The sequence below is a fragment of the Anaerocolumna xylanovorans DSM 12503 genome (genome assembly GCF_900143645.1).
Lineage (GTDB): Bacteria > Bacillota > Clostridia > Lachnospirales > Lachnospiraceae > Anaerocolumna > Anaerocolumna xylanovorans.
The window spans coordinates 230,687-288,357 of record NZ_FRFD01000004.1 but is presented as its reverse complement, the minus strand read 5'-3'; the positions used below and the strand labels follow the sequence as shown (position 1 = coordinate 288,357).

Sequence of the window (57,671 nt, the reverse complement as noted above, 5' to 3'; positions counted from 1 at the left end):
ATGGGGAAGAGGCAGAATATACAAAAGAGGTAACACTTGATTTAAGTACAGTAACAGCCTCTCTGGCAGGACCTAAACGGCCCCAGGATATCGTCCCGTTACGGGGCGTTAAGGAATATTTTAAGGAATGTGTAACCAAAAGCGCAGGGAATAATGGCTATGGACTCTCTGGGGAAGAGTTTTACAAAAAAGCAAAGCTCTCTTTAAAAGAAGAGGATGTTGAACTAAAAACCGGTGATATCGTACTGGCAGCAGTCACCTCCTGTACCAATACTTCCAATCCGTATGTAATGCTTGGGGCAGGACTAATGGCAAAAAAAGCTGTTGAACTGGGACTTACAGTGCCGTCCTACGTTAAGACGTCACTGGCGCCGGGGTCGTTAATTGTCAGTGATTATCTAAAGAAAGCGGGGCTTACTCCCTATCTGGAGCAGCTTGGCTTTCATACAGTTGGATACGGCTGCACTACCTGTATCGGAAATTCCGGTAAATTACTGCCCGAAATCGAAAAAGCTATCACGGAGGAAAATCTCCTGACCGCATCCGTACTGTCAGGAAACAGAAATTTTGAAGGAAGGATCCACCCCTTAATCAAAGCAAATTTTCTGGCATCGCCTATTCTGGTTATAGCTTATGCACTTGCCGGAACCATTTTGATTGATTTTGCGAAAGAGCCAATAGCAAGGAATCATGAGGGGCAGGATATATTTCTTAAAAATATATGGCCCTCCTCTGCAGAAATCCAATCGCTTATCAAGACAGCATTAAAAGAAGAAATGTTTCAAAAAAGATACGAAGAGGTATGGCTTGGCGATAGAAAGTGGCAGGAGCTTAAAGCGGAAGAAGCAGATACCTATGATTTTGGGGAGGAATCCACCTATATCCGGAACCCGCCCTACTTTGATTCGCTGCTTCTCAAGAAGAATCCCGGAAATGAGCTAAAAGAGCTTAGGGTATTGGCAAAATTCGCAGACTCTGTCACGACAGACCATATCTCACCGGCAGGAAACATCGGAAAGAGTACACCTGCTGCTTCTTATCTTCTGGAAAAGGGAGTAGAGGTAAAGGATTTTAACACTTATGGCTCCAGAAGGGGAAACCATGAGGTCATGATGCGGGGAACCTTTGCTAATATCCGTATTAAAAACCAATTGGCAGATGGCAGGGAAGGCGGATTTACAAAATATTTTAGAACCGGTGAAATCCTTTCTATCTATGAGGCAGCCCTTTTGTATAAGAAAGAAGAGAGAGGACTGCTTATCATTGCAGGAAAGGATTATGGGATGGGCTCATCCAGAGACTGGGCAGCCAAAGGAACTGCTCTCTTAGGCGTAAAAGCTGTTCTTGCAGAGAGCTTTGAGAGAATACACCGTTCCAACCTTGTAATGATGGGAGTGCTGCCCTTTGAATTTATGGAAGGAGAGTCGGCAGAAAGCCTTGGGCTTACAGGAGAAGAATATTATACCTTCCATTTTGAAGAAAAGAATAGCAGCTCTGCTGCTGCCACAGCCGTAATGGGTGAGAAAATCATAACCTTTCCCGTAAAATTAAGAATAGATTCCGCAGCAGAGTGGGAGTATTACCATAATGGAGGGATACTGCCAATGATTGCACGGAGAAGACTAAGAGAAAGCTGATGGGGTTGTCGTAGTAGCACCTCTTATTTTGTACTGTATTGGGAATATTTCTTTGGAGATATTCCCACTGCTTTTGTAAAGGACTTTAGGAAGTTGCTGTAATCATGGAAGCCGCTGCCTTCGCAAACTTCATTTACCGTCTTTCCTTCGGCCAAAAGAGCCTTGGCAATGGTGATACGCCTTGCAGTGATATATTTATTAATGGTGGTTCCGGTTGCCGCTTTAAAAATGCGGCAGATATAGGATTCGCTTAAGAAAAACTGCTTGGATAGATGATCTATGGTAATCGGGTCACTGATATTCTGATTAATGTATTCTAAAATCTGATCCACCTGCCTGCTGTATTCAAAATTCTCTTCTGCAGTGTCTATGCGGCAATGGGCATAGAAAGCCTTATTTAAGAATAGCAAAAGCTCCGTAAAGGCACTGCGTTCCAAAATATCCGTACCAAAGCCGGTAGGACTTGTAATTTTATAGATATAATAAAGGAATTTCTGCTGCTGTTCCTTGTCTAAAGAAAGCCGGTGGGAAAAATTAGCCTCCCTGTAAGAAAAGCAATGGTTTAAATCTGTTGAGGGCGTTGATAAGGACTTTACAAAATCAGGATGAATGGATAAGACAATCCTCTCATGTACTATACTGTCAATCTGGGATAAATAATGGCTTTCATAGTTATTAATTAAGAATACGTCACCAGGCTGGATGTTATAAAAACGGTTGTCAATAAGGAACTGTCTGCCGCCTGATATTGAGTAATAGACTTCATAGCAGTCGTGGATATGCATATTCATAGGCTTTTCTTCCTGATAAAGATGTGCCACGGCAAAATACTTCTGATGGATACAGGCTTCAATTGCTTCTTTGCAGGAGGTATATTCCTTCATGAGTGCCTTCCTTTCTTCTGGTCATTTTCTAATGTAAATATGTTAGATGATAGATTGAAAAATGCGTTGCATTTTCAAATTTCTATTTAAGCAGTATCGCAGGAAGACCTGCGATATGCATGGGGATTAGTTTGAAAAATAAAAGATATTTTTCAAATTTCTATTTAAGCAGTATCGCAGGAGGACCTGCGATATGCATGGGGATTAGGTAATTATAAGTATATCTCCATTATAACAGTACAGTTCAAAATAAGCAAGTTTTAGAGTGGTAAATGACAGGAATCAGTAAAAATAGTATGATATACTGTTTGTAGTCAGATAACAAAGGTACTATCTGGGGTATGCAATGAGGGTAAATAAGGAAAAACCAGGAAGGAAAGAGAGGATAAAGGAATGGAACTTAGAACAGCGGCATCGCCAAAAGATGTAAAATATTATACAACGGAGAGATTACGGGAAGAATTCTTAGTGGAGAATCTCTTTAAAACGGGAGAAATTACAAGCGTGTACAGCCATATTGACAGAATCATATTAGGAGCTGTAGTGCCTGTAACCCCGCTGCTGCTGACACCCGGCGAAGAAATCCGGGCAGAATATTTTCTTCTTCGCAGGGAAATGGGAGTTATTAATGTGGGCGGAGAAGGTAAAATCAAGGTGGATGGAACAGAATACCACTTAAAGAGCAGGGATGGATTGTATATTGGAATGGGCGCAAAGGAAGTTATCTTTAGCAGCGAAGATGAAAAAAATCCTGCGAAATTTTACTATAACAGTGCCCCTGCCCATAAATCTTATCCGACAGTGCATATCAAGCCGGAAAATTGTGTACGTGTTGAGCTTGGCTCCCTGGAACAGTCAAATCACAGAACGATTACGAAATACATTCTTCCCGGGCAGGTAGAAAGCTGTCAGCTGGTAATGGGACTTACCAGCTTAAAACCCGGCAGTGTATGGAACACTATGCCTTGTCATACCCATGACAGGAGAATGGAAGCCTATCTGTATCTGGATATTCCGGAGGATGGCCTTGTCTTTCACTATATGGGAGAACCGGCAGAAACAAGGCATCTGGTGGTACGAAACGAGCAGGCAGTTATTTCACCAAGCTGGTCCATTCATTCCGGCTGCGGAACCGGAGCATATTCTTTTATCTGGGGGATGTTAGGCGAAAATCAGGATTTTGATGATATGGACGGCGTAAGTATGGACACATTGCGATAATGCACGAGAGTTAGGAGGATAACAGATGAATATTTTAGATACATTTTCTTTAAAAGGAAAGATTGCACTGATTACAGGGGCTTCCTACGGTATTGGCTTTGCTATTGCAAAGAGCTATGCAGAAGCGGGAGCAACCATCTGCTTTAATGATATTAAGCAGGAATTTGTAGATAAGGGGCTTGCTGCTTACCAGGAGGAAGGTATCAGAGCCTATGGCTATGTCTGCGATGTTACCAGGGAAGACCAGGTAAATGCGATGATAGCGCAGATTGAAAAGGAAGTCGGTGTAGTTGATATTCTGGTCAACAATGCGGGTATCATTAAAAGAATTCCGATGGTAGAGATGTCTGCGGAAGATTTCAGAGCGGTAATTGATGTGGATCTGAATGCTCCCTTTATTGTTTCAAAGGCGGTTATACCGGGGATGATAAAGAAAGGACACGGTAAGATTATTAATATCTGCTCTATGATGAGTGAGCTTGGAAGAGAAACTGTTTCCGCCTATGCAGCTGCCAAGGGCGGACTTAAGATGCTGACGAAAAACATTGCATCCGAATATGGAGAATTTAATATCCAATGCAATGGTATAGGACCGGGATATATTGAGACTCCCCAGACAGCACCTCTTAGAGTGAAGGGGAATCCCTTTAATGATTTCATTATCTCAAAGACACCCGCTGCAAGATGGGGAAAAACAGAGGATTTGGCAGGCCCTGCCGTATTCCTGGCTTCGGATGCTTCGGATTTTGTAAACGGACATATTCTGTATGTGGATGGCGGTATCCTGGCTTATATCGGCAAACAGCCTAATTAATATGACATGTGCATTATTTCTTTACCAGTAAAATGCAAGGATGGAGGACTTGGTATGTTATTGGAATTAAAGGTAGTAGACAATAACGGAAATATAAAAACATCGAAAAAGGGAGAAAGTGCAGTAAACCTGGTGTGGACAGAAGAATACAGGGAAGGGGACCGCATTGTGATTATAGCCCAGGAGAAGAACCGCTATCTTCACATTCAGGTTGATGATGCCCTTGGAGCTGCCTTTGTTTATGTCACAAAGAATGAGATAATCTATCAGATACCCTTTGGAGAAGCAAGGCTTTCCCTCTCTCCTAAAGCATTTTCCGGTAATGGGCATCTGATTTCGGTCAGAGAAGCGATGGAAGGGGAAGTTAGAAATTACCGCAACCTTGCATTAAACGTAATGGATCAGCATGGTGATACAGGATGTTATCCGCATGCCTCGGCTAATGTTGAAACCAGAGGAGAAGCGGTTTTTGCCGCAAAAAATGCCATTGACGGTGTTACAGAGAACCATTCCCATGGAATCTGGCCTTATACTTCCTGGGGGATTAACAGGAGGGAGGATGCAGAATTCAAGCTGGAATTCGGAAGAGATGTTATCATAGATAAAATCTGCCTTTATACCAGAGCGGATTTTCCTCATGATAGTTGGTGGGAAATGGTTACCCTGACCTTTTCTGAAGGAAGTGAAATCAACTGGGAATTAGAAAAGAGCGATAAGGCCCATATATTAGAACTGAATGGAAAAAAAGCAGAATGGCTTCTGCTCCATAAATTAAAACAGGCAGATGATCCATCCCCCTTTCCGGCTCTTTCGCAGTTAGAGGTATACGGAAGAGAAGCATAGTTTGAAAAATTCGATGCATTCAGGAATATCATATCTTTAAATGAAATAACAAACCTGCTGCAGAATAGGCTTACAATAAGCTATTTTGCAGCAGGTTTGTCAGTTTAGAGGGAAAAAGGAAGTATAAATCTTCCCTTAGGTCCAAAAAAAGGGTACAAAAATAGCCGGAAGTATATTATAATACAATAGAGATAGTTGCATGGAAAATTATTACAAAATACAAAATATAGCCTATACGTATAGAAATATGCAATGATTAACAGGAAGAAAGGAAATCGCAGAGATTATGGCAGGACAACGCAGGATGAAAGGGATAATATTAGCAGGAGGCTCTGGAACCAGATTATATCCGGTAACTAAGGCAGTATCAAAGCAGATACTCCCTATCTATGACAAACCGATGATTTACTATCCGCTGTCAGTGCTGATGTTAGCCGGTATAAGGGAAGTACTCATTATATCAACGCCAAGGGACCTTCCGGTATTTGAAGAGCTGTTAAAGGATGGTACAGATTTGGGAATGTCCTTCTCTTATGCCGTACAGGAAGAGCCCAGAGGATTAGCGGAGGCTTTTATTATTGGAGAAGAATTCATTGGAGGGGATAACGTTGCACTTATTTTAGGAGATAATATCTTCTATGGAAGAAGCTTTTCAAGTACTCTTGACAGAGCTGCAGCCAGAGAAGAGGGGGCGACGATTTTCGGATATTATGTAAGAGACCCAAAAGCTTATGGGGTGGTGGAATTTAATGAGAATGGACAGGCTGTCTCCATTGAGGAGAAACCGGAGCATCCGAAATCCAATTATGCCGTTCCGGGATTATATTTTTATGATAACGAGGTAATTGAGATAGCAAAGACGATTAAGCCCTCTGCCAGAGGAGAGCTTGAGATAACCTCTGTCAACAATGAGTACCTGGCGAAAGGGAAGTTAAGCGTTGAGACCATGGGAAGAGGAATGGCCTGGCTTGATACGGGAGGACATGATTCCCTTTTAGAAGCTTCCAATTTTGTCGCTTCCATTCAAAAACGGCAGGGGCTTTATATATCCTGTATTGAAGAAATTGCTTATAAGCAGGGATTTATTGATAAGGATCAGTTAATTAAGCTGGCACAGCCTTTGCTAAAAACAGAATACGGGAAATATCTGCTGGATGTGGCAAATGGGTTATAGGAAAGGAACAAAAGAAAATGGGACAGTTTCAATTTACACCGTTAAGTATTGAGGGCTTATTTCTGATAGAACCAAAGGTTTTTGGTGACAGCAGAGGCTATTTTATGGAGACCTATAACTATGAGGATTTTAAAAAGGCCGGAATCACGGATATCTTTGTACAGGATAACCAGTCCTTGTCACGAAGGGGAGTACTAAGGGGACTTCATTACCAGAAGAATTATCCCCAGGGAAAGCTTGTAAGGGTCATAAAGGGAGAGGTATTTGATGTTGCTGTTGATATCAGAAAGGGTTCCGCTACTTTTGGCAGATGGCACGGAGAAATCTTAAGTGCAGAAAATAATAAACAGTTTTATGTTCCGAAGGGCTTTGCCCATGGTTTTCTGGTGTTGTCCGAAGAAGCGGAATTTGTTTATAAATGTTCGGATTTTTACCATCCGGAGGATCAGGATGGTATTCTTTACAATGATCCGGCTATAGATATTGATTGGCCGATAGAAGAAGACATGGAGATAATTTTATCGGAGAAAGATAAAGTAAACGGTGGGTTAGACAGCATTATATAAAGTATGGAAGAAAGGTTAAACATATGGAACGCAGAATACTGATAACGGGTGCTAACGGACAACTGGGGATAGCAATCAATCAGCTTTTAAAGGATAGAGAAGATATAACATTAATTAATACCTGCCTTTTGGAATCATCAGCTTATTGCCCGATTAAGTTGGATATAACCAATCCCATGGGAGTAATGAATCTGGTTCAGGAATTAAGTCCGCAGATAATTATTAACTGTGCTGCACATACCCTGGTTGACCAGTGTGAGAGTGAACAGGAGAAAGCTTATACCATTAATGCTCTGGGACCAAAGTATCTGGCAGAAGCAGCCCAGGCGGTAGAGGCAAGGCTTATCCATATTTCCACGGACTATGTATTTAGCGGAGAAAACAAAGAGCCTTATACAGAAGAAGATGCTACAGACCCTAGAAGTGTCTATGGAAGTACAAAGTTGGCAGGCGAAGAATTTGTAAAGAGCATCTGTGATAATTACCAGATTGTAAGGACAGCCTGGCTCTATGGCGAGGGAAAGAATTTTGTAAAAACCATGCTTCGCCTGGAAGAAGAAAAGAAGGATATCAAGGTGGTATCAGACCAGTTTGGTTCTCCTACCAGTGCACTGGAGCTGGCAAGAGCAATTGTATTTTTGATGGACAGAGAGGAATGCGGCATATTCCATGCAGTATGTGAAGGTGTTACCACCTGGTATGAATTTGCCGGAGAAATCTTTCACCTGGCAGGAAAAGAGGTCAGCATCTCTCCGATACCAACGGAAGAATACAGAGTAGCAGCCAAAAGGCCTGCGTATTCGGTGCTTTCTACCAGTAAGTTAAATGGTATGGGTTACAGCATGAAAAACTGGAAGGATGCATTACAAGAATACATGAATAACCTGACACAATAGGCTGCGCTGTATTTGCGGATAGAATGATGAAAAGGAAAGGAAGCCGTATAAGAAATCATCTGACTTTTTTACAGACGGCAGAGTGGTGGCAATGAGGACATATCTGGTTACAGGAGGAGCCGGCTTTATCGGTTCCAATTATATTTATTATATGTTTGAAACTTATGGACAGGATATACATATTATCAATGTGGATGCCTTAACCTATGCAGGCAACCTTGAGAACCTGAAAGAGATAGAGGGTTATCCGAATTATACCTTTATAAAAGAAGATATCAGAAATAAAGAAGCAGTACTTGCGATATTTCAGAAATACGATATTGACAGGGTAGTACATTTTGCAGCGGAAAGCCATGTGGACAGAAGTATCCTTAATCCGGAGGTTTTTGTCAGTACAAATGTCTTAGGTACTTTGAATCTGCTCACAGCTGCAAAGACTGCCTGGGAAACCGAGAATGGATATAAGGAGGATAAAAGATACCTTCAGGTATCTACGGATGAGGTATATGGTTCCCTGGAAGAAGGCAATACCTTCTTTTATGAGACAACACCCTTAGACCCCCACAGTCCGTATTCTGCCAGCAAGGCTTCTGGGGATATGTTAGTAAAGGCTTATATGGACACTTTCCAATTTCCTGCTAACATCACCAGATGCAGCAATAACTACGGACCTTATCAGTTTCCGGAAAAGCTTATTCCTCTGATGATAAATAATTGCTTAAGGGGAGAAAAGCTTCCTGTATACGGAGACGGAAAGAATGTCAGGGACTGGCTTTATGTAAAGGACCATGCCAAGGCTATTGACCTGGTAATGGAAAAGGGGAAACTTTTTGAAGTCTATAATGTAGGCGGGCATAATGAAAAGCAGAATCTTGAGATTATATCTTTAATCATTGATACCCTGCAGGAACTGCTGCCTGAAAAGGATGAGAGAAGAGCCCATATAAATGAGGAACTTATCAAATTCGTGGCAGACAGAAAAGGGCATGACAGGCGTTATGCCATAGCACCGGACAAGATCAGAGAGGAAATCGGCTGGGAGCCTGAAACATCTTTTAAAGACGGAATACGCCTGACCATCAAATGGTATCTTGAAAATAATGAGTGGATGGAGCACATTACAAGCGGTGAATATCAAAGTTATTAGTTTGAAAAATGCGTTGCATTTTTTAAATTTCTATCTGGGCAGTATCGCAGGCTTGCCTACGATATGCACGGGTATTACAAGGAAATGTACCGCTAATCCTTCTGAAAATGTCAACTTTACGTCAAAATCATTACAGATTTATTACAAAATGTTAGATAAAGGCTTGCAATCCTGAAATTGGTATGCTATAATTGTTACATAATTATTAATTGATTATTACCGGGTATTAACACTTGTATAATTCCTGTAATAATTGTAAGAAAAAAATTATGTGGCTGATGCCAATAACAAGGAGTCCCTTATGAAATTCAGAAAGTTACTATTGTGTATGTTAGCAGGGATATTTTTAGCAGGTTTCGCTAATATATACACATATGCAGCAGAAGAAGATCAAAATGTTACAGTTAATACAGATACCACTGATAAAACAGCTGATGTACAGAATACGGCAGCTGATACCAATATAGCAGCTGCCACAGACAATGCAGCAGCTGGTGATACACAAGAACAAAATGCAGCAGAAACCACCGCAGAAACTGCTTCTGCAGTAGATACAGCAAAAGAAGATACCGCAGTGACTGCTGACACAACGGCAAAAGAGCAAGCAACAAAAGCTGCCGATACGAAGAAGAAAGCTGCTGCAAAGACCACCAAAACGACAAAAGCAGTTACGGCTAAGAAAACTGCAACGAAAGAAACCGCTAAATACAGCAAGGCAGATTTAAGACTGCTTTCTGCATTGATTTATTGTGAAGCAGGCGGAGAAGCATACAGTGGAAAGCTTGCGGTAGGTATCGTAGTTATGAACCGTGTAAGAGCATCAGCTTTTCCTGATACCGTAAAGTCAGTTATCTATCAGAGATACCAGTTTGGACCGGTTACCAATGGTGCTTTAAACAAAGCTCTTTCAGAATACGATGCCGGTAAATTTACTTCCCAGAACGAAACAGCCTGTGTAAAGGCAGCCAAAGAAGCTTTAAGCGGTACGAGAGATATTACCATAAGCGGAAAGACGAAAAAGTTTGGCAGCTACTTATTTTTCAGTGGCAGGTTACGTGGATATACCTACAGACTGGGAAATCATCAGTTCAAATAGCATACAACCAATGGATAAAGCTGTTATGATTGCCTTTTACAGGCGGTTGTAGCAGTTTTTTATTTTGCGGTGAATGTATGAAGAATCCTATTGGAAAATTCCAGATGATTTTAATTGACTTGTGGTTTTCTTTGTGTTACACTGAAAAAAGTTCGCAAGGACAAAAATTTTTGAAAGGATAAGATTATTCCCTATATAAAGAATAATCTCCGTGTGAAAGAGCAATGAGAAGAACATACATTACCGGCAAATTAAATAACGGCTTTTTATACGGGATGTCCTCGCTTTCTTAAATTTGACCAAAAGTTTCAGGTGGCATATGTTATATCACCTTTCATAAAGTAGGTTACAAAGAAGATGAACATTTTCCGTTTAGGAAGATGTTTTTTTATTGCCCGAAATAATATGGAAACAGACCAATGCTTAAGAGAGAGGAGAATGCATATGTTAGATATTAGAAATGTAACAATTATTAACAGAGAAGATAGCAGATGTTTGATAAAGGATTTTAGTTTTACTTTGAATAAGGGAGAGAAAGCAGTTATTATCGGAGAAGAGGGAAACGGTAAGAGTACTCTGCTGAAATTTATTTATGGCAGGAAGCTTTTAGAAGATTATTGCGATTATTCAGGACAGGTAACAGGAAGTGTTAAATGCGGATATTTAAAGCAGGAGGCAACAGAGGAGTGGCTATTAATGAGTCCTGCAGAATACCTGGGAGATTGTGATATCTATGGCATCAGAGATGAAAATATCTGGGCACTTAATCCGGATCCGATGATATTTACCTCCACAGATCCTATAAAAAATCTATCCGGAGGTGAGCGGGTTAAGCTGCAGTTATTAAAGTTACTGTCAGAGGAGCCGGAAGTTCTTCTTTTGGATGAGCCTACCAATGACCTGGATATTTCTTCCCTTACCTGGCTGGAGGAGTTTATCAACCGGACCGATAAGCCTATTCTTTATGTATCCCACGATGAAACCTTGATAGAACATACCGCAAATGTTATAATTCATTTAGAGCAATTAAAAAGAAAGACAGAACCTCATATCACGGTAAGCTATATGACCTATGAGGAGTATAAGACACAAAGAATGGCTGCCCTTAACAAGCAGGAGATGACAGCCAGAAAACAGAGGGAGGAATATGAAGATAAGGCGGAGCGGTTCCGTCAGATTTATGATAAAGTGGAATACCGTCAGGATACCATCTCCAGACAAAACCCGGCGGGGGGAAGATTATTAAAGAAAAAGATGAAGAATCTAAAATCCCAGGAGAAGAGGTTAGATAAGGAAAAAGATGAATTCCTTGAGATTCCCGATACGGAGGATGCTATTCTCTATGACTTTCCTGATACTATCAATATTCCAAAGGGTAAAAGGATACTGGAATTTTCCCTTGAGAAGTTAAAGGTAGGAGAGGGTGAGGAAGAAAAGGTTCTTTCGGAAAATATATTTCTGCGGGTTATGGGACCGGAACATATTGCTATTATTGGCGATAACGGGACCGGAAAGACTACCTTGCTTCGTAAGGTTGCAAAGGAACTGCTTGAAAGAAAAGATGTAAAGGCAGCTTATATGCCGCAGAACTATGAAGAAGTATTAGATTTTAAACAAAGGCCGATTGATTTTCTAAACACCAGCGGCCGGAAAGAGGATATTACCAAGGCATATACCTATATGGGAGGCATGAAGTTTACCAGAGATGAGATGGAACATGCCATAGGAGACTTAAGCGGGGGTCAAAAGGCTAAGCTGATTCTTCTTAAGATGATATTAGAGGGAGCAGAAGTCTTACTATTAGATGAACCTACAAGAAATCTAAGCCCTCTTTCAAACCCTGTAATAAGAGGTGTACTGTCTGCTTATAAGGGAGTAATCATAAGTGTTACCCACGACAGAAAATATATGGATGAGGTAGCACAAAAGCTCTACCGTCTTACTGAAAAAGGGCTTATAAAAGTAGAAAAATAACTGAAATCAAAAGACAACGAGAGGAGAACATAATGATTAAAACCATTGTACTGGATATCGGGCAGGTGTTGGCAGCTTTCCGCTGGGAGGATTACTTAAAGGACTGTGGCTATGGAGAAGAAATAAGAGAGAAGGTGGCAAGAGCCACCGTTCTCTCAAAATACTGGGGGGAACAAGACAGAGGAGCACTTCCGGAAGAAGAGATAATTTCGCTTTGCTGCGAACTGGATCCGTCCGTGGAAACGGAAATCAGAAAGCTTTTTAAAGATATTACAAAAACTGTTGTGGAATATCCCTATTCCGGAGATTTTATCAGAAACCTGAAAGAGAATGGCTATAAAGTCTATCTTTTATCCAATTACGGAGGAAGAAACTTTGCCTATGCGAAAGAACATTTTACCTTTATCCCGGAGACAGACGGGCAGGTAATATCCTATGAGGTGAAGCATATTAAGCCGGAGAAAGAAATTTATGAGGCACTTATCCAAAAATACGGTTTTGATCCGAAGGAAGCTGTGTTCTTAGATGATTCTGCAGCAAATCTTGAAGGAGCGAAAAGGTTTGGTTTTCATACAATCCTGTTCACAGAGTTTGAGAAAGCTCTTTCCGAGTTAAGAATGCTGGGAGTGAGGATATAAGCTTATGGAACGTGACGATATTATTATACGGGGTGCCATTGTACATATATTGGATTCCACCATAGGAATGCCGGTACTTTCGGACCAGCTTTTGGAACTGGGACCGGACTTAAATGACTTTCTGCGAAGTCATATTTACAAGATAGCTGTCAGTGATGATAAGAAGAACTGCCGTTTTAATGACGAAGAGGGCTTTTTGTACCAGTGTATCAAAAGCTTTACTGAGGATAACATAATATCTGCAAGCCAGGAGATGGCTGGCTTTCTATATACTATTATGAATCAGAATATTACCATTCCGCCGGGAGATTTCTTCATAGTTACCTATCAGACGGGCAGTACCCCTTACCTTGCCCTTCTGAAAATGAATTATAAGGAAACCTATATTCATTACGCCTACTCCCAGGAAGGAATCAATTATAACGATATTATCAAACAGAAGGTAACTCTGCCTTCAGAGGGTGCGAGGCTATCAGAGGCGGTATTAATAAATCTGCAGGATTTTTCCCTGCAGTTGGTAGAGCGCAAACATGAGATAAACGGAGTGAAGACCAATTACCTCTCGACGATGTTCTTACAATGTGAAACAGAGCTGTCCCAAAAGAGTAAGCTTAACATTATAACCAAGGCCGTAGAGCAGGTGCAGGAGAAGTATTTTGGGAATGATTTTGATAAAGCAATGGAAGTAAAATCTGTTATCCACGAGGAATATACCAATCAGGGAGCAATAAACGTAGAAAATATCAGTGAAAAGCTCTTTGGGGAACAGGCAGAAATCAAGGAAGAATTAAGCGAAAAGCTTAAAAAATACAATTTGGAAGCAGAAGAAGTAAAGCCCATCAACAAACAGACCACGAAAAAATTCGAAAAGCAGTACCTGACTACGGATACAGGAATTGAGATTAACATTCCAATGGATCAGTATAATGATAAAAATAACGTTGAATTCATTAATAATCCTGACGGTACCATATCCGTTCTGATTAAAAATATTAATTCCATTACAAGTAAATAGTTAACACTGCGGAGGTAGCAGAATGAAAGTAAGGAGAATTACCCTGTTTCTTGGAATTATGATGATAATAGCTGTTTTATCAGCCTGCCATAGAAAAGAAAAGGAAGAGCCGGTAGATGTTACAATAACACCAAGTCCTACCCTTACCGTAACCCCGGAGGTAACAGAGCCGGTAACCCCTACGTTGACTCCGTCTCCCTCTGGTTCAGAGGAGGATGGTAAAGAGTCCGAGGAAGAGATAAAAGAGGAAGAGGATGCAGAGGCGGAAAACGGTGAAGCAGAATTAACAGAGGAAGAAGCAGCCGATTGCATCAGAAAGGCACTGGAGGATGAAGCTTATTACTATGAACTGCTGGATGACCATCTAAATGTCAGCGACAGGATATATTATATCTATCAGGTTAGTGATGGGGGCAAGGTATCCTTACCAAACATCATTGTAGACAGAGCGTCCGGTAAGGTAATGTGCTATAGCAGTGACGGAACGATTTCTTCCATTACAGAGCATCCTCTCTACAAGAAATCGGGAGCTTCACAGAATGCAAATAATTCGAAAGAGCAAACAGGTATTACAAAAGAAGAGGCTCTTAAACTGCTGGAAAAAATCCCGAATAAGACCTTGAAGTTATCAAAAGATCTGACGGAATATACGATTATTTATGATGATTGGATTACCAATATCAAAGGAGTTGACTGCTTTGGAATAAGCGTCTATGAAAAAGGGGATTTAAAAGATACCGCCGCAGGCTTCTATTATGTGGCAACGGACGGCAGCAAGATTTACCGGTACGATGTTGTTAAGGATAAGACCAAGGATATTACCCCGTAGAAAGAGTTAAAAAGTCCCATTGTTTTTCTTCGTATACCGAAGGCAAACAATGGGACTTTATTTTATTGAGCTGTTTATTCGCCAAATGCCTGATTGAGATCATAGATTAAATCTTCTGAATGTTCCGTACCAATAGAAAGACGGACGGTATTAGGCTTGATGCCGGAAGCTAAAAGCTCCTCTTCATTCATCTGGGAATGAGTGGTGCTGGCAGGATGGATAACAAGGGATTTTACATCTGCCACATTGGCAAGGAGTGAGAATAACTCCAGCTTATCGATAAACTCCATGGCTTCCCTGGCTCCGCCTTTGATTTCAAAAGTAAAGATGGAGCTTCCGCCATCTGGGAAATATTTTGTGTACAGTTCATGATAAGGGTTATCTTTCAGGGAGGGATGGTTTACTTTTTCTACCTTTGGATGCTTTGCTAAAAATTCTACGATTTTTAAAGTGTTTTCCACATGACGCTCTACACGAAGGGAGAGCGTCTCCAGGCCCTGTAAAAAGAGGAAGGAATGAAAGGGACTAAGGCAGGCGCCGGTATCTCTCATCAGAGTAACGCGGATTTTGGTGACATAGGCTGCGGCACCCACGGCTTTGGTAAAGATTACACCGTGATAGCTTGGGTTGGGCTCTGTAAGGCCGGGGAATTTACCGGAAGCCTCCCAGTCAAATTTACCGGAATCAATAATTACACCGCCAATAGAGGTTCCATGTCCGCCAATAAATTTGGTAGCGGAATGTACGACTACATCGGCACCGTATTCAATAGGGCGAAGCAGATAGGGTGTGGCGAAGGTATTGTCAACAATCAGCGGAATCTTATGGTTATGGGCAACTTCGGCTATAGCAGCAATATCGATGATATTAGAGTTGGGATTTCCGAGACTTTCTATGAAGATTGCCTTGGTATTGGGTTTAATTGCCTTTTCAAAACCATCCTCTTCATCGGGGTCTACAAAGGTTGTTGTAATACCATACTCCTCTAAAGTATGTGCAAAGAGGTTGTAAGTACCGCCGTAAACGGTTATGGCAGAAACAATATGGTCACCTGCATGGGCAATATTGGTAACGGCATAATGGACAGCCGCAGAACCGGAAGCAGTAGCAAGAGCAGCAACACCGCCTTCTAAGGCAGCAATTCTCTTTTCAAAAACATCTGAGGTGGGATTTGCCAGCCTGGAATAGATGTTGCCCTCTTCTGTTAACCCAAACCTGCCGGCAGCCTGCTTGGCACTGGGAAAAACGTAAGAAGATGTCTGGTAAATCGGAACGCAGCGGGCGTCAGTTGCGGGATCAGGCTGTTCCTGTCCTACATGCAGCTGCAGGGTTTCAAAATGATATTTGCGTTTCTCTGACATAATAACTCCTTTCGTGAATATCAAATCTTTGATTTGATATTCCTGAATACGTAGTTGAAAAATTCATTTTTCAACATAACTCCTTTCGTGAATATCAAATCCCTGATTTGATATTTTTATATAACATAATCATTTCCGGTAAGGCTGTTTTGCTTATCAACCAAATCTGCCAGGGTTATATTGTCTATCACATTATTGATGGCCTCATACAATTCTTTCCAGACCTCCAAGGTTGCACATTGACTGCTTCTTGAACAGGGATCGGCCCCTTCCTCTAAGCAGCTTACCGGTGCCATACTGCCTTCAATCAGTCTTAAAATCATTCCCACCGTATATTCTTCCGGTGCTTTGGCAAGACGGTAGCCGCCTTGGGCTCCTCTTATACTTTTCACATACCCGGCTCGGCTAAGCTGGGTAATAATTTGCTCCAGGTATTTATCGGATATTTCCTGCCTGGCAGAAATGCTCTTAATTGTGACGTATTCACCTGTGTTGTGAAGAGCCAGGTCGAGCATCAAACGCAATGCATAGCGGCCTTTAGTCGATATTTTCATCGATTCCTCCTTTATGAAATTTATTTATTACCTTATAATAACATGGGAATAGTAGGATTTCAAGAGGCAATGAAAATTACATACTAAATATGTAAATATTTTATAAAGTTATTGTATTTGACAAACAAGAGATTTGTAAATACAATAATGGATAATAAGAAAGAATAAAAAGAAGGGTGCATAAGTTATGAAGCGGATGGCCAGAAGAACAACGAAAGGGCAGATAATGCTGATAATGTTTCTGTTTGTAGTGCCGCTTTTGGCAATGCTGCTTCTTTACAACGTCTATATGCTTCGGGTACTCAATGAAAAGATAACCCAGAATAACGAGAACACCATATATTTATACGAAACTCTTCTGGAACAGGATATAAGCAGCGCCCAATACTATCTTTCCAACTCTCTGGCAAATGACAGAAGCTTTCTTAGATGGAATTACCAGTTAAATGCCTTGGAAGTCTACATGTGCGGACAGGATATCCTGGGAAAGTACGAGGATTATCTGAATACTCACAAAAATACAATTGGTATCTTATTTGCGTACTCCACAAAGTATGATATGCTCCGCATCAGCTATAACGGCGATGAGACCTATAAGTATGGGCAGAAAACTTCTATAAAGAAATATCTCTATAAAATTATCACAGAGAATAAAGTAAATTCCGGCTGGACTGTTTATGATATCGATGGAAATAAATATGTGGTGCTGATATTAAAAAACGGTACCACCTATGCCGGTGCTGTCATAAATTTTGATTTGGCTATAAAACCGCAGGATAAGCAGGGAAACAAGGGCATGGATTTTTTGATGTATGCCTCTATAGATGGAGAACCTCTGATTTACCAGGATTATATAAAGGATAACGGAATTGAAATTAAACAGACCAAGAAAAGATATTATATAACAGGCAGCAGCCATGACTTTATGATAGTGCAGCGGCCGCTGTCTTCTGCCGGAATTAATCAGCTTTATATTACACATTACCAGGGACTTCTTAATTATATGGATGTCAGCCAGATAATACTGTTAGCGATGTCCGGCCTTATCACTCTGGCATTGCCCTTTGTATATCTGGTACTTCGAAAAACTTATTTTATACCCCTAAACCGCCTTATCACAACTATGGAGTCCATTAAGGAAGGTAATATGGAAGCCAAAATGAGTGAGAATTACCAAATCGATGAATTCCTGCAGGTAAGCAAGACCTTCAATGAAATGATAGAGCAAATTAAATGGATGAGAATTGCTGCTTATGAAAAAGAGATGGAAACAAAAAATACGCAGATGCAGTACCTGCAGATTCAGATCAGACCTCACTTCTTTTTAAACTGCCTTAAGAACTTTTATGCTCTTGCAGAGCAGAAGAAATATCAGGAAATACAGGACATGATACTGGTCCTTTCGGATTATCTTAGAAGAATGTTTCGCAATAATTCTGTATTAATATCGGTATCCGATGAGATGGAGAATGTCAGGAACTACATTTTATTGCAGCAAATGACCCTTTCCAACCCTCCAAGCTGCAACATTGATATTGATACAAGCCTGATGGATTTTCGGATACCGCCCTTATCCATTCTGACATTTGTTGAAAATTCTGTAAAACATGGAAGACAACTTGACAGAGACTTGATAATATCCGTAAGAATTTCCTTAATAAAAGATGAAACAGAATCTTATGTATGTATTACCATTTTAGACAACGGAACGGGTTTTTCAGATGAGGTTTTGGAGAAGATAAATGGTACCAAAGGAGAACTGGACAGGGAAAATATTGGAATTAGCAATGTAAAGAAGAGAATAGAATTGATTTACGGAGATAAAGGTACGATTCTATTCAGCCGTTCCAACGGTTCCTGTATCGAAATCTATCTGCCCTATAAAGATAAAGCAAATGAGGTAAACGGATGACAGTATTAATCGTAGATGACCAAACTATTGTAGTCAGCGGAATACTTTTTGGAGTAGACTGGAATAAGCTTAAAGTAAACCGCACTCTTAAGGCATATAACGCCTACGAGGCAAAAAAAATCCTAAAGGAATACCAGGTTGATATTATGCTTTGTGATATCGAAATGCCTGCGGAAAACGGATTAAGTCTTTATGCCTGGACCAAGGAACAAAATATGGATTTAGAATGTATCTTTTTAACGGCTCATGCTGATTTTATGTATGCAAAAGAAGCGATAAGGCTTGGAAGCTTTGAATACATTCTCCAGCCGGCACGTTATGAAGAGGTGGAGAATGTTATCCTTCGTGCCATGGAAAAGATACGGGTCAAAAGAAAAAAGACAGAATACTCCTCTTATGGAAAGACACTTTATGAGAAAAAGGATGTTCTTTTGGAAGGATTTTTAAAGGAAGTGTTTTTGGGAACAGGGCAGGATGTGGAAACTTCCTGCCAGACCTTAGAGACTCTGGGAGTTCGCCTAAAGACCGGTAAGTTAGGGTATGCCTGCCTGGTACATATCCAAAGGTGGAGTATGGCAATCGATTCGTGGGAGTCGCAGCTGCTTCGTTATACTATGAATAATATAGTGTCGGAGTTATTTTCCTATTATGGACAGAAGATACTGCTGCTTCAGATGGACAGGGAGAATTATGTGTTTGCAGTTTACACGGAAGAAATCAATGAAATGGAAGAGGAGGCGGTTTACCGTCAGCTAAGCCAGCTTATTGAGGTATATGACAAATATTTTCTTTGCAGAATTGCCTGCTATTTTACCGGCTGCCAGGAGGTTGGCGAGCTGTCGGTATGCATAAAAAGCCTTATAAAGCAAAGAGAGGATAATGTGGCTCTTTTAAGCAGGGTGTTTGTACCGGATAAGGCAGGCAGGATTACGGAAAATGAAGAAATGAAGCAGAATTTATGCGCAGGTTTAGAGGAGCTGTTACTTAATGGTGCGGCTGAAAGTCTTCAAAAAGAGGCCTTTTTAATCCTTGACCGTATATATGCGGAGGAAGGGCTTGGAGGAGATTTTCTTAGAAGGTTTTATCATGAATTTATGCAATTGATTTATACTGTTTCAGACCGTCTCGGCATTAAGCCCAGCCATATATTTGAAAACCAGGAGGTCCTAAAGCGGTCTTTAACGGCATATACCTCTGTGGAAGAAATGAAATGGCTGGTATGGTATGTGGCTGCTTTCTTTAATGAAGCCCTAACTTCGGACGAAAAGCAGAAGAATCAGATAGATACGATGCTGCAGTATATCAGAAGCAATCTGGATAAGGATATCCGCCGGGGAGATATCGCTAATCTGGTATTTCTTAATCAGAATTATGTTTCAAGGCTGTTTAAAAATGAAATGGGTGTTTCGCTGAAAGAATATATCATACTGGAAAAGATGAAGTTAGCGCAGGCCTTATTAAAGTCCACCAATATGTCCATCAGCATGATTGCCTCTAAGGTAGGTTATACGAATTTCTCTCATTTTTCCCAGACCTATAAAAAAATAATGGGTGCCGCGCCAATGGATGACCGGCTGCGGGGAGATACAAAATAAAAAAAGTTACATTTCTGATAAGGAATGTAACTTTTTTGCTGATATAAGAGCAAAGTGGTTATTTTATTAATGATGAAAGGTAACAGAATTGGTAGAGCTAATTAAGATGTAAGTGTAAAATGGTAACATAAACAAAGGAAGGAGCAAAGAGGAGTAATGAAAACTATATTTGGTAAAAAGATCACAGCCTTGTTTTTGACAATAGCGATGCTGACAGTAGCTCTTGCCGGCTGCAGCTCATCTGGAAAGAAGGGCGATGAAACACAGACACAGGGGAAAGAGGAGGATACTTACACCGTTACGATTTATGCACCTTATGCAGCTACAACAGAGGATTGTGATGCAATTGCAGCAAAGGTTAGTGAAATAACAGAAAAGCTAATTGGCTGTAAGGTTGAACTGGCACGTAATGTTACGAAAGAGCAGCTTAACCTTGCACTTACATCGGGAGAAAAGCTGGATTTATTCTATGCATTTCCCTGGGAGGTTTCCCTTCCTTCTATGGCATCCAGTAACCAGATTGTAGCCATAGATGATTTACTAAAGCAATACGGACCTGACATGTTAAGTTCCATATCCGCCGATGACTTTAAGTGCGTAACAGTCGGAGGCAAAGTTTACGGCATACCGATGAACAAAGATAAAGCACAGGCAAGAGGCTTTTTAATGGATAAGGCCATTGCAGATGAAGTAGGTATTGATTACACCGTAAAGAAGACCTATGCAGAGCTGGAAGCAGACTTACAAAAAGTAAAGGAAGCTCATCCGGATATCTGGCCTATCGTAGCCAATGCCGGTACAATGATGAGACCTTTACCGGCCGATACCCTGGGAGATTCCCTTGGAGTACTTGAAAATGCCCTCTTAGACAGTACACAGATTGTTAACCTCTATGATTCACAGTCTTATAAAGAGTATGCAAGCTATATGTACAAATGGGTGCAGAATGGGCTTATGATGCCGGATGCAGCAAATACTACAGAATCCTATGATACTTTAATCCGCTCCGGGGTGGGTTTTGGTACCTTTACTCCCATCAAAGCCGGTTTTGAGGCAGAGGAAACCAGAAAATGCGGCAAAGACATTGTTGCAGTTACCATGTATGATGCACATTCTATAACCACTATGGTTAATGCCGCCTGGTGTATTGCAAACAACAGCAAGAAACCTGATAAAGCAATGCAGATGTTAAATCTCATGTACACAAATCCTGAAATAGCCAATCTGCTTGTAAATGGCATTGAGGGCAAGAACTACAAATATGTGGATAAAGATAAGAATATTATTGCTTATGCAGACGGCGTAGATGCTTCCAATACGGGATATTCCGTTGTAGGCTGGGCATGGCCGAATGAACAGATAACTTCCGTATGGCAGGGAGATGACCCGGACGTATGGACAAAGCTTGGCGAATTCAATAAGTCAGCCAAATCTTCACCGGCTAAGGGCTTTGTTTGGGACAATTCCAATGTATTAAATGAAGTTACAGCCTGCCAGAATGTGGTCAGCAAATATGAGGCCAGTCTGGATTGTGGTTCTGTTAACCCTGATGAGGCACTCCCGAAAATGAATGACGAGTTAAAGGCAGCAGGGCTTGATACGATAATCACGGAAAAGCAAAAGCAGTTAGACGCCTGGCTGGCAGCTAACAAATAATTCAGAGATAATATCCGGTAGTGCGGCAAAGCCTGCCGGATATCTGATTTAAAGGATAAAGGAGTCCGACATGAATAAAACCTCCAGCAAGCTAAAACACAAACTAAGACAATTTAAAAAATTCCTGCCTTTTTATCTGATGATGCTCCCGGGAATTTTATATCTGATTATCAATAACTATATTCCTATGTTTGGAATAGTCATGGCATTTAAAAAGTTTGACTATAAATTAGGAATGTTTAAAAGTCCGAATATTGGTTTTAAGAACTTTGAATTTCTTTTTGCCACCAAAGATGCCTTTACGATTACCCGAAATACCTTAGCTTATAATGCTGTATTTATCATAATTGGCACTGCCGTGTCCATTGCAGTAGCAATCCTCTTAAATGAAATAAGAGCAGATAAGGCAAAGAAGATGTACCAGACAGTAATTCTTATCCCCTTTCTGATTTCCATTGTAGTTGTCAGCTATATTGTGTATGGATTTTTAAATACCCAGACAGGTTACTTAAATCAAACTATCCTGCCTTTGTTTGGAAGAAAGTCAATTTCCTGGTATTCCGAGCCGAAATACTGGCCGTTTATTCTGGTAATAGTGCAATTATGGAAGAGCTTTGGCTATAACTGTATTATCTATTACGCAACCTTAGTGGGAATTGATAAAGGATATTATGAGGCAGCTGTCATTGACGGGGCGGGACGTTTCCAGCAGATACGTTATATCACCCTGCCCGGATTAAAAGTAACCGTTATAACTTTGACCCTAATGGCTATCGGGCGTATATTCTATTCTGATTTCGGTTTGTTCTATCAGGTACCGATGAACAGCGGAGTACTTGTGGACGTTACTAATACGATCGATACCTATGTATATAGAGGACTGACCCAGTTAAATAACCTGGGAATGGCTGCTGCGGCAGGCTTTTACCAGTCTGTGGTAGGCTTTCTTCTGGTTCTTACTGCCAATGGCATCGTACGAAGATTCAGCAAAGAAAACGCACTGTTTTAAAGGAGAATACCTATGGTAGAAAAAAGTAAAACATTTCAAATAATCGCCCATGCAATCATGATATTGCTGTGCCTGTTCTGTATCATTCCCATTCTGCTTCTTATCAGTTCCTCCATTACAGCAGAGAATGTATTAATGAAAAGCGGTTATAGCTTTATTCCAAGAAAGATTGACCTGATCGCTTATAAGTATCTTCTTTTTGATACCAATTCCATTGTCAGAGGCTATACGGTCTCCATAGTTGTTACGGTCATAGGGACACTTATCAACCTGACTCTAACCACTTTACTGGCCTATCCCTTATCAAAAAAGAATCTGCCGGGGAGAAATATTCTTGCTTTCTTTGTATTCTTTACCATGCTTTTTAACGGCGGTCTGGTCCCTTCCTATATGATGTGGACACAGACGTTTCATATTAAGAATACCATTTGGGCACTGATTATTCCCAACCTGATGCTTGGAGCTTTCAATGTTATTATGATGCGGGCTTACTTTACTACCAATATCCCCGAAGAGGTCATGGAAGCTGCCAAAGTTGACGGGGCAGGAGAGATGAAAATATTGCTGCGTATTGTACTTCCCATGTCCCTTCCCATCCTTGCTACCCTGGTGCTTTTAGTCGGACTTGGATATTGGAATGATTGGATAAATGGTCTATACTATGTAAATAAGGATGAATTCTACAGTATTCAGGTATTTTTAAATAAAATGCTCCAAAATATCGAAATGCTTAGAAAGGCTGCGGCTGCCGGAGCCTCCGCTGCCTCCATGCCCTCTACGGCAATCCGTATGGCAGTGGCTGTAATCGGTGCTGTTCCAATTCTGATTGTTTATCCGTTTTTCCAGCGGTATTTTGTAAAGGGAATTGTGATTGGCGCAGTAAAGGGCTGATACTGATTGCAAATAATATTATTGTTAATAGGAAGGTGAGGCATAGATATGAGTTTTCCAAAGGATTTTCTCTGGGGCGCGGCTGCGGCTGCCTACCAGATTGAAGGTGCGGCGATGGAAGATGGCAGAGGACTTTCCATTTGGGATGTTTACAGCCATGATAAAAATGTTGACTCTGGAACGGGACGTATGAATATAGATAATGGAGATACCGGAGATGTTGCCTGTGACCATTATCACCGGTACAAAGAAGATGTTGCCTTAATGAAGGAAATCGGCTTAAAAGCTTACCGCTTGTCTATCAGCTGGTCCCGTGTATTACCGGAGGGAAAGGGCAAAATCAACGAGAAAGGGCTGGACTTTTACGGTGATTTGGTAGATGAACTTTTAAAGGCAGGAATTGAGCCTTATGTCACCCTGTTTCACTGGGACTTACCACAGGCACTCATGAACCTTGGCGGGTGGTCAAATCCCGATAGCCCTGACTGGTTTGCCGAATATGTAAAAGTTGTAACGGATAAGCTTTCAGACCGCGTTACCCATTGGATAACCTTTAATGAATCGCAATGCCATATTATTATAGGGCATCTTCTGGGAGAATGCGCACCTAAGCTTAAGCTTCCTTACCCGGAGGTATTCCAGGCAATGCACCATTTATTCCTTGCCCACGGCAAGGCGGTACAGACCATAAGAAAATATTCGGCAAAGCCCTGTATGGTAGGATATGCGCCCTGTGCCAGCGAGGTATATCCGGTAACAGATAAAAAAGAGGATATAGATGCTGCAAGAAGAGCAGCTTTTGATGCTTCTGCCAAGAATTTATGGAACACCAGTTGGTGGATTGATCCCATTGTACATGGCAGATACCCGAAAGAAGGCATAGAAGCATTTGCTGAATATTTTCCGGAAGCCCTTTTAAAGGAAGAGGACCTTGCATTAATCAGCCAGCCCCTGGACTTTTTAGGAATCAATCTCTACAGAGGATCCGGAATCAGGCATACGGAAGAAGGATATGTTCAAGCAGAGAAAAAGATTGGCTTTGACCGCACCGCTTTTAAATGGCCGGTTACTCCAAAGGTACTCCACTATATGCCGAAATTTCTTTTTGAGAGATATCATCTGCCGGTATTGATTACCGAAAACGGATTATCCATGGCAGACTGGGTAAGTCTTGACGGAAAAGTACATGATCCGCAGCGGATAGACTTTATGAACCGGTATCTTTTAGAGCTGTCAAAGGCATTGGATGAAGGAGTAAACGTTGTCGGATATTTTGCCTGGTCCATTATGGACAATTTTGAATGGTCCCAGGGATACGGCGAACGCTTTGGTCTAATCCATGTGGATTTTGAAACACAAAAAAGAACATTGAAGGATTCGGCCTATTGGTACCGTGATATTATTACCTCTAATGGAGAAGGACTCCAGGGATTGTAAGGCATATATTTTTGTGGTACAATACCAGATACACCATAAAAATATGCATTGGGGGATAATTTCATGGATGAACAAAATAGAGGAAAAGAATTAAATGAACTTGCCTGCAGGCATGAAGGAGCATTAGTTCCATCCGGCAAAAGAGAAGTGGCAGGAGCGGTCAGCGCAGATACCTGCAGAAAGCTTATAAGAGAGGCCATAGACAGTCTGAATTACTCTTATACGCCGTATTCCGGCTTTAAGGTAGGGGCTGCCCTGCTAACGAAAAGCCATAAGATTTATAAAGGCTGCAACATAGAAAATGCCTCTTTTACACCTACGAACTGCGCGGAGCGGACAGCATTTTTTAAAGCAGTCAGTGAAGGAGAAAAAGAATTCCTGGCAATAGCAATTGTCGGCGGCAAGGATGGAATATTGCAGGACTATTGTTCTCCCTGCGGAGTATGCAGACAGGTCATGATGGAATTTTGCAATCCAAAGAATTTTCTGGTAATACTGGCAAAGTCAGAATATGATTACTGGATTTATACTTTGGAAGAGCTTCTGCCGTTAGGATTTGGTCCGGCTAATTTAGCAGAATAATAAAAAATAATAATGTGCCTTAACAGAGAATTCCTAATTGTTAAGGCACATTAATTTTTTTGTTAGGTTTTATTAAGAACTATGTCAAAATATGTTGAAAAATGACTTGACGGAATTTCTAATGGAAACTACAATAGAGTTTATAAATAAAATGGTTCGTATACAAAAAAATTCCGAAAGGTGGAAGCATTATGAAGAATAGGACAGCTCCAAAGAGAAAATTAGGAATGAAAGGACGGATGATCTCCATCCTGATTCCGGTAGTTGCACTTTCAATTGCAGGGCTTTTAACAATTACTTTTAATACTGCCAATAGCATTATTCTGGATTATGGCAGTAATATCGTAAAGTATCAGGCACAGGCCAATATCAGGGAAGTGGGGGCATGGTCCGGGAAGATACTTAGCAGTCTTACGGAAATAAAAAATACCCTGGATTTTAAAGCAATGAATGATACGGATACGGTCAGTTATCTGGAAATTACAAAGAAAAGTAATTCTAGTGTGCCCCTTGGAGTCTACATAGGGACAAGCGACGGAAAACTGCTCAATGCCTTTGATTTTACTCCCGGATCAGATTTTGTGGTATCAGAGCGGGATTGGTACAAAGAAGGAGCGGACAGGGATACCTTTGCCTTTGGTGCACCTTATATAGATGCCAATACCGGGGAATACTGTATTGCGGCATCAGCGAAGCTGAAATCATCGGACGGAACAACAAAGGTTGCGGCGGCAGACATATATTTAAGTGAGATAACAGATCAGGTGGCCAGCATGAAGGTACTTAAGACTGGTGCCTCCCTGTTAATTGATAAGACAGATAATGTGATTTTAGGCTATGAGGATAAGGCACTTATATCCAAAAAGCTGGATGAAGACCCGAAGAATGCCCTGCTCGTAGGAATTGCCAAGCAGATTGCAGCGGGTAATAAATCGGTATTTACCTTGAAGAGCGGCAGCAAAACGTATTTGGCCTATATGGAAGAAATCGAAGGAACCAACTGGGTGCTGGCTTCCTATGTGTCAAAGAGTGAGGTGTTCTCTGCGATTAATAAGCTGATTGCGGTTGTAATTGCAGGTTCTGTTATAGCAATTTTATTGCTTACTTTGATTATAGAAAGAGTGCTGCATTATGTTGTTGTGCCGATTAAGAAGGTGACCGGAAGTATTGGAGAAATTACGAAGGGGAATTTTGACATTCAGGTAGAAGTAAAGGGAACCAATGAAGTTGTAGTGATGACGGAAGGTCTTCAGAACTTTATTAAGATAATGAGGGAGATCATAAAAGAATTCTATGATCTCGTCAATAAATTAAACACTCAGGCTGAAAGCAGCAGTGAAGCAGCAGAGAACTTGACGAATTCGGCAAAGATACAATCTTCCTCCATGCAGGAACTTAATCTGACAGTAGATGAACTGGCAAAGACTATCAGCGAAGTGGCAGAAAGTGCATCTTCACTGGCACAGGTAGTTTCTATGGCGGATTCTATCAGCAGAGATGCCAGTACCAAGATGAAGCAGACAGTCGTGCTTTCGGCAGAAGGTAAGCAGAAGATAGATAAGGTTAATCTGTATGTACAGGATGTTGAGAAAGATATTTATAATCTGGAAGAAGTAGTAGGAGATGTGGGAAGTTCCACAAAAGAGATTAATGACATTATCTCCCTGATTGGTGAAATTGCAACACAGACCAATCTCCTTTCCCTGAATGCTGCCATAGAGGCTGCAAGAGCCGGAGATGCCGGAAAGGGATTTGCCGTAGTAGCGGAAGAAATCAGAAAATTGGCGGAGACCAGCTCAGAGGCTGTAAGTAAGATAGCCGGCAATATCGGAAGAATCAATATCCTTGTAGATAATACTATTAAGAAGACGAAAGAAAGCGTAGTGAGCATCGAAAACAGTTCTTCGCTGATAAAAGAAACCAGTTCAGCTTTTGAGAATATCTTTGAAGCAGTTAATGAAACAGATGCACTGGTAAATTCCTTAAGTGAGAGAATAAAGGAAGTAGACCAGGTAGCGGTATCAGTTGCAGCTATCACAGAAGAACAGTCTGCCGGTGCCGAGGAGATTTTGGCAACGTCAGCTGAACTGTTATCAGCAGCCAATGAAGTAACAAGAATCAGTGAAGCGGTAGGCGAGGATGCTACAAATCTCGCATTAACTTCTGCTAATTTGGAAAATAGACTGGGATTTTTCAAACTTTCGGAATAAAAGCAATAAAAAATACTTGACAAAATATAGTTTCATAAATATAATAATAAAGTACTTGTTGAGAGACAAGTACTTTAATGGGATCTTAGCTCAGCTGGGAGAGCATCTGCCTTACAAGCAGAGGGTCATAGGTTCGAGCCCTATAGGTCCCATTTTTATGAAACAGCAAAGAAATTAGAAGTCCTGACAAAGTTTAGTTGAGATTTTAAGGTATTTGCTTATATATGGCGAAGTAGCTCAGTTGGCTAGAGCATGCGGTTCATACCCGCAGTGTCGGCGGTTCAAATCCGTCCTTCGCTATTAGGAAGATTGTCTTACCGGCAGTCTTTTTTTGTAATATAAATTATTAAAAAGGAGTAATTGCGAATGCAAGGTGATATAGATGAGAATTGGTTCAGGATATGATGTACACAAGCTGGTAGAGGGAAGAGATTTAATAATCGGGGGTGTTACAATTCCTTATGAAAAGGGACTGTTAGGACATTCGGATGCAGATGTTTTAACCCATGCAATTATGGACAGTCTATTAGGAGCAGCAGCGTTAGGAGATATCGGAAAGCATTTTCCGGATACGGATGAAACCTACAAGGGAGTATCCAGTCTGGTATTATTGCAAAGAGTGAAGGAGCTTTTAGACGAAAGTTTTTATCTTGTAGAAAATATTGATGCAACGATTATTGCCCAAAAACCTAAAATGGCACCCTACATTGAGACCATGAGAGAGAATATAGCACGTGTTCTTGGCATAGAATTAAATCAAATTAATATCAAAGCAACTACAGAGGAAGGACTTGGCTTTACTGGTGAGGGACTTGGCATATCCTGCAATGCGGTATGCCTTTTAACCAGTGCAGCAGATTACCGTTATGATGACAGAAGCTATGTGTTTCCGGAAAAGACAGGCGGTTGTGCCGGCTGCAGCGGCTGCAGTTTAAAAAACAGGTAAGAATAGATAGCGTCACAAAAGGATGGGATAGGAAAGGAGGCATAGAGAACGTATGGAATACGTAATGTTTACTTCCTTGGAAGAGGCGAAAGAAAACGGGATAGAGAAGGTAAGAGAAGATGTCTACAGCCTCTGGCAGGAGTGCTTTGGCGATTCTGACGCCTATACGGATTTTTATTTTGAGTGGGTAGTTCCTTATAACCGTATTTATACCCTGTATAAGGGGGATAAATTATGCTCCATGCTGCACTTAAATCCATATACTTTGGAAGTCAAAGGGAATGAAGTAAAATCGGATTATATTGTAGGGGTGGCTACCAGAAAAGAGGAGCGCCGGAAAGGGTATATGGGGCTTTTAATTGAGAGAGCACTTCAAAGTATGTATGAAGAAGGAAAACCTTTTACCTACCTTATGCCGGCAGCGGAGGCAATCTATTATCCTTATGATTTCCGCAAAGTTTATACCCAGGAGAACTGGGTCAGAAAAATGAGAGAAACAGCTTTAAAAGAATCCGGGAAAGAGAAGGAAAACAGGCTTTTAAGGCTTACTGTTCCGGATAAAAACAACCGAAGGATTCTTACGGAATTTGCTGAGAACAGATTAAGACAGGAATATGATGTCTATGCCTTAAGAAGCCGTAAGTACTATGAAAAGCTGTTAATAGAGGTGAGCAGTACTAACGGCGGCATTGCACTGGTTTTCAAGAAAGATAAATTAATCGGATATGCGGCCTATATGAAGGATGATGGTTTACAGCTTTCAGAATGTATTTATGATTTGGCTTACAGGGAGGAAGTGCTGTCAAAACTATACCATGAATTTTCTTCCTGCCTGAAAGAGAAGGAAGAAGGCTTTGAACCGGCGATTATGGTAAGAATTATAAACCTAAAGGCGTTTTTTTCGAGTCTTCGATCAAAAAAAGATATATCCATTGTAATAGAAGCAAAGGATGACAGAATACCAGATAATAACGGCATTTTCCGGCTGGATATCAGTGAGAGCGGATGCAATGTAACCAATACGGAAGATTCCCCCATGCTAAGGGGAGATATTGGAGACCTTGCCCTTTTATTCTTTGGAAAGCTTGGAGAAGAAGAAATAAAAGAACGGATAGTATCAGGGGATAAGAATAGTGTATTTGAAGCTATATCAGAAATACAACTTTACAGAAGACTTTTTCTGAATGAGATTGTTTAATTGTGATTGACATTTTCCTTCCTTTTGCATAGAATAAAGGATATAATGTGAAATAAAAAAGCATTTCACATCCTGATTTGATGCAGTAAATCATCTGCAAGCAGACGATTTATGCAATGGGAACTAATATATGAAAAGCTGTGAACAGAAAAGTAGTCAGAAAGAGGGCAGCAGAGAGGGGATGTCACCGGCTGAAAGCATCCTTTACCCGAATACCGGCGAAGTGCATCTGGGAGCTGATTAAGTGAGGCGAAAGCTTAGCTTAATCCGGTCGGGCCGTTATCCTTTAAGAGTGCAGGCGTTTTTTCCTGTATAATAGAGTGGAACCGCGGAGTAACTTCGTCTCTAAATGAGACGGAGTTTTTTTATGCTTTTTATTTGTGACGGTATTCAGACTTTCGGTATGCCATGGCAGTTAGTTTGAAAAATGAATTTTCAACTACGTATTCAGGAATATAAAATCAAATATTTGATATTCACGAAAGGAGTTAAAAATGGGTATCATAAAATATATTAAGGAAGAAATTGAAATAATAAGAGAGCGGGACCCTGCTATAAAATCATCAATGGAAGTGTTTTTATATCCAAGCTTTAAGGCTATATTAAGATACCGCCTGGCACATAAGCTATATCTGCACAAGCATTATTTTCTGGCAAGGTGGCTTTCACAAAGGACTGCAAGGAAGACCGGAATAGAGATACATCCGGGAGCAACCATTGGAAAGGGACTATTTATCGACCACGGAAATGGGGTAGTAATCGGAGAAACGGCCATTGTGGGAGATAATGTTACCCTGTATCAGGGAGTGACTTTAGGAGGCACCGGAAAGGAAAACGGGAAAAGGCATCCTACCATTGGCAATAATGTTATGGTTAGTGTAGGGGCAAAGGTACTTGGTTCCTTTACTGTTGGGGAAAATTCCAAAATAGGAGCAGGATCTGTAGTGCTTTCAGAGGTACCGGCAAATTCTACGGTGGTTGGTGTTCCGGGGCATGTCGTAAAGAGGGATAATGTAAAGGTGCCAAGAGAAGATATGGACCAGATACATTTGCCTGATCCTGTATATGCGGAGCTTCAAGGCCTAAAGAGGGAAAACCGCGTACTAAGAGAGGAAATCAGGCAGATTCAGTTAAAATTCGGGATGGATGAGATTATACAGGAGCAATCCATGGATGAGGTTTCAGCCAATGATGAATAAAATGTTTTGTGAATTGATATTCACGGAAAGAGGTTACTATGAAAATCTATAATACCCTGACAAAGAAAAAAGAAGAGTTCATTCCTTTGGAAGAGGGCAAGGTAAAGATGTATGTCTGCGGTCCTACGGTCTATAATTATATCCATATCGGAAATGCAAGGCCAATCATAATCTTTGATACTGTAAGGCGTTATTTTGAATACAAGGGATATGAGGTGAATTTCGTCTCTAATTTTACGGATGTGGATGATAAGATTATCAAGAAGGCAATCCAAGAGGGTGTAACTGCCGCAGAGATATCTGAACGTTATATAAAGGAATTTAAGAAGGATATAGAAGGGTTAAATGTAGAGCCTGCTACTTATAATCCCAAAGCAACCGAAGAAATTGACGGAATGATCGAGATGATTGCTACCCTTATTGAGAAGAATTACGCATATGAAAAAAACGGCACCGTATATTTCCGCACCAGAAGTTTCCCGGAATACGGCAAGCTCTCAAAGAAAAATATTGATGATCTGGAAGCCGGAATCCGCATTGCCGTAAGTGACGAAAAGGAAGATCCCATGGATTTTGTACTCTGGAAGCCGAAGAAGGAAGGAGAACCCTTCTGGAAATCCCCCTGGAGTGAGGGAAGGCCTGGCTGGCATATTGAGTGCTCGGTAATGAGTAAAAAATACTTAGGCGAGGAAATTGATATCCATGCAGGAGGAGAGGATTTGATTTTCCCTCATCATGAAAATGAGATTGCGCAAAGTGAAGCCTGCAACGGGAAAGAGTTCGCCAGATACTGGATGCACAATGGATTTTTAAATATTGATAACAAGAAAATGTCCAAATCCACAGGAAATTTTTTTACAGTCAGGGAAATCGGTGGGAGCTATGACCTCTCGGTATTGCGCTTCTTTATGTTAAGCGCCCATTACAGAAGTCCGATTAATTTCAACAGGGATCTTATGGAAGCATCTAAGAATGCATTGGATAGAATTCAGACAGCTGCAGCCAATTTAACACATCTTTTAGAAAATGCAAAGAAAAAAGAATGCGAGATGGTCAGTGGGCTGTCAACGGACAAAAGTAAAGCTTTTTCAAAAGAAGAAGGGGAGTTGGTAAAAGAAGCGGCGAAGTTTCAGGAGAAATTCGAAACAGCCATGGAAGATGATTTTAACACTGCAGATGCAGTATCTGCTATATTCGAACTGGTGAAATTTGCAAATACCAATGGAACGGAAGAATCCTCTCCCGCCTTTTTAAAGGCATTGCTGGATAAAATAACATTATTGTGCGGTGTCCTTGGAATTAAGGCTTTTAAAAAGGAAGAGCTTTTGGATGAAGAGATTGAGCAGCTTATCAAAGACCGCCAGGAAGCAAGAAAGCAAAAAGATTTTAAACGAGCTGATGAAGTCAGGAATCTACTGCTTGAGAAGGGAATTGTGTTAGAAGATACAAGAGAAGGTGTAAGATGGAAAAGGGCGTAGAGGAAGGCTTAATTCGTATAATAAAAGAGACATTTTCCTTGGCAGAGACGGATTTAAAGACCTATTCTCCTTTAACGCTTGCCTTTATCGGGGATGTAGTGTACGATTTAATTATCCGGACCCTGGTGGTAGAACAGGGAAATGCTCCGGTGAATAAGCTTCATAAAAGGGTAAGCAGCCTTGTCAAGGCGTCTGCCCAAATGGAGCTTTACCATAGTATTGAGGACATGCTTACGGAGGAAGAGCTTTCTATCTATAAAAGAGGGCGCAATGCCAAATCCTTTACAACTGCCAAAAATGCAAGCATAACGGAATACCGGTCTGCAACCGGATTGGAAGCTTTGATAGGATACCTGTATCTGGACAACCGGCTTGAGAGAGTTCTTGAACTAATAAAAGCAGGACTTGAAAGAAGAAGTACGGGAGCAGAAGAAAAGAAGAAAGAAAGCAATACACAGCAGCAGGAAATACAGCAAAACGACAGTGAAGAAAGAGGTTAAAATGAGATACGAAGAACTTACTATAGAGGGGCGCAATGCTGTACTGGAAGCATTCCGTTCCGGTAAGACCATAGACAGGCTGTTCATTTTGGACGGCTGCCAGGATGGCCCTATAAAGTCCATATTAAGAGAAGCAAAGAAAGGTGACACTATCATCAACTTTGTGAAGAAGGAAAGGCTTGACCAGCTTTCAGAAACCGGAAAACACCAGGGAGTTATGGCCTATGCTGCAGCCTATGAGTATGCAGAAGTGGAGGATATTTTAAAGGCAGCAGAAGAAAAGGGAGAGCCGCCTTTTATTATCCTTCTTGATGGAATAGAGGACCCTCATAACCTTGGGGCGATCCTGCGTACTGCCAATCAGGCAGGTGCCCATGGAGTAATCATACCCAAAAGAAGGGCGACTGGGCTTACAGCTACTGTTGCAAAGACCTCAGCCGGAGCCATTAACTACATTCCGGTGGCAAAGGTTACGAATCTTTCAGTCACCATCGAAGAATTAAAAGAAAAGGGACTTTGGTTTGTATGTGCAGATATGGAAGGCGATGTAATGTATAAGCTGAACTTAAAAGGGCCTATTGGTCTTGTAATCGGCAGCGAGGGAGAAGGTGTTGGAAGGCTGATTAAGGAAAAGTGTGACTATATGGCTAAGATTCCTATGTTTGGAAATATTGACTCCTTAAATGCATCCGTAGCTATGGGAGTACTTTCTTATGAGATCGTGAGACAAAGGTTGGCCTGATAAATTTGCCTTTTAAAGAAAGCAGTATCCGCAATTCCAAAGAGAGCCGGCACAGCTGGTAACAGACTTTATAAAAATATAAAACGCCCTTAGAAGATAACCTATGTCGCAGGAATGACTTTCATTCAGATAAGGTATCATCTAAGGGTGTTTCTTTTTTTATTGTTTCTTTACTGTTATTGCTGTTCTCTTATTTTCTTTAGTAAGTAGCGCTTTTTGTATTTAATCCTGCTGTAGGCGGTAATTCTTTTGATATAGCTGTGATTTACGATTCCGCCGACTACACCTATTAGCGGAGCACCCTGAATGAACTTGGCGGTAAGAAGTACCTCCGAAAAACAGGAGGAAGCAGCTTTCATTTCCTTCTTAACATCCAGAGAAGGAAGAGTTCCGGTATCAATCTGCCCGGCTAGTTCATCTGCTCGAATATTTAGCACCTCCTGTTCCTTTCCCTGTAGGAGGGCAGCCTGTATCAGCATACAGATATAAACCTTTTCTTCTTCCCGTTCATAGGAAAAGCCATAGCTTAAAGCAATCTCATTCATAGATTTGATAATCAGGGCAAGAAAAACCGGAATATCCGGAAGCCCAATCCCCAGAATTCCCAATACACTTCCCTCTATTGCAGAAAAAGTTGCATTAAAACGGCTGGAATCAAGGGAAGGTTTATCCAAATCCTTCAGGTGCTTTTTGGAAAGTTTTCTGTTCACGGCCAGGTTATTGATATCATGTTCTACCCGGAGTCTGTCTTTGTTATAGGTTTTTTCAATGATATTGGTTCCCTTATCGTAAATCAGTTCAAAGGCTTTAAAAAAGGCTTTATCCAATGTTTCTTTTAAATTAGCCGGAACTTTACTCCTTACCTTATCGAGGAGGGGATTAATTTTTGTTTTAAAATAGGAATTATCTTTTGCCTGCAGAAAATGTTCTTCTTTTGCTTCCATTTCCTTTAATTGTTCCTCTAACAGTTTTTTCATATACATATCCTTTCTATGGATTGGTGTGAGGCAGTGTGAATGAATCTTTTTAAATCCGCTATTGTAAATATATGAACTAAAACTTTGATTCTGCGTAATAATGTGAAATTTTCATATCCTGATTTATGCTGTGGAGCCAGATAGAATTACCCATCTATTATTTTCTGATATTAATTAAAAATTATAACGTATTAAAGAAAAACCTTCAATAAAAATCACAAAAAACTGGAAATTCAACAGAATCTATGATATACTGATTTGTGTGAAAATTAAAAACCATTTTCACTTTCTATTTGAGCAGTAAAACATTATTTATTAAAACATATAAGGAGGTGGCTTTACATGGGAAGCTTTGTATTTCGTAGTGTTAATAGTATAGTTGTAATGGAGGGAATGCTGTTTGACTTACAAAAAAGGAGCAGATGTATTGCCGGACCAACTGTTAAAGGAAGTTCAGCAATATGCTGAAGGATGCCTTGTCTATATTCCAAAGAGGAGCAGCAAGGCTGGCTGGGGACGTATAAGCGGAACCAGAGAGTGGATTGATAAGAGAAATGAAGAAATTACCTGTTTATTCATGCAGGGAGAACCGGTTAAGAATTTATCAGAGGAATATCACCTAAGTGAAGATACCATTAGAAAAATCATATATAGGAAAAATCATATATAATCGTTCTTACCCTGGCAATGGGAAGGAGACTGTGAGATAATACAGTTGACCGGTCGATTCCAAGAGGAAAGGGGATGGTTGTATTGTATCACAAATTAGAGGTGTTTAAACTCTAAAGAGTAAGAAGGCATTGTCTGAGCAATCAGGCAGTGCCTTCTTTAAGCGGTTGCTATTTTATAGTTCCTGTGCTACACTGGGTATAAAGTTGCTGTAGTAAACTAATTTAGACATTTTAAACAGACCAGGGGGTTAAAACGAAATGCCTGATAAGAAATTGGATCTAAAGAGTGATGAAGAAATCATAACTTTGATCCGCAGGGGTAATTCTTATGCAATGGACTATATGCTCACAAAATACAAAACTCTTGTTAAAAACAAAGCCAAGGCATTATTTTTAATTGGTGGTGATAAAGAGGACTTAATTCAGGAAGGTATGATAGGCTTATACAAAGCAATCAGAGACTATAATACGGAAAAAGACAGCACCTTTTACAGCTTTGCCGACCTTTGCATTTCCAGACAAATGTATTCTGCCATTAAGGCGTCTAACCGTAAGAAGAATCTCCCCTTAAATACATACGTGTCATTATATACTCCCACATACAGTGAAAATGCCGATTTTGAAGATAAAGAGACTCTTGCTGATGTCGTAATTCAGAATAAAATTTCAAATCCGGAAGAATTAGTTATTGACAAAGAGAGTACAAGTATGTTAGAATATGAACTCGTAAGGCATTTAAGTCAGTTTGAAAAGTCAGTTTTGGATCTATATTTGCATGATTATTCCTATCTTCAGATAGCAGACAAATTAAAAAAAGAACCAAAGTCAATTGATAATGCATTGCAGCGGATTCGTTTAAAACTAAGTACTGTTTTAAAGGAATTATATTAAACCAATTAATGCCCCCGTAGCTCAGTCGGTAGAGCGTTACCTTGGTAAGGTAAAGGTCTCGAGTTCAAGTCTCGTCGGGAGCTCTCTAAAATCAATGGTTCCAAGCAAATTGCTTGGGGCTTTTTTTATTTGGTTCAATCACTCCATAATGTCATTCTGATTTATACCAGTAAGGTGGCAGTATATACAGCACGCATTAAAAACTTGAATCCAGCCCTTTCCTAAGTTCAGTGCCCAATTACCATACTGCCACCCGGTGAATTAAGTTTACTTAAACATATTCCAATATAAGCCTCATTCTAATTTCCCTTATGCTCGACATAACTATTTACTTATCATCAAGCGAATGTAAGGTATTGTAATAAGTTGTTATTAAGTTTGTCACAGTTTCAGACTTTAGAACATGCCCTGTATGTTTTATTACAGAAGATGCTTGGATCTGGGCAATAACAAGTTCTACAGTAAGTTCTTTATCTGATTTACTCATAAGTATTTTCTCCTTTCTTTAGTATTTGGAACACAAGCCTGTAAGAAGATTATACCATAAATAATCGAGAAAGTAGTGATAAATCAAGAAAATAATAGACTTGATTAAGAAATATAACATGAGGAGCAATTCGGATGCGTCCCTGCCGGAAATAAGGGCATTGCAGCAATAAGTGGAAGTTGTCAAAAAATCAAATCAGTACCTACAGAAAACAATAGATACTTTGGTACTTGCGAAATTAGAACCGGAGATACTAACAGAAAAACCCACACTTAATGCTATACACAGCCAAAAGGAATAGATGCCTAATGTACAGATGGTTACCAAGGTTCCCAACAGGTTCCATCCAATATATTGCAGCAGTCCCCCATCAAAATAGGATTCGTTCATTTATATCTCCTTTTTTTAATGAGAGCTATTCATATTTCATGGGATAATCAAGTGTTGAGAAATAATCCTCTGCTATAATAGTAAACCGCCTGATGAACAAAAATATTCTTGTAAGCAGTGTAAAGAAGTGTTTTCTTAAGGTTTTTCCTGGATCAGAAGGGATCCGGTTTTGCCTGTGCAATTGTAAGGACGAAGATTTTCTTCTTGTGATTCAATTGATAAACGATGAAATTAAGAGGCTGAAAAAGAGAAGGCAGTAGAACTTGCTGCCTTTTCTTTCAGTTCATGGTCTGTCCTCTTTATGGGAATTTGCCATAGAATATACACATCCGCAGTAATCCTGCCGGTAGAGCTCATATTCTCTGGAAAGCTCTATAGAACGCTTATACCCGTTACGCTTTTTAAAGTCTGAATTCAGATAAGAAACGCCGTATTCAGAACCAGCCTGCTCACCAATTTCGTTAAGTTTTGCCGCATTTTTGTGGGGACTGATAGAGAGGGTGGTGGTAAAGTAATCAAATCCACGCTCCTTTGCACACTTTGCAGCCTCCCTAAGACGAAGCTCATAGCAGGCAAAGCACCTGTCACCGCCCTCCGGCTCATTCTCCAGTCCTTTTACTATTTGGTAAAAAGCTTCCGGTTCGTAGCTTCCTTCAATAAAGGAAATGGGATTCTTAAACGGCAGTGCTTTAATTAGGCGAATCTGTTCCTGCACCCGTCTATCATATTCTTCCCTATAAGAGATGTTGGGGTTGTAATAATATATAGTCACATTAAAGTAATCAGTCAAATACTCCAGACAGTAGCTGCTGCAAGGAGCACAGCAGCTATGAAGAAGAAGGCTGGGTGTAACAGCCTTTAGAGTGATGTCAGAAAGTATTCTCTCCAATTCTTTTTGATAATTTCTTACAATATCCAAGGGTTTCCTCCATTACTGCCTGAAATTGTAGGATTATGGCAGTTTTTATAGCATTTTTTTCTACTTAATAATACTTTTTAAATTTTTTTAAAAAAGATGAAAATTCCTCTTGATTTTTTTCAAAGAATATTATATTATATTATTGCTGTGAAACGCAAGACATATTTCACAGAAACAATCGAGGCGTGGCTCAGCTTGGCTAGAGCGCTGTGTTAGGGACGCAGAGGTCGCAAGTTCAAATCTTGTCGCCTCGATTTTTTATTTATAATGTATTATAATAGGAAGCAGTAGGATTTAGATGGGAATCCTGCTGCTTCGTTTTCGTATTCAAAATACCGGTGAAATGATTTTAGAATAACAGAAGGGAGTTTTGCTATATGGACTTTACCGGAAAGATTGTTGTAATAACCGGCGGGGCAAGAGGCATCGGAAGAAATATGGCTGAGGGTTTTTTAAAAGCCGGTGCAAAGGCTGCTGTAATTGATAAATTGCCGTATAATGGAGAGATTTCTTATTCTTATCAGGGGGATTTGGCAGAAGAAAAGGATATCAGGAAGTTTGCCGAGGAAGTAAAGATTAAGTTTGGGAAGATAGATTATTTGATTAATAATGCCTGTTTTAGCAATAAAGGGTTGTTATCCGGCTGCAGCTTTGAAGCTTTTAATGAGGTATTAAGAGTAGGAGTTGCGGCACCCTTTTACCTGACGCAGTTATTTATGGATTCCTTTAACGAGGGAGGTGCTATCGTAAATATTTCCTCCACCCGTGCTGCTATGTCCCAGGAGGATACTGAAAGTTATTCTGCTGCCAAGGGGGGAATCCGCTCTCTTACCCATGCCATGGCAGTAAGCCTTGCGGGAAAGGTACGGGTTAACTGCATTTCTCCGGGATGGATTGATACCACGGAAGGAGAATTTTCCGATGAAGATAAGAAACAGCATCCGGTAAAGAGAATCGGAAGGCCAGAGGATATTACAAGGCTTGCCATGTTTCTGTGCAGTGGGGAGAGCAGCTTTATAACCGGTGAAAATATCACCGTTGACGGCGGGATGAGCAGACTTATGATATATCATAACGACGAAGGATGGGAATATAAAATATAATTTCCAACCGAAGCGCGGGAATTATCCATAAATAATAGAAATATTTCTTTAAAATTCGAAAATAAAAAAAGGAATCGGGAAGTTTTGGTGGAATATTAATAGTATAAGCATTAATCTGATAGAAGGGAGAAAGGTATGGAATCTTTATGTATGCGTGAAAAGCTGGAGAAGAGGGAACATCAGTTTTTAAGTCCCTATGCTTCTTTTAGTGACAGTTCCCTGGGCAGGGATGTTTATGAGGAACCCTGTGATATCAGACCGATTTATCAAAGAGACAGAGACCGTATTCTTCATTCTAAGTCCTTTCGGAGATTAAAGCATAAGACGCAGGTATTTTTGGCGCCGGAGGGTGACCATTATAGAACAAGACTCACCCATACCCTGGAGGTATCCCAGAATGCCAGAACCATTGCCAAGGCATTAAGACTGAATGAGGATTTGACAGAAGCGATTGCCTTGGGACATGACCTGGGACATACTCCCTTTGGACATGCGGGGGAGAGGGCATTAAATGATATTTGTCCGGAAGGCTTTGAGCATCATTTGCAAAGCATCCGTGTTGTGGAGCTGCTCGAAAACCATGGCAAAGGGTTAAATCTTACCAGAGAGGTAAGAGATGGTATTGTAAACCATCAGACAAAAGGTGTTCCAATGACTTTGGAAGGAAAGATTGTCAGGTATTCCGATAAGATAGCTTATATTAACCATGATATTGACGATGCCATAAGAGGACATATTATTGCAGAAGAGGATATTCCGGGGGAATATACGGACATATTGGGCCACAGCTCCAGGGAACGTTTAAATACTCTGATACATGACATTGTCAGCTGCAGTGAGGATAGGGAGGACATCTGTATGTCACCTGCCATTGAGGCGGCAATGTTTGGCATGAGAAAATACATGTTTTACAGCGTATATACAAATCCAAAGGCAAAAGGGGAGGAGCAGAAGGCAGAATCTATGCTTAAGTACCTTTTTGAATATTACAGCAAGGATCTGGATTTGCTGCCGGAGGAATATCTGAATATGATTAAAGAGAAAGGACACAAGGAAGCAAGAGTGGTGTGCGATTACATTGCGGGCATGACGGACCGCTTTGCTGTTGCAAAATTCAAGGAGATTGCAATTCCCAGGTCCTGGAGTGTGTACTAGACTTTATTGGGTCATACAGGAGATTACCAACTGTTGAAGTTTGAACAGATAACATAGAAATTAAAATAGAAGGAAAAGGAGACCCCATGTTTTATCCGGAAGAACTGGTAGAAGAAATCAGACAGAAGAATGACATAGTAGATATAATCAGTTCCTATGTGAAATTACAGCGGAAGGGCAGCAGCTATATGGGACTTTGTCCCTTTCACAATGAGAAATCTCCGTCCTTTAGTGTAAGTGCCGCAAAGCAGATGTATCATTGTTTTGGCTGCGGAGTGGGAGGCAATGTATTCACCTTTCTTATGGACTATGAGAATTATACCTTTGTAGAGGCATTAAAACATCTGGCAGGAAGAGTAGGAGTTACACTGCCGGAAGCAGAAATCAGTGAAGAAGCCAAGCGCCAGGCCGGAATTAAGGCAAGGCTCTTAGAAATCAATAAAGAAGCGGCAAAGTACTATTATTTTCAACTGAAATCACAAAGAGGACAAGCCGCTATGGATTATCTGACGAAAAGAGAGCTTACTGAGGAGACTATTAAGAAATTCGGACTTGGCTATTCCAATCAGACCGGAGATGACATTTACCGCTATTTAAAGCACCTTGGCTATGAGGATGATATCTTAAGGGAGTCCGGGTTGATCAGCTTTGATGAGAGGCATAAGGTCTATGATAAATTCTGGAACCGTGTCATGTACCCTATTATGGATGTCAACAACCGCGTTATCGCCTTTGGCGGAAGAGTAATGGGGGACGGGCTTCCCAAATACTTAAATTCCCCGGAAACAAAGCTCTTTGATAAGAGCAGGAATTTGTACGGCCTTAACTTTGCCAGAACCTCCAGAAAACCGAATTTTCTTATCTGTGAAGGTTATATGGATGTAATAGCACTTCACCAGGCGGGCTTTACCAACGCGGTAGCCTCTCTTGGAACTGCCTTTACAGGACTTCAGGCGAATCTAATCAAGCGGTATACAAGCGAGGTGCTTTTGACCTATGACAGTGATGAAGCAGGTACAAGAGCCGCTCTTCGGGCAATTCCCATCTTAAAGGAAACGGGACTTACGGTGAAGGTCATTAATATGAAGCCTTATAAGGACCCGGATGAATTTATAAAGGCTCTCGGAGCAGAAGAGTTTCAGAAAAGAATTGACGGGGCAAGGAACTCCTTTCTTTTTGAGGTGGAGGTCATGGAGAGGGATTATGACATGGATGACCCGGAGCAAAAAACGAAATTCTTTAATGAAACAGCGAAGAAAATGCTGCAATTTACAGAAGAAATCGAGAGAAATATTTATATAGAAGCAGTATCTAAAAAATATGATATCGGTTTTGATAATTTAAGAAAACTGGTAAATAGCTACGGTGCCAGACTTGGTACAGGCGACAGCTATAAGCCCAGGGAACATAGGGAAAGGGGGAGGAATAAGAATTTACCCATTGAGGGAATAAGGCAGTCACAGAAAATTTTGTTAACCTGGTTGATCGAAGACCTAAGGCTTTTTGATAAAATTAAAGGAATTATTACGCCGGCTGATTTTACAGAGGATTTATATAAACAGGCAGCGGAGCTTTTGTTTGAACAGTACGAAAAGGAAGGAAAGGTAACACCCGCCAAAATTTTGAACTATTTTGAAAGCAAGGAAGAACAAAAGGAAGCAGCGTCGTTGTTTAGTTTGGAGCTTAGCAGTGAGATGAGCGCTAAGGAAAAGGAGAAGGCTTTAAACGAAACAGTGGAAAGAATCAAGAAGAACAGTCTGGAAAAGCAAAGCAGGGAAGCTATAGAGAAAAACGATATTTTGACACTGCAGGCTATCATCAAAGAACAGGCTGATTTACAGAAATTGCATATTTCCCTTACCGATGGTTAAAATACTACTAGCTATTACTGGAATAAGCAAGGAGGATGGATAAATAATGGATGAGAACATGGTTAAATTCACGGAAAAGTTAAAAGAACTTCTGGTATTTGCCAAAAAGAAGAAAAATGTTCTGGAATTCCAGGAAATCAATGATTTTTTTGCAGATTTTGAACTGGATTCCGTTATGATTGAAAGAATCTATGAATTTCTGGAATTAAACAATGTGGACGTTCTTCGTATAACGGAGGAAGAGGATATCCTTTTAGAAGATGATGAGGAGCTAGAAGAGATTGATTTTTCCATACCGGAAGGAATCAGTATAGATGACCCTGTAAGAATGTATCTAAAGGAAATCGGCAAAGTTCCATTACTTAGTGCAGACGAAGAAATTGAACTGGCCAGGAGAATGAAGGTTGGGGATACTGACGCCAAAAAGAGGCTGGCAGAGGCCAATCTAAGACTGGTAGTAAGTATAGCAAAACGCTATGTAGGCAGAGGTATGATGTTTCTCGACCTGATTCAGGAAGGAAATCTGGGACTGATAAAGGCTGTAGAGAAGTTCGATTATACCAAGGGCTTTAAGTTCAGCACCTATGCCACCTGGTGGATTAGACAAGCTATTACCAGAGCCATTGCAGACCAGGCCAGAACTATCCGTATCCCCGTCCATATGGTAGAAACCATTAATAAGCTGATTCGTGTCCAGAGACAGTTACTGCAGGAGCTTGGGAGAGAACCAACACCGGAAGAAATATCGGAGGAAATGAATGTGCCGGTTGAACGGGTAAGGGAAATCCAGAAGATATCCCAGGAGCCGGTTTCTTTAGAGACGCCTATTGGAGAAGAGGAAGACAGCCACTTAGGAGATTTTATTCAAGATGACAATGTACCGGTGCCTGCCGAAGCAGCAGCCTTTACCTTATTAAAAGAGCAGCTTTTAGATGTTCTTGGAACCTTAACAGACAGAGAGCAGAAGGTGTTAAGACTCCGTTTCGGATTGGATGACGGAAGGGCAAGGACCTTGGAAGAGGTGGGCAAGGAGTTTAATGTCACGAGAGAGAGAATCCGTCAGATAGAAGCAAAGGCACTCCGTAAATTAAGGCACCCGAGCCGCAGCCGTAAATTAAAAGACTACTTGGAATAATGAGGACAGCATGCAATTATCAAATAGACTAAAGACTGTTGCAGATACTGTTACAAAGGGTAACAGGGTTGCAGATGTAGGATGCGACCATGCCTACATAGCCATATATCTTGCAGAAAATAATATAGCGCCCAAAGTAATCGCCATGGATGTAAATATTGGCCCCTTAAGCAGGGCCAATGAAAACATAGCGCTTTGGAGGCTTACAGGTAAGATAGAAACCAGACTTTCTGACGGACTTTTAAAGCTTAAGCCCAGTGAAGCAGATTCCGTCGTAATTGCAGGAATGGGCGGAGCCCTTATAGTTAAGATATTAAAAGAAGGAGAGGAGTCTCTTTTGGGAGTGAAGGAATTAATACTTCAGCCCCAATCGGAGATTTTTTTCCTGCGCCGGTATCTTCATGAAAAGTGCTATGAGATTCAGTCGGAAAAGATGGTAAAAGAAGATGAGAAATATTATGTAATCATAAAGGCAGTAAAAGCTGACAAAGCCAAAGCCTACGAAAAGGATATATTCTATCTCTATGGAAAGCTCCTTTTAGAAAGCAGGGAGCCGGTAGTAAAAGAGTATCTGGAGCGGGAAATGCGCTTAAAGAGCCAGGTAGAAGCAGTTTTGGCAGAGCCGGCTACTTTTGGAAGTGCTAAGAGACTTGCAGAAATAAAGGAGGAGATTTCCGTCGTAGAGGAAGCTCTTAAATATTTTGAGGAATAAAGCGTTTTATCTTAAAGAAGCGAATATACTGTTTAGCATAGAACTTGAATCAGTTTGTTCCAATTAATGAATATTCAGTCGTAGCTTGAATATTCAGAAAAGAGGTAGAGATGGAAGAAATCATAAAGGCTGAGATAGATGGCGTTGTAAAAGAATATCCAAAGGGTACAAAACTTCTCGATATCAGCCGGGAATATACACCAAAGGACGGAGGGGATTTTATCCTCGCGTTGGTGAATAATAAGCTTCGTGAGCTTACCAAGAATATAGAAAAGAACTGTAAACTCCGTTTTATTACAACATCGGAGGATGCCGGGCATAAGACCTATACCAGAGGTATGATACTGGTATTTATGAAAGCAATATACAGTATTATAGGAAGGGAAAATATCACGAAGGTATCTGTTGAGTATTCCCTGAAGGATGGAATATACTGCCAGCCCTATATGAAGGTGCCTGTAACAAAGCAACTGACAGATAAGATAAAAGGAAAAATGCAGGAATATATCTCCAAAGATATTCCGTTTATTAAAAAGACCATAGGAACAGATGATGCCATTGAGCTGTTTAATTCCTATGGAATGCATGATAAGGAAAAGCTTTTCCGCTACAGACGTGTTTCCAAGACAAATATCTATAATCTTGAGGGTTTTGAGGATTATTATTATGGTTATATGCCCCCAAGCACCGGCATGCTGGCATGGTTTGATGTGATACCAAAGGATGATGGAATGATACTGCTTTTGCCGGATGGAAAGAGCCCCAAGGAGTTAAAACCTTTTGAGATGCCGGAAAAATTATACCACACCTTAAAGACATCCAATAACTGGGCCGGAACCATGGGAATTGACACGGTAGGAGCACTGAATGAAGCGATTGTAGCCGACAAAATGAATGAGCTTATTCTTACCCAGGAAATGTTTCAGGAAATGAAAATCGGTGAAATTGCCACTATAATAAAGGAGTCAGGAAAGAAGCTGGTCATGATTGCAGGCCCTTCTTCTTCGGGAAAAACCACCTTTTCCCACCGTTTGTCCATCCAGCTTAAGGCACATGGTTTAACACCGCATCCGATAGGAGTGGATAATTATTTTGTGGAAAGAGAATTGACACCTCTTGACGAATTTGGCAAGCCGAATTTTGAATCGCTGGAGGCCATAGACACCGAAACCTTTAACAGGGATATGACTGCACTTTTGGAAGGAAAGACGGTAGAACTGCCAAACTTTAACTTTGTAAGCGGACACAGGGAATATAAAGGAAATCAAAAAACACTCGGTCCTAATGATATTCTGGTAATCGAAGGGATTCATGGGCTTAATGACAAGCTTTCCCACAGTTTACCAAGGGAAAGCAAATTTAAAATATATATCAGTGCCCTTACATCACTAAATATTGACGAACACAACCGCATACCCACCACGGACCTAAGGCTTCTTAGAAGGCTTGTACGGGATGCAAGGACCAGAGGAGCTAACGGGGAAAGGACAATCGGTATGTGGCCTTCTGTCAGAAGGGGAGAAGAGGAGAATATATTTCCGTACCAGGAAGACGCGGATGTTATGTTTAATTCTGCCTTACTTTATGAGCTTTCCATCCTAAAACCCTATGCAGAACCTGTACTATTTGGCGTAAGGCGTGATTCGGAAGAATATATTGAGGCAAAGCGCATGCTTAAGTTTTTGGATTATTTCCTTTGCGTTAACAGTGATGTGGTGCCAAAGCACTCTATTCTGAAAGAATTCATTGGCGGCAGCTGCTTTAATGTATGATAAAATCTCTTTACATTGTCTGCCTTTCATGTTAGAATAACAATTCGTGAGCAGCACAGATGGTCGCGCCTATAAGCTGCCGAAAGGCCATAGGTGAGGAAAGTCCGAGCTTCATAGGGCAGGGTGCCGGATAACGTCCGGTGGAGGCGACTCTAAGGATAGTGCAATAGAAATATACCGCCGGGAATTCCCGGTAAGGGTGGAATGGTGGGGTAAGAGCCCACCGCCTGGATGGTAACACCCAGGGCATATGTAAACCCCACTCGAAGCAAGACCGAATATTAAAGCGATACGGCTGCCCGTCGTGCTTTAGGGTAGGTCGCGGTTTGCGGGATACGTTAGTTTCTCGGAACGAGCCTCATGGTAACATGGGGCACAGATAGATGACCATTTGATACAGAACTCGGCTTATAGTGCTGCTCATTTAGCTGGTGTAGAATAGTGTAACTATTTTACATCAGCTTCTTTTACTTTTAAGAAAAAAGTAAAGACTTTCAGGTAGAATCTGTGATAGAGTGAAAGTATCAGAACATCTTTAGCGGAAAGGAAGAATAAGATGGAGCAGACTAGTATATTAGTGGTAGACGATGACAGGGAAATTGCAGAACTGGTGGAAATACACTTAATCGGAGACGGTTATCAGGTCTTTAAGGCCTTCAATGCCAAGGAAGGTTTTGAAATCCTGAAAAGAGAAGATATCAAGCTTATTATATTAGACATTATGATGCCGGGCACGGACGGTCTTAGCATGTGTAAGACGATAAGGGAAACCAGCACGATTCCTATAATTATGTTAAGTGCCAAATCAGCAGACCTTGATAAGATAATCGGCCTTGGTACCGGTGCCGATGACTATGTAATAAAGCCTTTTAATCCTCTTGAGCTTACGGCGAGGGTCAAATCCCAGCTTAGAAGGTTTACAAAATTCAATCCCAGCTCCCATGAAGATAAGCCTGACAAAGAGATTGCAATAAACCATCTGGTTATAAACAGAGAAGATCATAGGGTAATAGCTTATGACAGGGAGGTAAAGCTTACCCCTATTGAATTTGATATATTATATTTGCTGGCCAGTAATCCGGGCAGGGTCTTTTCTACGGATGAGATCTTTGAAAGGGTTTGGAATGAGAAAATGTACGAAGCCAATAATACAGTAATGGTGCATATCAGGAGATTACGGGAAAAGATTGAGATGGATTCCAGAAATGCACAGATTATAAAAACAGTATGGGGAGTCGGATATAAAATTGAAAAATAGTATATTTAAGAGTTTTCGCTTTGAAATAGTTCTATATAGCCTGTTAAGCCTTGTTTATGCACTTCTTACGGAAGCAGTCATAGTTTTTGGAATCTATATTATCTACCATGTAGCAAATGGAAATTCCGATAGAGTACTTGGAGAGATACCCCAGGTAAATGGCAGTGGTATAGTTCATAATAACAGTCTGTACAATCAGCTTCCGGCAGAGGGCAGCTTTCGCCCAAGGCTTGAGGGAGGACCTACGCGGGGAATGATAGGTATGGTCATAGTAATTGCGCTGGTTTTTGGAATTGTCCTGTTTATGGCGTATTTTCTTCTTCTTTCCAGAAAATTTGCGATTTATATTGAAAGAATAGCCGGCGGTATTACTGCTATTTCCTCCGGTAACTTCGATACCAGGATAACCATTGATAATGATGACGAATTTGCCCTTATTGCGGACAAGATTAACCAGATGGGAGGAGACATCAGGAGGATAATAGAGAACGAGAGAAAGAGCGAAAGTACGAAAAACCAGTTAATTACCAGTGTGGCACATGATCTTCGGACACCACTTACCTCGATTATCGGTTATCTTGATCTTGTTCGTGGGAAAAATGCCATTTCTTCCGATGTAAAAAAGCATTATGTAGAAATTGCCTATACCAAATCCAAGAGGCTGGAAAAGCTGATAGAGGATTTATTTGCCTATACGAAATTCAGTTCCGGTGAAGTGGCTCTTGAATGCAGCGATATCGATGTGGTTAAGTTTATAGAACAGCTTGCAGATGAATTCTACCCAAGTTTTCAGGAAAATGACCTCCAATATGAATTCACCACAAATACTTCTTCTGTTTTTGTGTTTGGAGATGGGAATCTTTTGGCCAGAGCTTTTGCAAATCTTATTGACAATGCCATAAAATACGGCAGGGACGGGAAAAGTATACAGATAGATATTTTAGCAGATAAGACACTGATTAACATATCTGTTGTGAATTATGGAAAACTGATACCGGAAAAAGACCTGGAGGCGATATTTGAACGCTTTTACCGCTTGGAGGAATCGCGTTCCAATGAAACGGGAGGTACAGGCTTAGGCTTAGCCATTGCTAAGAATATCATTGAAATGCATGGCGGAAGCATTAAGGCACGCAGTGATTATAACGGAACGGTCTTTTTAGTCAGCCTGCCTAAGCAGGGAGAGGTAATGATATGAGAAAAGGAAACATTTTTCTGTCAGTACTTACTATATGCCTTTCCATCCTTTTGTTCCTGCCTTTTCCGGTACAGGCAAAGGAGAATACACAGGCAGATTTGTTAACAGATAAAGAAGATAACTTAAGTCTTTTGGTAAGCTATGGATACGATAATACCGTAAAATACGGCAGATATGTAAATGTAACGGGAAATATTCAGAATAACGGGGAAAAAGAATTTACCGGAAGCTTTGAGTGTCTGATACCAAAATCCAAGGACAATGCTCTTTATACGGAAAAGTTCACAGTGGAAGCAGGAAAGAGTAAAAGGGTATCTCTGATTATCCCCATCATTGATGATACAGGATACCTCCAGGTAAAGCTGTTGAATAAGAAAAAGAAGGAGGTATTAGAGCATAAGTTTAGGCTGACCTTTGGAAATTATGACAAGACCATTTATGCAGGTGTATTAACGGATAACAAAGAGGCATTATCTTACCTGGGCAGCCTGAATCTTAAGCCCTTTTACCTTACTGCCGATATGATCACAGAGAATTATCGGGGACTGGATTTACTGGATGTACTAATTATAAATGATTTCGATGTATCAAAGCTTAGCAGCGGACAGACGGAAGCTATAAAGGAATGGGTTTATGGGGGAGGCACCCTGGTTCTTACAGCAGGTGCATATGATAAAGAAATCAAGGCAGTGTTCGGACAGGACTTTGGGGTAACGATAGGCAGCAGGAAAGAACAGGAAAATATAAGCTTTTTGACATCCGGTAATGACTTAAAGGTCTTAAAACAGTATATTCTGGACTACCAAAAAGGCAGAAGGCTTTTCTATCAGGAACTTATAGAAAGGAATTCTCAAAAGCTTTCCGACAGCAATACCAATCTGTTATCAGAGGCTGTAAATCTTTATCCGGAATACGGCCTGGAGGAATGGTCAGAGGAAGAAATAGCAGCACTTAAGACTCAAACGGTAACAAAACAGATAGCAGGTATTTCTCTTGATAATGGAATTAATCTGGTAAGAGAAAACAAAAGTACACTGATGCTTTGTTCCAAAAAAAGATATGGAAAAGTAGAACTAATCGCTTTTGACATTGGATTAGATAAGAAACAACAGACAATGGGTCTTTCTATTATCCGGCAGATAGCGGAAAATATCAGTGAGATAAAACGAAACCAGCTGGACAATGAATATTATGGCTGGTACATGAATGACGGCCAGATTAGTAATATAGCCTCCCTAAAGTATAAGAAAGTTCCGGCTACTTATATGTACATTATTATAATACTCTTGTATTTATTCCTTTCCGGGCCATTGACTTATCTGTGCCTAAGAAGGAAAAAGAAGCAGGGTTACGGTCTGTTGGCAGTATCTGTGTTGTCAGTGATATTTGCGTTGATTATCTTTATTACGGGAACAGGAACAAGGATTACAAAACCGTATGCAGATTACCTGCGGATAAAGGATTATACGCAAGCAGGTATGGATAGGATAGAGGTGGCCTTAAGAATGCCGAATAACTATGACTATGCGTTGAATCTTACCAGAAGATTTCCGCTTACAGAAATAAGTGATGCTAATCCCTATGCTCATAACTATGGGATGAAGCAAGCATTTGTCAATTATAATAACGTTAAAAAAGTTATACAGTTTGACAGCAGCGGTGTGAAATTACAGGTTACAGATAATACAGCCTTTTCACCCGTTTACTTTCAGGGGGATTTTAAAACGGAGGAACAAAAAGGAAAGCTTTTGTGTAAGCTAAGCCATACGGGAGACGGTATAAGCGGAACGATACAGAATAATCTTGATTACACTATAAGCACTGCCATATTGCTGTGTGACGAACACCTGATAAATATCGGAGAGATCAAGAAGGGTGAGACTATAACCTTAAAAAATGTTTCCGGCTATTATCTGAATTCGATTGATGACCTGTATGATACTTCTTTGATAAAAGACCTGACAGGGTTGCAGGAGGAAGGAAAGAACCGCAATGAAAATATAAGACTGAACCTGCTGATAAGGAATGTAATAGAAAATAATTATTCACAGGGATGTTTTACTGATTGCCTTATTAGCTATAAACAATTCAACATACAAAACAGAGAAGGGGAAGGCGATGAATTCCTTTCCCAGCTTGCTTCTCTGATGCAGGTGGCGGGAACCGAAATTATAAAAATACCCGTTGCCGTTAATAAGCAGTCAGAGGAAAAAGAATTCGTATGCAGTATTGATCCTTATATCCAGTTGGAGGGCAGCAGTATGGGAACCTATTATACCAGCCGCTATATGGTAAATGACAGCATGCTGTTATCCTATCAGTTCCCGGAAAAAGAAAAGATAGAGAGCTTTACGTTTTTGAAGAATCAGAATTTGAAGGGAAACAGTAAATATACCCAGAACTTTAATGGGACAGTATATTTTTTGAATGTTGACACAGGGAAATATGAAGAGGTTTTTACAGATAATTATGACACAGAAATCGATGCCTCAAAATATTTGACCGATAATAATGTATTAACCGTGCGCTTCCGGCAGGAAAACGCCATACAGAATTACCAGGTGGTTCTTCCGCATATATCCTATTGGAAGGAGGCAGGGCAGAGTGTTAACAATAAATAATCTGACTAAGAAATTCGGCAAATACACAGCACTTAATAATCTGAATTTAAACATCAGAGAGCGTGAGATATACGGTTTTGTAGGGCCCAATGGGGCAGGGAAGACCACGACCATGAAAATCTGTGCAGGACTGTTAAAAGCGGACTCGGGAGAAGTGTGGGTGGATGGAGTCAGTGCGCTGGAAAATAATAAGGAATTAAAGAAGAAAATTGGTTACATGCCGGACTTTTTCGGTGTGTATGATAATCTGAAAGCGATTGAGTACATGGAGTTCTATGCATCCATCTATGGTATAAATGGGAAGGGAGCAAGAAAGCTGTGCATGGAGCTTTTAGATACTGTTCAGCTAAAAGAACAGTATGAAAGCTATGTGGATACTATGTCCAGAGGGATGAAACAAAGACTTTGCCTTGCAAGGTGCCTGGTACATGGGCCAAAGCTTCTGATACTGGATGAACCGGCTTCCGGTCTTGACCCCAGGGCGAGGGTGCTTATGAAAGATATTCTTAAGAGACTTTCCGGTGAAGGCAAAACTATACTTATCAGCTCACATATTCTCCCGGAACTTGTCCAGGTTTGCACCCATGCGGGAATCATTGAAAAAGGAAAGTTAGTGATATCAGGCTCTATGGAAGAAATAACATCTGCAAGAGGGAATTCCAGGCCGCTGGTTCTTAAAATGGTTGATAATCAGGAAACTATAATAAGAATAATTAAGGAAAATCCCTATACAAGGAAGATTACCATTTTGGATAATGTAGTTACGCTGCTGTTTTCAGGAAAAGAAGAGGATGAGGCAGCCCTTTTAGGTTCCATTATCCAGGCAGGCGGAGTAATATCCTCCTTTTCCAGAGAAGAGAGCAGCTTAGAAACATTGTTCCTGCAAATAACCCATGAGGAGGAGACATAACATGCTTCGTTTGAATCCGGTATATCAGAAGGAATTGCGGACTACTGCAAGAAGCTTAAGAACTTATGTTATAATCTTTGCCGTTAACGGACTGCTTTCCCTCTTTGGCCTTTTTGCTCTGTATCTGTCCTTTGAATATCAGCAGAAAATCGGTAATAATGTGGAATATTCTGCCATCCTTGAGATTTATTCCATTATAACCGGGGTAGAGTTTTTTCTGCTTCTTTTAGTGGTGCCGGCAGTAACAGCCGGAGCCATATCGGGAGAAAAGGAAAGGCAGACTCTCGAGATACTTCTTACCACAAAGTTAACACCAGGTTCTATTATCAGAGGGAAATTAGTGGCTTCTATAAGTATGATGCTCCTGCTTGCTTTTTCAAGCCTTCCGGTAATTGCACTGGTCTTTTCTATTGGGGGGATAACCCTGCGGGATTTGGCAGAGTTTCTGCTGCTAATTCTGGAAACAGCCATTTACCTGGGAAGCATCGGTATATTTTTCTCCGCATTATTAAAAAAGTCGACTTCCGCTACAGTTGCTGCCTATGGAACAGTGTTACTGCTTTGCCTTGGAACTTTTGGGGCAGTCTGGGGTATACATTTTCTGGATCAGATGCATTTGAACCATGCAGGAGATACTGTTACAGCCATACAGGCAGATATCGGAAACTGGATGCTGCTGTTATTGGTCAATCCTATTGTAACTTATCTGTCTATTTTGAAAGGACAGGCGAGTACAGGAAGAACACTGGCAAGTTTGTATGAGAAATATGGGAATCTTCCAGAGGTGCTGAATGAACACTGGCTTTTGTTTAGTACCGTAATTCAGATAGTGATAGCGGTAATTCTGCTGCTATCGGCAGCAGCTATATTAAATCCCTTAAAAGGGAATAAGGAAAGAATTAAGCATAAAAAGCAAAACACAAAAAAGAAAGTGGCGAATAAATAAGAATAAAATAGCCATCGGTCCCTGAAAAATCAGTAACCGATGGCAATTTTCTGGAATATGAAAATGGAAGAAGAATAATATGGATTTATTATAACATATAAAATGAAAAAAGGTAATATTTTTTTTAATTTTTTTTGAAATTCTTTATAGTAGCTTTAGTACCTAAATTTTCTGCAAATCTTCTTATGCTTTTTGAAATCCTTAGGCTGTGATAAAGCTTGGCATATTCAATTTCATCGGCATCATTAATATAATTGACGGGAAAATTCTTCTGAAAACCGTTCTGTTTTAAAGTATCGGCAGCCTTATTATACGCTATGGCAGCTTCCTTCTCGCTTGGATAATGTCCTATAAGATAATCCCCTTGAATATGGATTTTAGCTGTATAGCAGGGAAGTCCTTTATGGATAGAGCTATACACACCGTGGTAATGGTTAATGACTTTGATATTGCTATAGCGCATATCCCGTTCATTCCCGTTAACAAAGAGATAATCTTTGCCGGCCGTGGCGTAATTTTTAATACCGTAACGGGAAAGGATATTTACCTGCATGCCATAATCGGAAACAAAAAGATGTCCGCCCCGCATCATAATTTTATGATGTCCGTAATAAAACAAATCATCCGTATCAAATAAAAAGTAGATATCCTTACTTATATAATATAAGAAGTAATTCTTTTTTAAATAGATAGGATTCTTAATGTAAATCCCGTTATCTCTGAAATTTATAAGAATAACCCACTTCTCAAAATCAAGAGCCATATCTTTGGTATAATCCATAAGGCTGTATTTTTTCTCTCTGACAAGCAAGAGTGCGGTTTCGTAAGCGCAGTTGCCTTGTCTTGCATTCTCATAACTCCCAAGACTTATATGCTTATTTTGATAGGTAATACTGGCACGGTAATAACAATTGCCATTCTTTTTATATGCTTTTATAACTCCGGGGTATTCAAGCAAAGAATCCACCTCCTGGTCTCTTATAAATCATCTGATTGTATTCTATAAAAAATAACCGGTAAAATCAATATACATGTTCTATTTCTATAGAAAATAGGAAAAGAAAAGAAATGAAAAGAAGTCTTGCAGAAAGCCAAGGATAAGAAGAAAGCTGGCAAAAGTGGAATGATTAAAATGTTACATAAATATTTCGCGATGTAACAAGTGTGTAATAAAATAAATGGCATGAAATCAGATAAAAACAGGCCATTTCGGAAAAAGTATAAAAGAAAATAGGATTTTGATGTATAAATCTCCAAGAATGGAACAAAATATTTAATAACTCCTTAACATTTAGTTAAAATTTGTTTGTGTGTAATCACCAAAAAGTATAGGTTCTAACGTGTAATAAATTATGCATAAAGACGCCGGCAGGAAGAAAACCCCAGTTTAATTTAACGTATCTTCCAAACTTTGCATAGAGTTATTGACAGTAAAAGGCTTAATGATATAATGCATGAGAAGCTTTTAAGAGAAGCAATGCCTGTGGTTCTTTTAAGTAGTTTTACGGTCCATAAACTATTATGACAATAGAATAACAAAGGCGATATTTTATTGGAGTAAGATCAAGAAAGAAAAGAGGATGTATATATGCTAAAAATACACTCGTTTCTTCAAAGGGCTTTTAAGCCGGTAAAGGCAATGATACCTCTATCCGGAAAAAATAAAGCAGTAATTGCAGCGGCTGTTCTTTATATAGCAGTTACGAGCTTTTTAATCTTAAGCCCGGATACTATCTACGAGCATTCATCCATACAAAAGGCTCCTGTATATACTTCAGGAAACTTAAATGGAAAGGCAAACGGGATAGGGGAAGAAACAGCGATAGAAGCAATTGTACGAACGAATCCGGTTATTTATAAAAAGGCAGAGCTCGTACAAAGCGGTTTAGAGGCTTATGGTATCCAGTGTGTAAATCCTTATATTCCCTTCAAAAATAAAGCGATAATAACAGCACATAGCGATTCTAAGACAGTTGTTGCAAAAGAAAATACAACTTTAAAAGAAGCAGTACAGGCAACTGCAAAGAGTAGGGTTGATAGTAGTTCGACCAAAGAAAAGACTAAAAATACAGAAGCGGCTTCAACTGAAACGAAAAAAACAGTCAGGCAGGAAGCAAAAAATACCGTAAAGAAGACAGAATATAAAGTCAAATTAAGTAATGGAGAAATAGAAGTTCTTCAAAGAATCGTAGAAGCTGAAGCAACCGGAGAAGATGTGAAGGGTAAGATGCTGGTTGCAAATGTCATCCTGAACAGAGTTAGCAATAAGGATTTTCCTGATACGGTAAAAGATGTCGTATTCCAAAAGGACGGACATACCTATCAGTTTTCCCCGATAAAGGATGGAAGATATTATTCCGTAAAAGTATCGGAGGGTACCAAAAAAGCCATCAGGCGAGTACTTAATGGGGAAGATTATTCCCATGGTGCCTTGTATTTCTCGGCAAGAATAAGAGCCGATAAAAACAGCATGAGCTGGTTTGACCGCCATTTAAAATTCCTGTTTAAATACGGCGGGCACGAGTTTTTCAAATAATAGCAGGAAATGCAAAAGGATGTTTTTTAACATCCTTTTTGTTTTGCAATTCACTTTAGCAAAGTATTGTGTATCAGTATGAAACATGTTATAATACAACGAAAATCGGTTAAATCCGCTTATAATGGAGGATATTATGAATCTTTTATATCAAAGCACCCGCAGCCACGCAGCACCCATAACAGCATCCCAGGCAATATTAAAGGGGCTGGCAGAGGACGGAGGACTCTATGTTCCGGAGAGTATTCCAAAGCTGACTCTAAGCCTGAAAGAATTAAGCACACTGACCTATCAGCAGGCAGCTTATGAAGTAATGAAGTTATATTTCACCGACTTTACGGAAGAAGAACTTAAGAGTTGTATCGACAATGCTTATGATGAGAAATTTGACACTGCAGAGATAGCACCTGTAAAAGAAGCGGGAGGCTTATACTATCTGGAACTGTTTCATGGCTCAACAATTGCCTTTAAAGATATGGCATTATCTATATTGCCGCATTTATTAACCACTGCAGCAAAAAAAAATAATGTAACCGATGAAATCGTTATTCTGACTGCAACTTCAGGAGACACGGGAAAAGCTGCACTTGCCGGCTTTGCAGATGTCAAAGGAACCAGGATAATTGTGTTTTACCCCAAGGACGGTGTAAGTCCCATCCAGGAAAAGCAGATGGTGACACAAAAGGGTGACAACGCTTATGTTATTGGAATCGAAGGGAATTTTGACGATGCCCAAAACGGTGTCAAGGCCATGTTTAATAACAGGCAGCTGGCAGAAGATCTAAAAGCAAAAGGTTATGTATTTTCCTCCGCCAATTCTATTAATATCGGACGCCTGGTTCCGCAGATAGTTTACTATATATATGCTTATGGCAATCTGTTAAGAAAAGGAGTTATTTCGGAAGGGGAAAAGATAAATGCAGCAGTGCCGACCGGTAATTTCGGCAATATCCTTGCGGCTTTCTATGCCAAACAAATGGGACTGCCTCTTGATAAGCTTATCTGCGCCTCTAATGAAAATAAAGTACTGTTTGATTTCCTTGAAACAGGAATCTATAACCGCAAGAGAGAATTCATTCTGACCTCCTCACCCTCCATGGATATCCTAATCTCCAGCAATCTGGAAAGGCTGATATACTTATCATCAGGAAAAGACAGTGATAAGACACTTGCCCTTATGAATTCCTTAACGAAAGAGGGAGAGTATGAGATAACAAAAGAAATGAAAGGAAATATAACCGGAGTGCTTGGGGGGTATGCCAGCGAAAGCCAGACAGCAGAGCTGATAAAAGATTTATACGAAAAGGAGGGTTATGTGATTGATACCCATACTGCAGTAGGAGCATCTGTTTACAGCAGATACAAAGAAAAAAGCCAGGATGCAAATAAAGCTATTATCGCATCAACGGCAAGTCCTTATAAATTTACCAGAAGCGTTATGGAAGCAATTGATCCGAAATACGGCACCATGGGAGATTTTGAACTGGTAGATGAATTAAGCAGGATATCAAAGGTAGCCGTGCCGGCAGCAATAGAAGAAATACGTAGTGCCAAAGTGCTTCATAACAGGATATGCAGGAAAGATGAAATGCAGAAGGTTGTAGAGGAAATTCTGAAATAAATGCAAAAATGTGTGCCATATTTGCTGTCCGGCTAATCCAAATGAGCTGAAAATGTCTTGAAAAAAAGCCGATTGTGACAAAAGCCTGCCATAAAATTGACATAAACAAAGTGCATTATATACCTAGAGTTCAGGAGACACCAAGCTTTGAAAAAAGTTTCTAATCCTAACTTTGATATAATCATCCATAAAGGTATAGCAAGAAAAGGAAAGCAGCCAACGGTTTGAAAAGGGAAAATCATCCATATTGAGATGCAGCGGGTAGTTTATCTGGAATCCCCGAATGTGTCAAAAATAAGGCGAAATCCAGTTTTTAAGCCTGATGTACGGGACTGCGGTATAGTAAAATTATAGATAAAAGGACTTGACCTTTTATCTGATTATTGTTATAATCTTCTTGTTATTGGAATGATTATATTGAAAAATATAATACCAAACCAACCTATATTTTAAGGAGGAAGAAAGAATATGAAGAAAAATTTCTTTAAAAAGAA

51 protein-coding genes, 4 tRNA genes, 1 other RNA gene and 1 other annotated feature (2 of these 57 running past the window's edge) are annotated in these 57,671 nt (G+C 40.3%); of the genes, 48 read left to right on the top strand and 8 right to left on the bottom strand.

Annotated features, from left to right (window positions below):
* Nucleotides 1-1,637 carry the 3' portion of an aconitate hydratase AcnA gene (acnA, locus tag BUF11_RS07440; RefSeq protein ID WP_073588205.1) on the top strand. 1,066 nt of this gene lie to the left of the window's left edge, so 1,637 of the gene's 2,703 nt are visible here — the last part of the coding sequence; the start codon falls outside the window, past its left edge; its stop codon occupies nucleotides 1,635-1,637.
* 23 nt (nucleotides 1,638-1,660) lie between these two features.
* Here the strand turns inward: acnA and BUF11_RS07435 are convergent, their stop codons facing one another.
* The gene (locus BUF11_RS07435) at nucleotides 1,661-2,521 is read right to left on the bottom strand and encodes an AraC family transcriptional regulator (protein WP_073588204.1); all 861 of its coding nucleotides are present in this window, start codon (nucleotides 2,519-2,521) and stop codon (nucleotides 1,661-1,663) included.
* Between the two features lie 393 nt (nucleotides 2,522-2,914).
* On the opposite strand from BUF11_RS07435, the gene kduI reads away from it, so the two are divergent.
* The 12 genes from kduI to BUF11_RS07375 all read left to right on the top strand — a co-directional run bounded on the left by kduI (nucleotide 2,915) and on the right by BUF11_RS07375 (nucleotide 14,734).
* Entirely contained in the window at nucleotides 2,915-3,742 is an 828-nt protein-coding gene (gene kduI, locus BUF11_RS07430; protein ID WP_073588203.1) for a 5-dehydro-4-deoxy-D-glucuronate isomerase, read from the top strand.
* Between the two features lie 25 nt (nucleotides 3,743-3,767).
* Nucleotides 3,768-4,556 carry a gluconate 5-dehydrogenase gene (locus tag BUF11_RS07425; protein WP_073588202.1) on the top strand — a complete coding sequence of 263 codons (789 nt, stop codon included), beginning with the start codon at nucleotides 3,768-3,770 and terminating at the stop codon, nucleotides 4,554-4,556.
* A gap of 54 nt (nucleotides 4,557-4,610) precedes the next feature.
* Nucleotides 4,611-5,399 carry a carbohydrate-binding protein gene (locus BUF11_RS07420; protein ID WP_073588201.1) on the top strand — a complete coding sequence of 263 codons (789 nt, stop codon included), beginning with the start codon at nucleotides 4,611-4,613 and terminating at the stop codon, nucleotides 5,397-5,399.
* A 304-nt stretch (nucleotides 5,400-5,703) separates the two neighbouring features.
* Complete coding sequence (gene rfbA / locus BUF11_RS07415; RefSeq protein ID WP_073588200.1) at nucleotides 5,704-6,573, top strand: glucose-1-phosphate thymidylyltransferase RfbA; 870 nt, start codon at nucleotides 5,704-5,706, stop codon at nucleotides 6,571-6,573.
* A 17-nt stretch (nucleotides 6,574-6,590) separates the two neighbouring features.
* On the top strand, nucleotides 6,591-7,139 hold the full coding sequence (gene rfbC / locus BUF11_RS07410) for a dTDP-4-dehydrorhamnose 3,5-epimerase (protein ID WP_073588199.1): 549 nt from the start codon (nucleotides 6,591-6,593) through the stop codon (nucleotides 7,137-7,139).
* A 23-nt stretch (nucleotides 7,140-7,162) separates the two neighbouring features.
* Complete coding sequence (gene rfbD, locus BUF11_RS07405) at nucleotides 7,163-8,035, top strand: dTDP-4-dehydrorhamnose reductase (RefSeq protein WP_073588198.1); 873 nt, start codon at nucleotides 7,163-7,165, stop codon at nucleotides 8,033-8,035.
* Nucleotides 8,036-8,126: 91 nt separating this feature from the next.
* Nucleotides 8,127-9,182, top strand: coding sequence for a dTDP-glucose 4,6-dehydratase (gene rfbB, locus BUF11_RS07400; RefSeq protein ID WP_073588197.1), 1,056 nt, complete (start codon nucleotides 8,127-8,129; stop codon nucleotides 9,180-9,182).
* Nucleotides 9,183-9,483: 301 nt separating this feature from the next.
* Nucleotides 9,484-10,278 (top strand): cell wall hydrolase, encoded by a 795-nt coding sequence (locus BUF11_RS07395; RefSeq protein ID WP_073588196.1) that lies wholly within the window; start codon nucleotides 9,484-9,486, stop codon nucleotides 10,276-10,278.
* Between the two features lie 444 nt (nucleotides 10,279-10,722).
* On the top strand, nucleotides 10,723-12,252 hold the full coding sequence (locus tag BUF11_RS07390; RefSeq protein WP_073588195.1) for an ATP-binding cassette domain-containing protein: 1,530 nt from the start codon (nucleotides 10,723-10,725) through the stop codon (nucleotides 12,250-12,252).
* 32 nt (nucleotides 12,253-12,284) lie between these two features.
* Nucleotides 12,285-12,890: an HAD family hydrolase gene (locus BUF11_RS07385; protein ID WP_073588194.1), complete on the top strand. Its 606-nt coding sequence runs from the start codon at nucleotides 12,285-12,287 to the stop codon at nucleotides 12,888-12,890.
* 4 nt (nucleotides 12,891-12,894) lie between these two features.
* Complete coding sequence (locus tag BUF11_RS07380; protein WP_073588193.1) at nucleotides 12,895-13,905, top strand: nucleoid-associated protein; 1,011 nt, start codon at nucleotides 12,895-12,897, stop codon at nucleotides 13,903-13,905.
* Nucleotides 13,906-13,927: 22 nt separating this feature from the next.
* Nucleotides 13,928-14,734 carry a hypothetical protein gene (locus tag BUF11_RS07375; RefSeq protein ID WP_073588192.1) on the top strand — a complete coding sequence of 269 codons (807 nt, stop codon included), beginning with the start codon at nucleotides 13,928-13,930 and terminating at the stop codon, nucleotides 14,732-14,734.
* Nucleotides 14,735-14,808: 74 nt separating this feature from the next.
* Here the strand turns inward: BUF11_RS07375 and BUF11_RS07370 are convergent, their stop codons facing one another.
* A complete protein-coding gene (locus BUF11_RS07370) occupies nucleotides 14,809-16,095 on the bottom strand; it encodes an O-acetylhomoserine aminocarboxypropyltransferase/cysteine synthase family protein (protein ID WP_073588191.1) in 1,287 nt (428 codons plus the stop codon).
* A 116-nt stretch (nucleotides 16,096-16,211) separates the two neighbouring features.
* A complete protein-coding gene (locus BUF11_RS07365; protein WP_073588190.1) occupies nucleotides 16,212-16,649 on the bottom strand; it encodes an RrF2 family transcriptional regulator in 438 nt (145 codons plus the stop codon).
* A 187-nt stretch (nucleotides 16,650-16,836) separates the two neighbouring features.
* On the opposite strand from BUF11_RS07365, the gene BUF11_RS07360 reads away from it, so the two are divergent.
* The 16 genes from BUF11_RS07360 (at nucleotide 16,837) to rlmB (ending at nucleotide 34,004) form a co-directional block, all read left to right on the top strand.
* Nucleotides 16,837-18,561, top strand: coding sequence for a sensor histidine kinase (locus BUF11_RS07360; RefSeq protein WP_073588189.1), 1,725 nt, complete (start codon nucleotides 16,837-16,839; stop codon nucleotides 18,559-18,561).
* Nucleotides 18,558-20,156 carry a response regulator transcription factor gene (locus BUF11_RS07355; protein WP_073588188.1) on the top strand — a complete coding sequence of 533 codons (1,599 nt, stop codon included), beginning with the start codon at nucleotides 18,558-18,560 and terminating at the stop codon, nucleotides 20,154-20,156. The genes BUF11_RS07360 and BUF11_RS07355 overlap by 4 nt, the downstream gene beginning before the upstream one ends.
* A 156-nt stretch (nucleotides 20,157-20,312) precedes the next feature.
* Nucleotides 20,313-21,812: a DUF3502 domain-containing protein gene (locus BUF11_RS07350; RefSeq protein WP_073588187.1), complete on the top strand. Its 1,500-nt coding sequence runs from the start codon at nucleotides 20,313-20,315 to the stop codon at nucleotides 21,810-21,812.
* Between the two features lie 70 nt (nucleotides 21,813-21,882).
* Nucleotides 21,883-22,821, top strand: a complete 939-nt coding sequence (locus tag BUF11_RS07345) for an ABC transporter permease (RefSeq protein ID WP_073588186.1) — start codon at nucleotides 21,883-21,885, stop codon at nucleotides 22,819-22,821.
* 12 nt (nucleotides 22,822-22,833) lie between these two features.
* Entirely contained in the window at nucleotides 22,834-23,712 is an 879-nt protein-coding gene (locus BUF11_RS07340; protein WP_073588185.1) for a carbohydrate ABC transporter permease, read from the top strand.
* Nucleotides 23,713-23,760: 48 nt separating this feature from the next.
* A complete protein-coding gene (locus BUF11_RS07335) occupies nucleotides 23,761-25,149 on the top strand; it encodes a GH1 family beta-glucosidase (RefSeq protein ID WP_073588184.1) in 1,389 nt (462 codons plus the stop codon).
* Nucleotides 25,150-25,212: 63 nt separating this feature from the next.
* Nucleotides 25,213-25,731 (top strand): cytidine deaminase, encoded by a 519-nt coding sequence (locus BUF11_RS07330; protein WP_073588183.1) that lies wholly within the window; start codon nucleotides 25,213-25,215, stop codon nucleotides 25,729-25,731.
* Between the two features lie 191 nt (nucleotides 25,732-25,922).
* Complete coding sequence (locus BUF11_RS07325; protein WP_073588182.1) at nucleotides 25,923-27,941, top strand: methyl-accepting chemotaxis protein; 2,019 nt, start codon at nucleotides 25,923-25,925, stop codon at nucleotides 27,939-27,941.
* A 79-nt stretch (nucleotides 27,942-28,020) separates the two neighbouring features.
* Nucleotides 28,021-28,093, top strand: a tRNA-Val gene (locus BUF11_RS07320).
* A gap of 74 nt (nucleotides 28,094-28,167) precedes the next feature.
* Nucleotides 28,168-28,241: transfer RNA gene (locus tag BUF11_RS07315), tRNA-Met, on the top strand.
* Nucleotides 28,242-28,323: 82 nt separating this feature from the next.
* A complete protein-coding gene (gene ispF, locus BUF11_RS07310) occupies nucleotides 28,324-28,887 on the top strand; it encodes a 2-C-methyl-D-erythritol 2,4-cyclodiphosphate synthase (protein ID WP_073588181.1) in 564 nt (187 codons plus the stop codon).
* A gap of 52 nt (nucleotides 28,888-28,939) precedes the next feature.
* Entirely contained in the window at nucleotides 28,940-30,085 is a 1,146-nt protein-coding gene (locus tag BUF11_RS07305; RefSeq protein ID WP_073588180.1) for a GNAT family N-acetyltransferase, read from the top strand.
* A gap of 131 nt (nucleotides 30,086-30,216) precedes the next feature.
* Nucleotides 30,217-30,435, top strand: a binding site (T-box leader).
* A 144-nt stretch (nucleotides 30,436-30,579) separates the two neighbouring features.
* A complete protein-coding gene (cysE, locus tag BUF11_RS07300) occupies nucleotides 30,580-31,284 on the top strand; it encodes a serine O-acetyltransferase (protein ID WP_073588179.1) in 705 nt (234 codons plus the stop codon).
* 38 nt (nucleotides 31,285-31,322) lie between these two features.
* Nucleotides 31,323-32,762, top strand: a complete 1,440-nt coding sequence (gene cysS / locus BUF11_RS07295) for a cysteine--tRNA ligase (RefSeq protein WP_073588178.1) — start codon at nucleotides 31,323-31,325, stop codon at nucleotides 32,760-32,762.
* Entirely contained in the window at nucleotides 32,747-33,262 is a 516-nt protein-coding gene (locus BUF11_RS07290) for a Mini-ribonuclease 3 (protein WP_073588177.1), read from the top strand. Before cysS ends, BUF11_RS07290 begins: the two co-directional genes overlap by 16 nt.
* A gap of 1 nt (nucleotide 33,263) precedes the next feature.
* A complete protein-coding gene (rlmB, locus tag BUF11_RS07285; protein WP_073588176.1) occupies nucleotides 33,264-34,004 on the top strand; it encodes a 23S rRNA (guanosine(2251)-2'-O)-methyltransferase RlmB in 741 nt (246 codons plus the stop codon).
* Between the two features lie 176 nt (nucleotides 34,005-34,180).
* Here rlmB and BUF11_RS07280 read toward each other — a convergent pair whose 3' ends face one another.
* Nucleotides 34,181-34,981: an EcsC family protein gene (locus BUF11_RS07280; protein WP_073588175.1), complete on the bottom strand. Its 801-nt coding sequence runs from the start codon at nucleotides 34,979-34,981 to the stop codon at nucleotides 34,181-34,183.
* A 400-nt stretch (nucleotides 34,982-35,381) separates the two neighbouring features.
* Between BUF11_RS07280 and BUF11_RS07275 the strand changes: the two genes are divergently transcribed.
* The 3 genes from BUF11_RS07275 (at nucleotide 35,382) to BUF11_RS07265 (ending at nucleotide 36,626) form a co-directional block, all read left to right on the top strand.
* Complete coding sequence (locus tag BUF11_RS07275; RefSeq protein WP_073588174.1) at nucleotides 35,382-35,651, top strand: CD3324 family protein; 270 nt, start codon at nucleotides 35,382-35,384, stop codon at nucleotides 35,649-35,651.
* 259 nt (nucleotides 35,652-35,910) lie between these two features.
* Nucleotides 35,911-36,543 (top strand): RNA polymerase sporulation sigma factor SigH, encoded by a 633-nt coding sequence (sigH, locus tag BUF11_RS07270; RefSeq protein WP_073588173.1) that lies wholly within the window; start codon nucleotides 35,911-35,913, stop codon nucleotides 36,541-36,543.
* A 10-nt stretch (nucleotides 36,544-36,553) separates the two neighbouring features.
* Nucleotides 36,554-36,626, top strand: a tRNA-Thr gene (locus BUF11_RS07265).
* A gap of 245 nt (nucleotides 36,627-36,871) precedes the next feature.
* Here BUF11_RS07265 and BUF11_RS24300 read toward each other — a convergent pair.
* The 3 genes from BUF11_RS24300 to BUF11_RS07255 form a co-directional block, all read right to left on the bottom strand.
* Complete coding sequence (locus BUF11_RS24300) at nucleotides 36,872-37,030, bottom strand: hypothetical protein (protein ID WP_175562008.1); 159 nt, start codon at nucleotides 37,028-37,030, stop codon at nucleotides 36,872-36,874.
* A 195-nt stretch (nucleotides 37,031-37,225) separates the two neighbouring features.
* Nucleotides 37,226-37,420 carry a hypothetical protein gene (locus BUF11_RS07260; protein ID WP_073588172.1) on the bottom strand — a complete coding sequence of 65 codons (195 nt, stop codon included), beginning with the start codon at nucleotides 37,418-37,420 and terminating at the stop codon, nucleotides 37,226-37,228.
* 283 nt (nucleotides 37,421-37,703) lie between these two features.
* Nucleotides 37,704-38,339 carry an epoxyqueuosine reductase QueH gene (locus BUF11_RS07255; protein ID WP_073588171.1) on the bottom strand — a complete coding sequence of 212 codons (636 nt, stop codon included), beginning with the start codon at nucleotides 38,337-38,339 and terminating at the stop codon, nucleotides 37,704-37,706.
* A gap of 179 nt (nucleotides 38,340-38,518) precedes the next feature.
* Here BUF11_RS07255 and BUF11_RS07250 point away from each other — a divergent pair.
* From BUF11_RS07250 to BUF11_RS07190, 13 genes are all read left to right on the top strand, one after another.
* A tRNA-Pro gene (locus BUF11_RS07250) sits at nucleotides 38,519-38,593 on the top strand.
* 123 nt (nucleotides 38,594-38,716) lie between these two features.
* On the top strand, nucleotides 38,717-39,442 hold the full coding sequence (locus BUF11_RS07245; protein ID WP_073588170.1) for an SDR family NAD(P)-dependent oxidoreductase: 726 nt from the start codon (nucleotides 38,717-38,719) through the stop codon (nucleotides 39,440-39,442).
* 135 nt (nucleotides 39,443-39,577) lie between these two features.
* Nucleotides 39,578-40,597, top strand: a complete 1,020-nt coding sequence (locus BUF11_RS07240) for a deoxyguanosinetriphosphate triphosphohydrolase (RefSeq protein ID WP_073588169.1) — start codon at nucleotides 39,578-39,580, stop codon at nucleotides 40,595-40,597.
* 86 nt (nucleotides 40,598-40,683) lie between these two features.
* The gene (dnaG, locus tag BUF11_RS07235; RefSeq protein ID WP_073588168.1) at nucleotides 40,684-42,468 is read left to right on the top strand and encodes a DNA primase; all 1,785 of its coding nucleotides are present in this window, start codon (nucleotides 40,684-40,686) and stop codon (nucleotides 42,466-42,468) included.
* Nucleotides 42,469-42,514: 46 nt separating this feature from the next.
* Nucleotides 42,515-43,603: an RNA polymerase sigma factor RpoD gene (gene rpoD, locus BUF11_RS07230; protein ID WP_073588167.1), complete on the top strand. Its 1,089-nt coding sequence runs from the start codon at nucleotides 42,515-42,517 to the stop codon at nucleotides 43,601-43,603.
* Between the two features lie 10 nt (nucleotides 43,604-43,613).
* Nucleotides 43,614-44,315, top strand: coding sequence for a tRNA (adenine(22)-N(1))-methyltransferase (locus tag BUF11_RS07225; RefSeq protein WP_073588166.1), 702 nt, complete (start codon nucleotides 43,614-43,616; stop codon nucleotides 44,313-44,315).
* Between the two features lie 110 nt (nucleotides 44,316-44,425).
* Entirely contained in the window at nucleotides 44,426-46,087 is a 1,662-nt protein-coding gene (locus tag BUF11_RS07220) for a nucleoside kinase (RefSeq protein WP_073588165.1), read from the top strand.
* Between the two features lie 47 nt (nucleotides 46,088-46,134).
* Nucleotides 46,135-46,514, top strand: an RNA gene (gene rnpB / locus BUF11_RS07215) — RNase P RNA component class A.
* A gap of 129 nt (nucleotides 46,515-46,643) precedes the next feature.
* A complete protein-coding gene (locus tag BUF11_RS07210) occupies nucleotides 46,644-47,345 on the top strand; it encodes a response regulator transcription factor (RefSeq protein WP_073588164.1) in 702 nt (233 codons plus the stop codon).
* Nucleotides 47,335-48,543, top strand: coding sequence for a sensor histidine kinase (locus BUF11_RS07205; RefSeq protein ID WP_073588163.1), 1,209 nt, complete (start codon nucleotides 47,335-47,337; stop codon nucleotides 48,541-48,543). The genes BUF11_RS07210 and BUF11_RS07205 overlap by 11 nt, the downstream gene beginning before the upstream one ends.
* Nucleotides 48,540-51,164 carry a hypothetical protein gene (locus BUF11_RS07200; RefSeq protein WP_073588162.1) on the top strand — a complete coding sequence of 875 codons (2,625 nt, stop codon included), beginning with the start codon at nucleotides 48,540-48,542 and terminating at the stop codon, nucleotides 51,162-51,164. Before BUF11_RS07205 ends, BUF11_RS07200 begins: the two co-directional genes overlap by 4 nt.
* Complete coding sequence (locus BUF11_RS07195; protein ID WP_073588161.1) at nucleotides 51,148-52,074, top strand: ABC transporter ATP-binding protein; 927 nt, start codon at nucleotides 51,148-51,150, stop codon at nucleotides 52,072-52,074. Before BUF11_RS07200 ends, BUF11_RS07195 begins: the two co-directional genes overlap by 17 nt.
* Nucleotide 52,075: 1 nt before the next feature.
* Nucleotides 52,076-53,020: an ABC transporter permease gene (locus tag BUF11_RS07190; protein WP_073588160.1), complete on the top strand. Its 945-nt coding sequence runs from the start codon at nucleotides 52,076-52,078 to the stop codon at nucleotides 53,018-53,020.
* 124 nt (nucleotides 53,021-53,144) lie between these two features.
* Here BUF11_RS07190 and BUF11_RS07185 read toward each other — a convergent pair whose 3' ends face one another.
* The gene (locus tag BUF11_RS07185) at nucleotides 53,145-53,978 is read right to left on the bottom strand and encodes a hypothetical protein (RefSeq protein ID WP_073588159.1); all 834 of its coding nucleotides are present in this window, start codon (nucleotides 53,976-53,978) and stop codon (nucleotides 53,145-53,147) included.
* 630 nt (nucleotides 53,979-54,608) lie between these two features.
* Between BUF11_RS07185 and BUF11_RS07180 the strand changes: the two genes are divergently transcribed.
* From BUF11_RS07180 to BUF11_RS07170, 3 genes are all read left to right on the top strand, one after another.
* Nucleotides 54,609-55,556, top strand: a complete 948-nt coding sequence (locus BUF11_RS07180; RefSeq protein WP_073588158.1) for a cell wall hydrolase — start codon at nucleotides 54,609-54,611, stop codon at nucleotides 55,554-55,556.
* Nucleotides 55,557-55,692: 136 nt separating this feature from the next.
* The gene (thrC, locus tag BUF11_RS07175) at nucleotides 55,693-57,177 is read left to right on the top strand and encodes a threonine synthase (RefSeq protein WP_073588157.1); all 1,485 of its coding nucleotides are present in this window, start codon (nucleotides 55,693-55,695) and stop codon (nucleotides 57,175-57,177) included.
* Between the two features lie 468 nt (nucleotides 57,178-57,645).
* On the top strand, nucleotides 57,646-57,671 hold the beginning of the coding sequence (locus tag BUF11_RS07170) for an Ig-like domain-containing protein (RefSeq protein WP_073588156.1). Its footprint extends 2,467 nt past the window's final position; 26 of the gene's 2,493 nt are visible here — the first part of the coding sequence; it begins with the start codon at nucleotides 57,646-57,648; the stop codon falls past the right edge of the window.

Excerpts from the sequence above, each read along its gene's own strand:
- BUF11_RS07240 (WP_073588169.1), top strand. The coding sequence starts at position 39,578 with ATGGAATCTTTATGTATGCGTGAAAAGCTGGAGAAGAGGGAACATCAG.
- BUF11_RS07200 (WP_073588162.1), top strand. The coding sequence starts at position 48,540 with ATGAGAAAAGGAAACATTTTTCTGTCAGTACTTACTATATGCCTTTCC.
- BUF11_RS07385 (WP_073588194.1), top strand. The coding sequence starts at position 12,285 with ATGATTAAAACCATTGTACTGGATATCGGGCAGGTGTTGGCAGCTTTC.
- BUF11_RS07280 (WP_073588175.1), bottom strand. The coding sequence starts at position 34,981 with ATGAAAAAACTGTTAGAGGAACAATTAAAGGAAATGGAAGCAAAAGAA.
- BUF11_RS07260 (WP_073588172.1), bottom strand. The coding sequence starts at position 37,420 with ATGAACGAATCCTATTTTGATGGGGGACTGCTGCAATATATTGGATGG.
- BUF11_RS07210 (WP_073588164.1), top strand. The coding sequence starts at position 46,644 with ATGGAGCAGACTAGTATATTAGTGGTAGACGATGACAGGGAAATTGCA.
- BUF11_RS07290 (WP_073588177.1), top strand. The coding sequence starts at position 32,747 with ATGGAAAAGGGCGTAGAGGAAGGCTTAATTCGTATAATAAAAGAGACA.
- BUF11_RS07365 (WP_073588190.1), bottom strand. The coding sequence starts at position 16,649 with ATGAAAATATCGACTAAAGGCCGCTATGCATTGCGTTTGATGCTCGAC.
- ispF (WP_073588181.1), top strand. The coding sequence starts at position 28,324 with ATGAGAATTGGTTCAGGATATGATGTACACAAGCTGGTAGAGGGAAGA.
- BUF11_RS07395 (WP_073588196.1), top strand. The coding sequence starts at position 9,484 with ATGAAATTCAGAAAGTTACTATTGTGTATGTTAGCAGGGATATTTTTA.
- BUF11_RS07360 (WP_073588189.1), top strand. The coding sequence starts at position 16,837 with ATGAAGCGGATGGCCAGAAGAACAACGAAAGGGCAGATAATGCTGATA.
- cysE (WP_073588179.1), top strand. The coding sequence starts at position 30,580 with ATGGGTATCATAAAATATATTAAGGAAGAAATTGAAATAATAAGAGAG.
- BUF11_RS07425 (WP_073588202.1), top strand. The coding sequence starts at position 3,768 with ATGAATATTTTAGATACATTTTCTTTAAAAGGAAAGATTGCACTGATT.
- BUF11_RS07340 (WP_073588185.1), top strand. The coding sequence starts at position 22,834 with ATGGTAGAAAAAAGTAAAACATTTCAAATAATCGCCCATGCAATCATG.
- BUF11_RS07190 (WP_073588160.1), top strand. The coding sequence starts at position 52,076 with ATGCTTCGTTTGAATCCGGTATATCAGAAGGAATTGCGGACTACTGCA.
- rfbB (WP_073588197.1), top strand. The coding sequence starts at position 8,127 with ATGAGGACATATCTGGTTACAGGAGGAGCCGGCTTTATCGGTTCCAAT.
- BUF11_RS07335 (WP_073588184.1), top strand. The coding sequence starts at position 23,761 with ATGAGTTTTCCAAAGGATTTTCTCTGGGGCGCGGCTGCGGCTGCCTAC.
- BUF11_RS07435 (WP_073588204.1), bottom strand. The coding sequence starts at position 2,521 with ATGAAGGAATATACCTCCTGCAAAGAAGCAATTGAAGCCTGTATCCAT.
- BUF11_RS07390 (WP_073588195.1), top strand. The coding sequence starts at position 10,723 with ATGTTAGATATTAGAAATGTAACAATTATTAACAGAGAAGATAGCAGA.
- rfbC (WP_073588199.1), top strand. The coding sequence starts at position 6,591 with ATGGGACAGTTTCAATTTACACCGTTAAGTATTGAGGGCTTATTTCTG.
- cysS (WP_073588178.1), top strand. The coding sequence starts at position 31,323 with ATGAAAATCTATAATACCCTGACAAAGAAAAAAGAAGAGTTCATTCCT.
- BUF11_RS07380 (WP_073588193.1), top strand. The coding sequence starts at position 12,895 with ATGGAACGTGACGATATTATTATACGGGGTGCCATTGTACATATATTG.
- BUF11_RS07350 (WP_073588187.1), top strand. The coding sequence starts at position 20,313 with ATGAAAACTATATTTGGTAAAAAGATCACAGCCTTGTTTTTGACAATA.
- sigH (WP_073588173.1), top strand. The coding sequence starts at position 35,911 with ATGCCTGATAAGAAATTGGATCTAAAGAGTGATGAAGAAATCATAACT.
- BUF11_RS07330 (WP_073588183.1), top strand. The coding sequence starts at position 25,213 with ATGGATGAACAAAATAGAGGAAAAGAATTAAATGAACTTGCCTGCAGG.
- rfbD (WP_073588198.1), top strand. The coding sequence starts at position 7,163 with ATGGAACGCAGAATACTGATAACGGGTGCTAACGGACAACTGGGGATA.
- BUF11_RS07375 (WP_073588192.1), top strand. The coding sequence starts at position 13,928 with ATGAAAGTAAGGAGAATTACCCTGTTTCTTGGAATTATGATGATAATA.
- BUF11_RS07345 (WP_073588186.1), top strand. The coding sequence starts at position 21,883 with ATGAATAAAACCTCCAGCAAGCTAAAACACAAACTAAGACAATTTAAA.
- BUF11_RS07420 (WP_073588201.1), top strand. The coding sequence starts at position 4,611 with ATGTTATTGGAATTAAAGGTAGTAGACAATAACGGAAATATAAAAACA.
- BUF11_RS07245 (WP_073588170.1), top strand. The coding sequence starts at position 38,717 with ATGGACTTTACCGGAAAGATTGTTGTAATAACCGGCGGGGCAAGAGGC.
- BUF11_RS24300 (WP_175562008.1), bottom strand. The coding sequence starts at position 37,030 with ATGAGTAAATCAGATAAAGAACTTACTGTAGAACTTGTTATTGCCCAG.
- BUF11_RS07220 (WP_073588165.1), top strand. The coding sequence starts at position 44,426 with ATGGAAGAAATCATAAAGGCTGAGATAGATGGCGTTGTAAAAGAATAT.
- BUF11_RS07225 (WP_073588166.1), top strand. The coding sequence starts at position 43,614 with ATGCAATTATCAAATAGACTAAAGACTGTTGCAGATACTGTTACAAAG.
- rfbA (WP_073588200.1), top strand. The coding sequence starts at position 5,704 with ATGAAAGGGATAATATTAGCAGGAGGCTCTGGAACCAGATTATATCCG.
- BUF11_RS07355 (WP_073588188.1), top strand. The coding sequence starts at position 18,558 with ATGACAGTATTAATCGTAGATGACCAAACTATTGTAGTCAGCGGAATA.
- kduI (WP_073588203.1), top strand. The coding sequence starts at position 2,915 with ATGGAACTTAGAACAGCGGCATCGCCAAAAGATGTAAAATATTATACA.
- dnaG (WP_073588168.1), top strand. The coding sequence starts at position 40,684 with ATGTTTTATCCGGAAGAACTGGTAGAAGAAATCAGACAGAAGAATGAC.
- rlmB (WP_073588176.1), top strand. The coding sequence starts at position 33,264 with ATGAGATACGAAGAACTTACTATAGAGGGGCGCAATGCTGTACTGGAA.
- BUF11_RS07180 (WP_073588158.1), top strand. The coding sequence starts at position 54,609 with ATGCTAAAAATACACTCGTTTCTTCAAAGGGCTTTTAAGCCGGTAAAG.
- BUF11_RS07370 (WP_073588191.1), bottom strand. The coding sequence starts at position 16,095 with ATGTCAGAGAAACGCAAATATCATTTTGAAACCCTGCAGCTGCATGTA.
- BUF11_RS07325 (WP_073588182.1), top strand. The coding sequence starts at position 25,923 with ATGAAGAATAGGACAGCTCCAAAGAGAAAATTAGGAATGAAAGGACGG.
- rpoD (WP_073588167.1), top strand. The coding sequence starts at position 42,515 with ATGGATGAGAACATGGTTAAATTCACGGAAAAGTTAAAAGAACTTCTG.
- thrC (WP_073588157.1), top strand. The coding sequence starts at position 55,693 with ATGAATCTTTTATATCAAAGCACCCGCAGCCACGCAGCACCCATAACA.
- BUF11_RS07305 (WP_073588180.1), top strand. The coding sequence starts at position 28,940 with ATGGAATACGTAATGTTTACTTCCTTGGAAGAGGCGAAAGAAAACGGG.